Source organism: Duganella sp. CF517 (genome assembly GCF_900110275.1).
GTDB lineage: Bacteria > Pseudomonadota > Gammaproteobacteria > Burkholderiales > Burkholderiaceae_D > Rugamonas.
Genome location: NZ_FODC01000007.1, coordinates 1 through 56,819, shown reverse-complemented (window position 1 = coordinate 56,819; position 56,819 = coordinate 1). Strand labels below are relative to the sequence as shown.

Genomic DNA, 56,819 nt, shown 5'->3' with positions numbered 1-56,819 from the left:
CGCCGGTTCGGCATTGGAGGCGCCGATGGTCAGGCGGCTGGCCACGTCGACCAGGCGCGCGACGATCGCGTCGCCCGCCGCGCCGGCCGGCAGGATCAGGCGGCGCGCGCAGGTGCAGCGCTGGCCGGCGGAGATGAAGGCCGACGAAATCGCCATGAAGACGGCGGCGTCGATGTCCTTCACGTCCCAGATCACCAGCGGATTGTTACCGCCCATTTCGAGCGCCAGCATTTTGCCCGGCTGGCCGCCGAACTGCTTGTGCAGCGCGGAGCCGGTCTGGCAGCTGCCGGTGAACAGCACGCCGTCGAGCAGCGGGTTCTGGCCCAGCGCCACGCCGGTATCACGGCCGCCGTTGACCAGGTTGATCACGCCTTTCGGCACGCCTGCCTGCTCCCACAGCTGCACGGTCTTGATGGCGGTGCGCGGCGCGTATTCGCTCGGCTTGAACACCACCGTGTTCCCGGCGATCAGCGCCGGCACGATATGGCCGTTCGGCAGGTGGCCGGGGAAGTTATACGGACCGAACACGCCGAACACGCCGTGCGGACGATGGCGCAGCACCGCCTCGCCGTCGGCGACCTTGTTGTGCGACTCGCCGGTGCGCGCGCCGTACGACTGCACCGAGATATCGATCTTGTTGGCCATCGTCGCCACTTCGGTGCGCGCTTCCCACAACGGCTTGCCGACTTCCTCGGAGATCAGCAGCGCCAGCGCCTCCGCGTCCTGCTTGAGCAGATCGCGGAAGCGGGTGCAGACGGCGATGCGCTCCTCGAGCGGCGTCAGGGCCCAGGTTTCGAAGGCTTCGCGCGCGGCGGCGCAGGCTTGCGCCACGTCTTGCGGCATCGATTCATTGCTGGCCCAGGTCTGCTGGCCGTTCGATGGATCGAAGGTCGACAGTTCGGCGCCGCTGCCCGGCAGCCATTCGCCGTTGATGAAGTTACTGAGTGCGGTGTTCGATGCGTTGGGCGATGCGTTAAACATGGGGATTCTTCCTCAAATTGAGAGTCAGGGTGCGGACAGTGTCGCCGGCCTTGCAGCACAGCGCTTCCTGCTCCGCGACGGGCAGCTCCAGGGCGCCGTTGACGGGCACCGACTGCGACAGGATCATGCGGAAATCGCTCAGCGTGGTGTTCGACACCAACATCGGCTCGTCGGCCGGCGAAGTTGACGACAACTCGGGCGCGCACGCCGACGCCAGGTCGGAGACGGCGCCGATTTCGGCCAGGGTGCTGTCGCGCATGGCGCGCAGCTCGGACACGCGCGCCTGCAGCACCGGGCCGGCGTCGAAGATGTCGACGTAGCCTTCGAAGTACAGTCCTTCCTGCTCCAGCAGGCGGCGCGCCGGCACGGTCGACGTGTGCACCTTGCCGATCACCTGTTGCGCGTCCTCCGGCAGATAGGCCACGTACAGCGGCTGGCGCGGCATCAATTCGGCGATGAAGGACTTCTTGCCCACGGCGGTCAAATCGTCGACATGGTCGAAGTCCATCTTGAAGAAGTGGCGTCCCAGCCCTTCGTAGAACGGCGAACGTCCGCCCGCCTCCTGGTAGCCGCGCATTTCGGCGATCAGCTTTTCGGTGAACAGGTGCGGGAACTGGGCGATGAACAGGAAGCGGCTCTTCGACAGCAGTTTGCCGTTGTTGCCGGTGCGGTAGTCAGGGTGCAGGAACAGCGAACACAGTTCGGTGCTGCCGGTCAGGTCGTTCGACAGGTACAGCGTTTCCATGCGGGTGAACACATCGAGTTCGCGGCTCGAATGGACCAGGGTGCCGATGCGGTAGTTGTAAAACGGTTCGTTCAGGCCGACCGCGCCCTTGATCGCGCACACGCCGGCCAGGCGGCCCGTGTCGGTATCCTCCATGACGAACATGTAGTCGCGCTTTTCGGGCGGGATGGTCTCGGCGAACGAGGCGACGGCGATCGCCAGGCGGTCGCCCATCATCTTCATGTCCGGCTTGAGGGTGGTCATGCCGCTGCCGACCTGCGTGGCCATCACGTACAGGGCGTCGAGGTCGTCGGCTTTGATTGCGCGTACTACTAGCATAGGTTGTCCACTCTTAGATTCTGACGCAGATGACGGTGTCGCCGTCGGCGACTTGCAGCGCTTCCAGCACATCGGCCGGCAGCGCGGCGGTGACTTGCGATTCCAGCGCGGCGCAATGGGTGATCACGGCGCGGAAGTTATGCTCGGCGCCGGACGACACCGCGTAGCGCAGCTGCGGTTCGCGGCCGCGGTCGCGCGATTCCGGCGCGGTGCTGACGCGGCGCTGCAGCGCGCCGCTGAAGGTGCGCAGCGAATTCTTGTGCGCCTGCAGGATCGGGCCGCCGTCGAAGATGTCGATGTAGTCGTCGGCTTCGAAGCCTTCGGCCGTCAGCAGGTTGAACGCCAGCTCGCCCGACGGATGGATCTGGCCCATGGCCGCCTGCGCGTCGCCGGGCAGCAGCGGCACGTAGACCGGATAGTGCGGCATCAGCTCGACGATCAGGGTGCGGTTGCGGGCGCCGCCGATCACGCGTTCGGCGTCGAGGAAATCCATCTGGAAAAATTTGCGTCCCAGCGCATCCCAGAACGGCGAGCCGCCGTCGTCGTCGGTCACGCCGGCCAGCGGCACGAAGAAGCGGTCGGAGAAGCGGTGCGGCGCCAGCACGGCGAACATCAGCCGCGCGCGCGACAGCAGCGCCGCTTCCGGCGTACCGTATTCGCGCTCGCCGACATAAAAACTGGACAGCTGCGAGTAGCCGGTCAATTCGGAACACAGCGTCAGCGCGTGCACGCTGTGGCTGATGTTCAGATCGCGCGACACCTGCTGGATCACGTCGTTGCGGAACGAGAAATAGGTGCCGTTGGAACCGGCGGCGGCGAAGATCGCGGCGGTGCCGACGATGGTTTTATCGGCCAACGACTCGTCGCCCAACGACTCCAGCACCAGCAGATACGCCTCTTCGCTGGGGATATCCACGTGGGCGGCGAACGACGCGATCGAACGCTCGATCATGGCGAGGATCTTCTCGCGCGTCTTCGGCAGGGTATGCACTCCCGGCATGGGCACCGCCGCCAGTGCTTCGAGGGCAGCGATATCCGCAAGTTCGACCGGACGGACTACATACATGGGAACTCCTTCGGTAATTCAACGCAAGCGACCCGGCGCATCGGAATGCGCCGGGTCCCAAATGAAAAGCGGCGGAACCAGGTCCGCCGCAGGTGCTTCTTAGGCTGCGGCGATCATGCCGTCCAGCGACAGGCGCAGGATGCGATCGACTTCGGCGATCTGCGCGTCCGAGACGATCAGCGCCGGCGCCAGGCGCACCACGTCCATGCCCGCGATCAGCACCATCAGGCCATTGCCTTCGGCGGCCTTCTGGATATCCTTCGAGCGGCCTTTCCAGGCGTCGGTGACGACCATGCCCAGCAACAGGCCGGCGCCGCGCACTTGCGCGAACACTTGCGGGTAGTCGGCGATCAGCTTTTCCATCGTGCCGCGCAGCTTGGCGCCGGCTTCCTTCACCCGCGCCAGGAAGGCCGGCTGGTTGATCGTCTCGAGCACCGTCAGCGCCACGGTCGCCGCCAGCGGGTTGCCGCCGTAGGTGGTGCCGTGCGAGCCGACGCCCAGCGTCTTGGCCAGTTCGTGGGTGGTCAGCATGGCGCCGATCGGATAGCCGTTGCCCAGCGCCTTGGCCGACGTCAGCACGTCCGGCGTGATCCCGTAGGTCATGTAGTGGAACAGGTCACCGGTACGGCCCATGCCGCATTGGACTTCGTCGAAGATCAGCAGCGCGCCGGTCTTGGTGCACAGGTCGCGCAGCTCCTGCAGGTAGGCCTTGTCGGCCGGGACCACGCCGCCCTCGCCTTGCAGCGGTTCGACGATCACGGCGCAGACGTCGTCACCGATGGCGGCGCGCGCCGCTTCGATATCGTTATAGACGATGTGGTCGATCGACGGCGGCAGCGGCTCGAAGCCTTCGGTGTACTTCGACTGCCCGCCGACCGACACGGTGAACAAGGTGCGGCCGTGGAACGACTGGTAGCACGAGATGATGCGCGATTTGTGCGCGCCGAATTTGCTGTGCGCGTATTTGCGCGCCAGCTTCAGCGCCGCCTCGTTGGCTTCGGCGCCGGAGTTGCAGAAGAACGCGCGGTCGGCGAAGGTCGCTTCGGTCAGCGCGGTACCCAGGCGCAGCACCGGCTCGTTGGTGTAGCCGTTACCGAGGTGCCACAGGGTGTTGGCCTGGCGGGTCAGCGCCTCGACCACGACCGGGTTGCAGTGGCCCAGCGAGGCCACGGCGATGCCGGACGTGAAGTCCAGATAGTGTTTGCCATTCTGGTCCCACAGATCCAGGCCAGCGCCTCGGACCGGAACCATCGCTGCGGGTGCGTAGGTAGGCACCAGGACTTCATCAAAAGTCTGACGAGTCACAGGACGGGTCGTTACGGTCGTATCTAGCTTGGCGTTCATGGCATTCCCTATCAATGTTTAGTGGGGCGACCAGCAGAAATCCGCTGACGTTGCACCATTATAGGCAGGACCGCAAAACCCTTCTTTCGGATACGCGACAGGCATTTTCAAATTCGTCACGCCGCCGAGGCCGCGCCATAGGGCAGGCGGCCGTATTTTGTTGACATCGCGACACCACACGTGTTATTTTTCTTTTAACACTATGGGAGCGCTTCCATTCCGGCGGGCGGCCCCGGGCGTGCAGACGCCAACCACCATGGAAGACCTCATCATGTTGCAACAGAAGAAATTCGCGCTAGGCGCGCTCGCCATGGCGGCGGCGCTGATGGCGGCGCCGGCGCACGCCAGCGAGGCCACGCTCAAGGACGGCAAGCTGGCGATCGACACGCTGCCGTTCGCGCTCGAATCGCAGCTCGACCTCGGCGCGGCCAGCGTCAAGGACAAGGCGCTGGTGTTGCAAGCCAAAAAAGGCACCGACTTGTACGCCAACACCGACGGCACCGAGATCGCCGACAACACGCCGCGCGTGCTGTTCCAGCCGGTCGGCGACTTCATCTTCTCGGCCAAGGTCACGGCCGGCGTCAACCACGCGTTCAACGGCGGCGCGCTGATCGTCTACAACGACAAGGCCAACTGGGCCAAGCTGCTGTTCGAATTCGCCAAGACCGGCGCGGCCGGCATCTCGTCCACGGTGGCCAAGGGCGTCGGCGACGACGCCCACCACGGCGTGCGGCCGGGCGGCGCGGTCTACCTGAAGGTATTGCGGCGCAAGGACATGTTCGTGTTCTACACCTCGCCGGACGGGCGCGACTGGAGCATGGTGCGCAGCTTCAGCCTGCCGGGCGCGGCCACCGCGAAAGTCGGCTTCTCGTCGCAATCGCCGGCCGGCGACGGCTTCAGCGCGCAGTTCTCCGACGTCAAGTTCCGGAACGCCACGTTCAAGGATTTCTGGCAGGGGGAATAAACGCGGAATATGCGCGGAAGGCCGAACCCGGCGCGGCTCAGGCCGGCCGGTTGGCCAGTTTGCGCTGGCGCTCCTCGCGCGGGGTGTTGCCGAACAGCGCGCCGAAGGCCGTAGAAAAATGCGAGCCGGACGAGAAGCCGCACATCAGCCCGACCTGGACGATCGAGTGGTTGGTGTCGAGCAGCAGTTGCCGCGCCCGCTGCAGCCTCAGTTCCAGGTAATAGCGCGACGGCAGGCTGTTCAGGTATTGCTTGAACAGGCGCTCGAGCTGGCGGCGCGACAGCCCCACCAGGTTGGCGATGTCGTCGGTCGACAGCGGTTCCTCGATATTGGTTTCCATCAGGGTCACCGCCTCGGACAGGCGCGGCTGCAACGCGCCGAAACGGGCCTGCAGCGCCACCCGCTGGCGCTCCTCGTGGCCGCGCACGCGTTCGATGCACAGCGCCTCCTTGATGGCGGCCTGCACCGTCGCACCGAACAGGGCTTCGATCAGGGTCAGCGAGAAGTCGATGCTGGCGGCGCCGCCGCAGCAGCTCAGGTGGCGCCCGTCGAGCTCGAACAGGTGCGGCGTCAGGATCGCGCGCTCGTTGATGTGCTCGGTATCGGCGTACAGCGCCCACGGCAGCGCCACGCGCACGCCCGCCATCACGCCGGCCTCGGCCAGCCACAGCACGCCGGCGCCGACGCCGCCCCAGTAGTCGGCCGCGCGGCAGCGCTCGATCACGGCGCGGCTCAGTTCGGACGCCATCGGCGCCTGGTTCTCGTCGGCCACCAGCAGCGCCAGGTGGCGTTGCCCGGGCGGGGCCAGCATCAGTTGCGCCGGGGTTAGGGTTTCCAGCTGCAAGGCATCCTTGCCGAGGATGGTCGCGGCCAGCCGCAGCGGCTGCACCAGCCCGGCCCAGGTGATGGCGTCGGCCTCGCCCGCGTTCACCAGCAGCATGCGCAGCGGCCGTTGCCGGGCGAGCGGGGTAAGGTTAGCGAAGGACATCGGGAATCGTCATGGTAGGGTGGCTATTCGGGCGCCAGCGCGGCGGCCGGACGTTCGGTGCTCCACTGGCTGACTATCATACCGGAGATCAACAGCGCCGCGCCCAGCAGGCCGTTCCAGGCCAAGGTCTCGCCCAGCCAGAAATAGGCGAAGATCGCCGCGCAGCCCGGCTCGAAGGCGTAGATCACGGCCGCCTCGTTGGCGCTGCTGTGGCGCTGGCCCCAGGTTTGCAGCGAGATGATGGCGGCCGTGGCGACCACGCCCAGGTAGATGATGTTGACGGCGTATGTCTCCAGGCCGGTGCGGATGTAGTTGACATAGTTGGGCAGGTCCTCGGCCCGTTCGGCCGCGCCCAGCGGCACTTCGCGCAGCAGCAGCCAGGCCGCCGAGCACAGCGCCACCGTGACGATCTGCGACGCCGTCAGCACCATCAGCTTGTCGACCTTGCGGGTGGTCGACGCCATCAACACCACATAAATGCCGAAAAACACCGCGCACAGCAGCGCCAGCGTGTCGCCGCGCCCCCAGACGAAACCGCCCTCCCAGCACAGCGCGAACAAGCCCGCCAGCGCCAGCAACAGCGCGACGACGATGCGGCGCTCCAACATCTTCCCCGTCAGCACGCCGATCAGCGGCGGCACCAGAACGTTCAGGCCGGTGACGAAGGCGTTGCGGTTGGAAGTGGTCAACGCCAGGCCCTCGATCTGGAACACGTAGCACAGGAACAACACGCCGCCGGCCAGCACGCCCCAGCGCACATCGCTCCAGCTGGCGCGCCACAGGAACGGCAGCAGCAACAGGCTGGCGATGGCGAAGCGGCTCAGCACGATCCAGCTGGCGGACAGCGTGCCGGTCATGTCCTTCATCGCCGGAAAGGTGGTGCCCCAGACCAGGGTTACGATGAGCAACGCGGCGACGCCGCGCAAGTGGTGTGGCATGGTTTTTATTATCAACTATGTTATGAATTATTGTGGCGCATAGTGTACCCGCCCGTGCCGCAAATTGCGAACCAGCTATAATCACGGTCTATGGGTGAACGATATCTGAAGAGTATCCGGTTGCTGGCCGAGTGCATGCAGGGCTTTGAACGGCTCTCGAGCGAACGGGCACGCCAGAGCGGCCTGACGCATCCGCAGTTCGACATCATCGCCACGCTGGGCAACACGCCCGGCATGTCGTACAAGGAACTGGGCGAGAAAACGCTGATCACCAAGGGCACGCTGACCGGCGTGATCGAACGGCTGGAACAGAAAGGGCTGGTGGAGCGTCAGCGCAACGACTGCGACAAGCGTTCTTTCTTTGTCCGCCTGACGGCCGACGGCGAGGCGACGTTCAACGCCGCCTTCCCCAAGATGATGGAGATGGGCAGGAATCTGTTCACGGACTACCGCGAGGAAGATCTCGCGGCCCTTGAAAAAAACCTGTCCAAGCTCAAAACTGTGATCATGGCCGGCCATCCCGGATGCCCGTCCACCCCCGACCCAACCAAGGAAAACATTTGAAAACGACTCTGCTCGAAGGCAAAAAGCCAGCCAAATTCGACAAACACATCATCGGCAACCTGCTGCTCAACGTCGACACCCCGGACGAGGTGCGCAAGGAAAAGCTGCTGATCGGCGTGCGCAACGAGGACGGCGAGATCTACCGCCTGATCGGCGCGACCAAGCACAATAGCTTCATGAACGCGGTCGAGGAGCTGTTCGACCTCGGCCTGACCGACGAACTGCAGGATTCCGACGACATCGTCGACGGCTGCGACGCCATCTTCAGCGAACCGCAGTAATCCCGCGCGCCTCGGCGCGGCGGCGACGGCGCAGGCCGGTGTGGCGCGGCATGAAAGTATTTTCCGAATAAATGCTCCAAGGCAATATTCGAGAGTATAATTTTTGTGATGGACAGACTCGACGCCTTCAAAGCTATCGCCGCTCAAGCGAGCCGCGGGGAACTGACGTTCCCGGCCAACGTCAACGCCTCGCTGCGGCTGCAGCAGGCGTTGAGCGACCCGGACTGCCACGTCGAAGCGGCGGCCAAACTGATCCAGGCAGACCCGTTGCTGGCCGCGCGCAGCGTCGCCATCGCCAACTCGGTCGCCTACAACCGTTCCGGTACTGAAATCTCCAGCGTGCGCGCGGCCGTCCAGCGGCTCGGCGTGCGCACCTTGCAATCGCTGGTGGCGGCGTTGATCGTGCGCCAGATCGGCAGCCAGGTCACCGACCCGGTGCTGCAGGCCAAAATCAATCAATTGTGGGAACACACCGCGCATGTGGCCGCGCTGTCGCAGGTGATCGCGCGGCGCGTCACGCATGTCGATCCGGATACGGCGCTGTTCGCCGGCATCGTGCACGAGGTGGCCGGCTTTTACATGCTGTCGTGCGCGGGCGACCATCCGGAAGTGATGGAAGGCGAGCCGGAAGATTGGGTCGAGCATGGCGAGGTCGAGATCGGCCGTGGCGTGCTGACCAAGCTCGCGGTGCCGGACGGCGTCTATAAATCGATCGAGTCGATGTGGCTGGGCTTGCGCGCCTTGCCGCCGGAAACGCTGGGCGACACGCTGCTGCTGGCCAATGATTTGTCGCCGGTGCACTCGCCGCTGTATCAGCGGCCGGGCGCCACCAGCTTGCCGTGCGCGCGCACCATCGACTTCGTCGTCGGCGAAGGCACCTTGCACGCGATCATGGTCGAGTCGGCGCACGAGGTGCGCTCCCTGTATGCGGTGCTGATGCTTTAACCCCCGTCTAGTGTTGGGCTCGTGTCGTAATGACAGACTTGACCCCGGAGTGCGCGGGCAAAAAAAAGCCCGCTTGGTAGCGGGCAAAGTCCAAAACTAGGGATCTCCTCCAGAGGAGACAGTTCAAGAATACCTGCCACCGCCTCCCTGCTCTGTGCGCCAATTCACATAGCAGCGACATTTCATGATCACCAGACCGGTTCGGTGTTTTTCCAGACGTCGAGCTGCCGCACGCGCGCGTACCACGCCATGAGATGGGGATATTGCTGGACCGGCAGCCTGGCTTGTTCGGTGTACATCAGCGGCGGCGCCAGCGCGAAATCAGCCAGGCTCAGCTTATCGCCGACCAGCCATTCGCGGCCCGCCAGATGGCCGTCCAGCACCGCCGCGAACCTGGCCAGCTCGCTCTCGGCGCGGGCGACGACGTCCGCGTCCGGGCCGCCCTGGCCGATCAGGCCCTTCCAGATCCGTTCGAACGTCAGGTAGCCGATCGCCGGCGACCAGTGCTGACACGCCCACAGCATCCAGCGGTTGATGTCGGCGCGCGCCACGATGTGGTCGGGATACAGCGTCTGGCCCAGGGTGCGGTCGGCCAGGTATTGCATGATGGCGCACGATTCCCACAAGGTGAAGTCGCCGTCCTGCAAGACCGGTAGCTTGCAATTGGGATTGAGCTCGCTCAGCCGGCGCCGGTCGTCCGGGTTCATCAAGCTTACTTCCGTCAGGTCCAGCGGCGTGCCCATGTATTCGGCGGCCAGCATCACGCGGCGGGAATTGGAGGAGATCGAGTGGTGGTAGAGTCGCATGGCTTGCTCCGATGAGGGTGGGTGAGGACGCCATCGTACGGCCGCCATGCGACAGTTTTTGTCAGGAGTCTTCGGGGATCGCGTGTTCCTTGCGCCACGTGCGCAGCAGGTCGTGGCGGCGCGCCGGGTAGCGCTCGCCGGTGGTGCGCACTTCGGCGATGCGGTCGATGCGGAAGTGGCGGAACCCCATGCGCAGCTCGCACCAAGCGGCCAGCATGCGGCTGCCCTCGAAGAACGCCAGCGCGAACGGCCACACCATGCGCTCGGACGCCGCGCCCTTTTCGTCGCGGTAGCCCAGCCGCAGCCGGTGCTGGTAGCGGATCGCTTCGCGCACCGGCCGCACGTGGACGTCGCTGGCCTCCGGCGCGGTTTTCCCCATCGGCACCCACAGGCTGGTTTCGGCCATGTCGTCACGCAGGTCCTTGGGCGTGGCGGTGGCGATCTTGGCCAGCGCGCTGGTGGCGGCCGCCGCCAGCCCTTCGTCGCCCTGGCGGCGCACCCAGCGCGCGCCCAGCACCAGCGCTTCCAGTTCGTCGGCGCCGAACATCAGCGGCGGCAGGAAGCTGCCCGCTTTCAGCATGTAACCGACGCCGGCCTCGCCCTGCAGCGGCGCGCCCAGGCTCGACAGGGTCTGGATGTCGCGGTAGATCGTGCGTTCGGACACGCCCAGCTGTTCGGCCAGGCGGGCGGCGGTGACGGGACGGCGGTAGCCGCGCATCGCGTCCATCAGCAGGAAAAGTCGGCCGGATCGGCTCATGGTCGTTAGTCGTGGTCGAGCAGGAAGTTGCGCTGTGGCGCGTCCAGTGCGTGGTTGTCGGTGGCCGTTTCATCCTTGAGCGCGACGCCCGACAATTGCCGTTTGCGCGCTTCGGATAACAGATAGTGAAGCTTGAACGCTGCGTCGGCGTAGGTCAAGCCCGCCGGACGCACATTCGAGATGCAATTGCGGCTGGCGTCCGTCAAGCCGGCCTTCGGCGCCCACGTCAGGTACAGGCCCATGCTGTCCGGGGAACTGAGGCCGGGCCGCTCGCCGATCAGCACCACCACGGCGCGCGCGCCGAGCAGCTCGCCCACCTCGTCGCCGACCGCCACCCGGCCCTGGCCGACGATGGCCGGCGGCGCCAGCGACCAGCCGTCGTCCGCCAGGCGCGCCATCAGGGTTGTGATGAACGGGACGGCGTTTTGTTCGATGGCCAGCGCCGACAGGCCGTCGGCGATGACGATCGCCAGGTCGTGGCCGCGCGGCTCGACCGTCCGCCGGCGCAGCAAGGCCTGGCGCGAGGCGTCGTCGAGCCGGCGGCCCAGGTCGGGCCGTTGCAGGTAGATGTCGCGGCTGGCCGCCGCGCTGTGCAGCGGCAGGCAGCGCAGCCCGCAGGCGGCCAGCAGCGCCTCGCCCAGCGCGGCCTGGTCCAGCGCCAGGTGCACGGCGTCGCGCGCGCGCGCGTGCGCCAGCTGGAACGCCAGCTGCGGCGCGGTCGGCTGGCTGACGCCGCTGCGGCCCAGCGCGATGCGCGCGGCCGTGAAGCGCCGCAGCGACTGCCAGGGGTTGGCGGTCACCACGCCGTCGGCGCCCGCTTCGGGCAGCGGCCGGCCGACCATGATATTGCTCTCGGCATCGTCCATAGAATTCCTGTGCTTTACGTCAAACTGGCCAGCGCGCGCTGGAACGCCACCGGCATGCCGCTGCCCAGGGTGGCGCGTTCATCGTCGGTGAAAATATGCATCGCCTTCAGCCAGGCTTCGAATTCCGGCGTCGTCCTCAGGCCCAGCACGCGGCGCGCGTACAGCGCGTCGTGGAACGACGTGGTCTGGTAGTTGAGCATGATATCGTCCGAACCCGGGATGCCCATGACGAAGGTGCAGCCGGCCGCGCCCAGCAGCGTCAGCAGCATGTCCATATCGTCCTGGTCGGCCTCGGCGTGGTTGGTGTAGCAGACGTCGCAACCCATCGGCAGGCCCAGCAGCTTGGCGCAGAAGTGGTCCTCCAGCCCGGCGCGGATGATCTGCTTGCCGTCGTACAGGTACTCGGGGCCGATGAAGCCGACCACCGAGTTCACCAGCAACGGCTGGAACTTGCGCGCGACCGCGTAGGCGCGCGTTTCGCAGGTTTGCTGGTCGACGCCGTGGTGGGCGTTGGCCGACAGCGCGCTGCCCTGCCCCGTTTCGAAATACATGACGTTGTCGCCGACGGTGCCGCGCCGCAGCGACAGCGCCGCCTGGCGCGCTTCGTCCAGCAGCGCGATGTTGATGCCGAAGCTGGCGTTGGCCGCCTCGGTGCCGGCGATCGACTGGAACACCAGGTCGACCGGCGCGCCGCGCTCGATGGCGGCGATGGTGTTGGTGACGTGCGTGAGCACGCACGATTGCGTCGGGATGCCGTAGCGGGCGATGATCTCGTCGAGCATGGTGACGATCCTGATCACCTGCGGCACGTTGTCGGTGGCCGGGTTGATGCCGATGACGGCGTCGCCGCTGCCGTACAGCAGGCCGTCGAGCACGCTGGCGGCGATGCCGGTGGCGTCGTCGGTCGGGTGGTTCGGTTGCAGGCGGGTGGCCATGCGGCCCTGCAGGCCGATGGTGTTGCGGAAGCGGGTGACGACGCGGCATTTTTTCGCCACCAGGATCAAGTCCTGGATGCGCATGATCTTGCAGACGGCGGCCGCCATCTCGGGGGTGATGCCGGCGCAGACGGCGGCCAGCGCCGCTTCGTCGGCGGCGTCGCCGAGCAGCCAGTTGCGGAAGTCGCCGACGGTCAGGTGGGCGATGCGGGCGAAGGCGGTTTTGTCGTGGTCGTCGATGATCAGGCGCGTGACTTCATCCTGCTCGTAGGGGATGACCAGTTCGTTGAGGAACAACGTCAGCGGCAGGTCGGCCAGCGCCATTTGCGCGGCGACGCGCTCTTCGGCGCTGGCGGCGGCCAGCCCGGCGAGGTGGTCGCCGGAGCGGGCCGGCGTGGCTTTCGCCATCAAGTCCTTGAGGTCGCGGAACTGATAGGTTTTGCTGCCCACCGTGTGCGAGAAGCTGCCCATGTTGTCTCCGATGCTAAGCCAATGCCGATACCAATACTAGAACGTGCGCGTCGCCGTCACCAGCAACCGCTTCTGCACCACGTTCTTGCCGCTGCCGTCGGCGTTGAAGAAGGTCCACAACGGCGTGCCGTTCTTGCTGGCGTCGCCGCTGTTGTACACCGCCGCCGCCGAGAACGCCCATTTGTCCATCGTCTTCGTCACGCCCGCCTTCACATCGTAAAAATTGAACTCGCTCATGTGGCGCACGTTCTGCTTGCCCGCGTGCAGGTTCAACACCAGGCCCGGCGCCAGTTCCGGATTCCAGTTCACTTCGCCGTACAGGGTGCCGCGCGTGTCGACCAGCTCGCCCGTGGTGGGCTGGATCGTGAAGCCGAACCAGCGCTTGTTCAGCGACACCCAGCCGTAGGCGTTGAAGGCGCCGATGTTCACGCCCAGCTTGGCCTCCTGCGTATGGTACTTGATGTCCTGGCCGCCCGTCGCGTAATGCGCGCCGGGGAACCAGTACGTGACCAGGCCGGCGTCGATGACCGTGTCGGCGTTCAGGCTGTGGCGGTAGCCGCCGTAGACGTCGATCTCGGCGCCGGAACCATTGTTGTACGCCGCGTGCGAGACGCCCGAGCCGAACAGGCCGACATACAAGCCGCTCGCATGCGTGAAGTCCAAGGTGGCCTGGATGGTCGGCTTGGCCTGCGTTTGCGAAATGCCGCGGAACAGGTAGTCGGAGACGACGGTGACGTTGCCGCTCTCGGTCCAATCAGGGGGCGGTGCGGGATCGGCAGCCATTGCGGAGCCGGAAAACAAGGCGGCGCAAGCCAGCGTGAGGATAGTTTTAGACATTGAGTATGCTCCAGTGGTTAGATCGGGTCCAACGCGGCGTGCTGCCGGCGGCTGTCCTTGGTGAACAGGAAGAACACATAGCCGGCGGCCAGGAAGCCGACGAACAGCGCGAAGATCAGCGGGTTGTAATAGATCATCGTCCCCATGCAGACCAGCGCGCCGGCCAGCGCGATGGCCGGGAACAGCGGGTAGAACGGCGCCCGGAACGGACGCGCCATGTGCGGCTCGGCGCGGCGCAGCTTGAACAGGCTCAGCATGCTGACGATGTACATCGTGATGGCGCCGAACACCGACATGGTGACGATGTTGGCGGTCAGGGTCAGGCCGCCGATCTTGATCAGCTCGTCGCTGTAGATGGCGGCGATGCCGACCACGCCGCCGGCCAGCACGGCGCGGTGCGGCGTCTTGAAGCGCGGGTGGATCTTGGCGAAGTAATGCGGCAGATAGGCTTCGCGCGCCAGCGCGTAGATCTGGCGCGAGTAGCCGAGGATGATGCCGTGGAACGAGGCGATCAGGCCGAACAGCCCGAGCCACACCAGCATGTGCAGCCAGCCGCTGTTTTCGCCGACGATCAGCTTCATCGCCTGCGGCAGCGGGTCGTTGATGTTGGCCAGCTTGGTCCAGTCGCCGGCGCCGCCGGCGAACACCATCACGCCGATCGCCAGCAGCACCAGGGTGATGATGCCGGTGATATAGGCGATCGGAATCGAGCGCTTGGGGTCCTTGGCCTCCTCGGCCGCCATCGCCACGCCTTCGATCGCCAGGAAGAACCAGATGGCGAACGGGATCGCCGCGAACATGCCCGGCACCGAGGCCAGGCTGAAGCTGTCGGAGCCCGACCAGCCGCCCTTGGTGAAATTGGCCATCGAGAAGCCCGGCGCGACCACGCCCATGAACACCAGCAGTTCGAAGATCGCCAGCAAGGCCATCAGCAGTTCGAAGGTGGCGGCCACCTGCACGCCGACGATGTTGAGCGTCATGAACACCAGGTAGGCGCCCACGGCCGCCAGCTTGGGGTCGATCTGCGGGAACTGCACGTTGAGGTAGGCGCCGATCGCCAGCGCGATGGCGGGCGGGGCGAACACGAACTCGATCAAGGTGGCGGCGCCGGCCAGGTAACCGCCGGTGGGGCCGAAGGCGCGCTTGCTGTAGGCGAACGGGCCGCCGGCGTGCGGGATCGAGGTGGTCAGCTCGGTGAAGCTGAAGATGAAGGTGGTGTACATGGCCGCGACGAACAGCGCGGTGATGGTGAAGCCGAGGGTGCCGGCCGAGGCCCAGCCATAGCTCCAGCCGAAGTATTCGCCGGAGATGACCAGCCCGACGGCGATGCCCCATAGCTGGAAGGTGCTCAGCGTCTGCTGCAGCGCGGGCTTGCCGGCCGCTTGTTTTGCGTTCATATTTTTTCCCCTAATTTAGCCGCGTCTGAGGCCCGGATGGACGCCTGGTCCGGGCGGGTATGGAAGTTGCTGCGAATTTCAGTATAGAAGCGGGGCCCGGCCCGCCGTTATCGAAAATCGGCAAACTTGAGGCAGTACGGTGCGGCGACGACGGCAAATACAACAACAGCGACACAGCAGGGGAATTGATATGCACCAGACTGCAACACAGTTGTTGCACCATGCGCGCGACGTACGCACGGTGCTGGCGCACGACGCCGATGCATTGGCCAGCGAGCTGACCAACTGGGAGCAGCGTTACGACCAGATCAGCTCCGGCCTGTTTCGCGGTGCCCTGACGGAACGTCAGTTACCCCAGCTACAAGTGTTCCGCGAACGCCTGAGCCAGTCGGTGCGGCAGTCGTGCCGCGTGTGGCCGGACGCGATCTGGTTCGGCCTGCCCGACCATGCGGCGGCCACGCGCATCAACGGCCGCCAGACCGGGGCCGATTCGATCATGGTGCAGCCGGGCAATGTTGAGTTCGAGTTGGTGACGCCGAGCGACTACAGTATCTACGGCATCGTCGCCAGCCGGCAGCTGCTGGCCGATACCGCACGCGCGCATGGCTGCCAGATCGATTGGCAGCGCGTGCAGTCGGCCGATCTGCTGCAGGTCGACGCGGCCGGGCGCGCGGCCTTCCTGCGCACCTTGGCGCGGCTGCTGCCCGATGCAACGCAAGCTGTGGACGGCGAGGCGGAGCCACAATGGCAACAGGGTGTTTTGTTGGCGTTGCTCGACATGCTGGACCACCGTTGCGTGGAACCGGAGCTGGCCGCCAGCCTGCAACGGCGGCGGCGCGTGGTGGCGCTGGCGCGCGAGTATATCCAGGCGCACCGCAGCGAAGCGATCACCGTGCCGGAGCTGTGCGAGCAGGTGCACGTGAGCCGCCGCACCTTGCAGTACTGCTTCGAGGATGTGCTGGGGATGAGCCCCATGCTGTACCTGCGCATGACGCGGCTGAACGGCGTGCGGCGCCAGCTGAACGACGGCGCGCCGGGCGGGGTGGCGATCGGCGATGTCGCCGACGCGTGGGGGCTGAGTAATTTCAGCCAGTTCTCCAGCGACTACCGCAAGCTGTTCGGGCACTGCCCGTCGGCGACGTTGAAGGCGCGCTCGCAGTAGCGATGGTCAGATGATTCGCAGCGCGCCGGCGGCGGCGCCAAGCGCGATCAGCACCACCGGATTGAGTTTGGTGCGCAGCAGGATCAGCGCCGACAGCAGGGTCACGACATCGGCGCGCCAGTCGGTGTTGGAGATGCCGGTGAACAGCCACGCGGTGGCGGCCATCAAGCCGATCGACATCGGGCCGAACGCCTGGCCCAGCGCGCGCGACAAGCGGCTGCCGGCGCGGCCCGCGTGCCAGCGGACGGCGGTCAAGGTCAACAAGGTGGACGGCACGATCACGGCGATGGTGGTCATGACGGCGCCGGACCAGCCGCCGATCAGCCATCCCACCAGGGAGATGAACAGCAGGTTGGGACCGGGCGCCGCCTGGGCAATGGCGTAGGCGGCGGAGAACTGCTCGTTGGTCAGCCAGTGCTGGCCTTCGACCACATACTGCCCCACCTGTGGCGCCAGCAGCACCACGCCGCCGCCGACCGCCATCAGCGACATCAGCGCGATATGCAGCGACAACTGGCCGATCGGCGATTGCTCATTCATGTTTGTCTCCCAGCAGGTACGCGGCGGCGGTGCCCAACGGCGCCAGCACGCAGAACACCAGCGCCAGCTGCCACTTCAACAGTCCCAGCGCGACAAAGGCCAGCACCATCATCGCCAGCTTCAGTTGATCGTGCTTGCGCCGCCAGTGGGCCTTGGCGAACATCGCCAGCGCCATCTTGGCCGCCGTCGCCAGGATCAGCCCCGCCGCGACGGCGGCCATGCCGCCGATCGCGCGCCGGATGATCTCCAGGTCGCCGAACTGCTGGTACACCACGCCCAGCCCGATGACGATGAAGAACGGCCCGAGGATCAAGCCGCCCACCGCCGCCAGCGCGCCGCGAATGCCGGCGTAGCGGTTGCCGACCATCAGGCCGACGTTGCAGACCGTCGGCCCGGGCAGCATCTGGCTCATCGCCATGCATTTTGCGAACTCCCCGGCCGTCAGCCACTTGTGCTGCTCGACCAGGGCGCGGTAGGCGACCGGCATCACGCCGCCAAAGCCCATCAGCGCCAGCCTGGAGAAGACGAAGAAAATCGTTGATGGCGATAGTTGCGGCGATAGTTGGTCTGTGCGCTCGGTAAGCGCGCCCGCCTGGGTGTGCATGGTGTGTACTCCTGGACTCGATGGCGGGATTTTCCTCCTCGGTCAAATATAAGTACAATGAATTTATTTAGACCATTCATTCATTTACCTAATGAAAATCGATATTCTCGGCGTGCAGGCGTTCGTCGCGATCGCGGACTTTGGCGGCTTTCAGAAGGCGGCCGATACGCTGCACGTCACGCAAACGGCGGTGACGCAACGGCTGCGCAATCTGGAGGACTTCCTCGGCGTGATGCTGGTCGAGCGCACCACGCGCACCATCGCGCTGACCGGCATCGGCAAGGACTTCCTGCCGCAGGCGCGCAGGCTGCTGCAGGAGCTGTCGTCGACGCTGACCGAAATCCGCGAGACCGGCAAGGCGCAGCGCGGCGACATCACGATCGCCAGCGTGCCGACCGCCGGCATTCAGTTCCTGCCCGAGATCGTCCGCGAATACTCGGCGCGCTTTCCGGACAACCGCGTCAAGATACTCGACCAAGCATCCGCGCGCGTGGCCGAGGCGGTGCTGAGCCGCGAGGCCGAATTCGGCATCAACCTGTCCGGCAGCACGCATCCGGATCTGGTCTCGGTGCCGGTGGTGCAGGATGAATTCGTGCTGCTGTGCCGCGACGACCACGCGCTGGCGAAACGGCGCTCGCTGACGTGGGTGCAGATCCAGCCCTACCCGCTGATCTTCTCCGGCGACGTCAACGGCAACCGCGCGCTGCTCGACAGCTACCTTGGCGACAAGAGCATGAATCTGAGCCTGCAGTTCCAGTACGAGGTGCAGCGCAGCTCCACCGCCATCGGGCTGGTGGCGGCCGGCGTGGCGGCGGCCATCGTGCCCAATCTGGCGATCCAGAAGGGCACGTATCCGCGTCTGCGCGTGATCAAGCTGAAGGAGCCGGCCATCTCGCGCCAACTGGCGCTGATCACCCGCAAGGCCGGCCACCTGTCGCCGGCCGCGCGGGCGTTGTACGACATGATCGAGGCGGCATGATCGACTTCAATACGCGATGTCTTCCATGCGGTACCGGAACTTGCGTCGTTCGGGTAAATCCCAGCCCGGATCGAAATCCGACTTCTGGACCTGCTCCCTTGGCGGGGGTGATGTGGCCCCAGGCGGCGCGGCCGGCGGCGCTTTGACTTCGTTCGGGGTGCGCATGGCTGCGTCGGACGAGGCGACCGGAACGACGCGCGCGGCGACACCCGCCCCGCGTTCTTGATCCGGCTTGCGCTCTAACGCGGCGATTTCTTCACGCAGCACGCACGCCATCTTGAACTGCCGGTCGCCAGGGCGCCGAACCGACAAATCAAACCACGCGTTGCGGGCGGTGCGCGCGAACGAACGCGCGAACTGGTTGGGCGAGACGGACTCGCCATCATGAATGGAGAGCTGCGCGGGCATTGTGGTAAACATTCGTTTTCCTCCTCTCTTTTCTTCTCTTTTCTCTTATTTAGATCGCGAATTCAAAAAAGAGTTCGAATGTGGAGAAAAGAGAGGAAAAGAGGGTTGCAAGTGAAGGTTTACCACAGCGTATCGGGAGGGCGCACGTCCCCCACACTGCCCTGATGCGCCATGAGCCGCCGACAGCGCTTGGCGGATGACGCTGCGCTAATCCGCCCTACGGTTCCCATTGTTCCCAGGGTTCCGATGATTCCGATGATTCCGATGATTCCGATGGCCGCCAATAAAAAATCCCTCCCGGCGCGAACGCGGGGAGGGATTCGGCGAAGCGGCGTCGATTACACGACCGCGCCATCCGTTTCGTCTTTTTCCTTGACCGGCTTGATCAGGTCTTCGCGCTTGACGCCCAGCCACATGGCGATGGCGGCGGCGACGAACACCGACGAGTAGATGCCGAAGCAGATACCGATGGTCAGCGCCATGGCGAAGTAGTGCAAGGTCGGACCGCCGAAGAACAGCATCGCCAGCACCATCATCTGCGTGCAGCCGTGGGTGATGATGGTGCGCGAGATGGTCGAGGTGATCGCGCTGTCGATCACTTCATGCACGCTGGCCTTGCGCTGCTTGCGGAAGTTCTCGCGGATCCGGTCGAAAATCACCACCGATTCGTTGACCGAGTAACCGAGCACCGCCAGCACGCCGGCCAGCACCGTCAGCGAGAATTCCCACTGGAAGAAGGCGAAGAAGCCGAGGATGATCACCACGTCGTGCAAGTTGGCGATGATCGCCGACACGGCGTACTTCCACTCGAAGCGGATGGCCAGGTAGATCATCACGCCGATGATCACCATCACCAGCGCCTTCAGGCCGTTCTGGGTCAGCTCGTCGCCGACCTGCGGGCCGACGAACTCCACTTTGCGCAGCTCTACCAGCTCGACGCCGGAGGGTCCGGCGCACGCCTGCTTGAACACGTGCTCGCCCTTGGCGTTGATGTTGTCGATCTGGGTCAGGCCGCCCTTTTCCGCCGCGCACAAGGCCTCGTAGACCTTTTGCGACGCATCCTTGGCGGTGATGTTCTTGACCACGGGCAGACGCAGCAGCACGTCGTGCGCGGTGCCGAAGCCGGCCGCTTCCGGGTGCTCGTAACCGATGCCGCGCAGCGTGGCGCGGATCGCCTCGAGGTTGGCCGGTTGCGCGTAGCGCAGCTCCATCACGGTGCCGCCGGTGAACTCCACCGACAGGTTCAGCGGGCGATAGAACAGGAAGAACACGGCCGCGACAAAGGTCAACGCCGAGATGGCGTTGAAAATGATTGCATGCCGCATGAACGGTATGTCTTTTTTAATGCGGAAAAATTCCATGTGATAGCCTCGAATTATTTGGTATCAGGACGCGTCGCGACCTTGCCGCCGGTCGCGCCAGCCGCGCCAGCCGCGTTATCCGGCCGCCAGACGGTACCGATGGCGATCGATTGCAGCTTCTTCTTGCGGCCGTACCAGAGGTTGACCACGCCACGCATGATGAACACGGCGGAGAACATCGAGGTCAGGATACCGAGCGTGTGCACCACGGCGAAGCCGCGGATCGGACCGGAACCGAACACCCACAGCGCGATGCCGACGATCAAGGTGGTGACGTTGGAGTCGATAATCGTCGCCCACGCGTGGTCGAAGCCGGCCGAGATGGCCGCCTGCGGCGAGGCGCCGGCGCGCAATTCCTCACGCACCCGCTCGTTGATCAGCACGTTCGAGTCGATCGCCATGCCCAGCGCCAGCGCGATCGCGGCCATGCCCGGCAGGGTCAGGGTCACGCCCATCAGCGACAGCAGGCCCACCAGCAGCAACAGGTTGCACGCCAGCGCGAACACGCTGAACAGGCCGAACATCATGTAGTAGGCGACCATGAACACGGCCACGGCGGCGAAGCCGTACATCGTCGAGTGGCGGCCCTTGGCCACGTTCTCGGCACCCAGCTGCGGGCCGATGGTGCGTTCCTCGATCACGTCCATCGGCGCGGCCAGCGCGCCCGAGCGCAACAGCAGCGCCAGCTCGGCCGAGTTCTCCAGCGTGCCCATGCCGGTGATCTGGAAGCTGCTGCCCAGTTCGGCCTGGATGGTGGCGACCGACAACACTTCCGGCTTGCCCTTTTCAAACAGCACGATCGACATCTTCTTGCCGATGCGGTCGCGCGTGGCGTCGCGCATGCGGCGCCCGCCATCGCCGTTGAGGTCGATGCTGACGGCCGGCTGGCCGTTCTGGTCCTGGCGCGCGGTGGCGCTGGAGATGTAGTCGCCGGTCAGGATCACGTCCTTGCTCAGCACGACCGGCACGCCCTTGCCGACGGTAAACAGCTCCGAGTTCAGCGGAATCGACGAGCTCAGTTCGGTGCCCGGCGTGACCGATTCGTCGACCAGGCGGATTTCCAGGGTGGCGGTGCGGCCGATGACGGCGCGCGCGCGCGCCACGTCCTGCACGCCCGGCAATTGGACGATGATGCGGTCCGGGCCTTGCTGCTGGATGATCGGTTCCGCCACGCCCAGCTCGTTGACGCGCTTGGACAAGGTGGCGATGTTTTGCTTGACGCCTTCGTCGGTGGTCTGCTTGAGCGCCGCCGGTTTGAGCGTCATCACGGTTTTCAGGTCGCTGTCGGCGCCCGCATCGGCGAACGTCACGTCGGCCAGCTGGCCGCTCAGCACGTCCTTGGCCTTCTGGCGGGTGGCGTCGTCGCGGAAGTTGATGACGATGGTGTCGCCCACGCGCTCGATGCCGGCGTGGCGCACGTTCTTGTCGCGCAGCAGGCTGCGCGCGGACGCCTGCATCCCTTGCACGCGCTTGGCCAGCACCGCCTTGGTGTCGACCTGCATCAGGAAGTGCACGCCGCCGCGCAAGTCGAGGCCGAGGTACATCGGCGTCGCGTGCAGCGCCTGCATCCATTTCGGCGTGTCCGGCTGCAGGTTGAGGGCGACCAGGTAGGCCGGATCGGCGGGATCGGCGTTCAGGCCCTTTTCCAGCGCGGCCTTGGCGCGGAACTGGGTGTCGGGGTCGGGGAAGCGCACGCGCACCGAGGCGTAGGTGCCGGTGCCGTCGAAGGTCAGTTCGCTGTGCGGGATCTTGTCCCGGGTCAGCACTTCATCGACCTTGGCGACCATGTCCGACGTCATCTTGAGCGTCGACTTGCCGCTCGTCACCTGCACCGCCGGCGCTTCACCGAAGTAGTTGGGCGAGGCGTACAGCGCACCGAGCAGGATGGCGACGGCGATGAGGATGTATTTCCAGACGGGATAGCGATTCATATTGTTCAACGTTCAGGGTTAGGCGTCGGATGCAATACGGCCCGCTTATCCTGGGACAAGCGGGCCGGGGCCTGGGCCGGTTACAGCGCCTTGAGCGTGCCTTTCGGCAGGACCATGGTCACGGAATTCTTCTGCACCACCAGTTCGGCGCCGCTGGAGATCTCCAGCGTGATGTACAGGTCGGAAATCTTCGAGATGCGACCGAGGACGCCGCCGGCGGTGACGACTTCGTCACCCTTGGCCAGCGCTTCCATCATGGCCTTTTGTTCCTTGGCGCGCTTTTGCTGAGGACGAATCATCAGGAAGTACATCGCCACGAACATCAGAATCAGAAAACCATACTGGCCCAGGAAGCCGCCGGTCGCGCCGAGGGCGTCGAGTGGATTTTGGGCATACGCGTTGGATATAAACACAGGTGACTCCGATAATAGTTTGAAAAAACAGCGCTGTATTCTAGCACTGGCCGGAAGCCGAAAGGACTTCCGGTCATATGGGTGGTTGAGTTCTTTTTACAAGACTTGCAACAGTTGTTGAAGCGATTAGATGCCGCGCGCCCGTTCCGCGTGGAATTGCAGGGTCCAGGCGTGGAAGCGGTCCTCGTCCAGCGCCTCGCGCATCTGGCGCATGATGTCGAGGTAGTAGTGCAGGTTGTGGATGGTGTTCAGGCGCGCGCCCAGGATCTCCTGGGTGCGGTTCAGATGGTGCAGGTAGGCCCGCGAGAAGTTGCGGCAGGCGTAGCACGAGCAGGTGCTGTCCAGCGGTTCCTTGTCATCCTTGTAACGCGCGTTCTTGATCTTGATGTCGCCGAAGCGGGTGAACAGCCAGCCGTTGCGGGCATTACGGGTAGGCATCACGCAATCGAACATGTCGACGCCGTTCGACACGCCCGCCACCAGGTCTTCCGGCGTGCCCACGCCCATCAGGTAGTGCGGCTTGTTGGCCGGCAGGCGCGGGCCGACGTGCGCCAGGATGCGCATCATGTCCTCCTTCGGCTCGCCGACCGACAGGCCGCCGATGGCCAGGCCGGGGAAATCGATCTCCTCGAGGCCGGCCAGCGACTCGTCGCGCAGGTTCTCGAACATGCCGCCCTGGACGATGCCGAACAGCGCGTTCGGGTTCCCGCCGCGATGGAACTCGTCGTTGGATCGTTGTGCCCAGCGCAAGGACATGCGCATCGACTTTGCCGCCTCGTCAAGGGTGGCCGGGCGCTTGTCGATCTCGTACGGCGTGCACTCGTCGAACTGCATGACGATGTCGGAGTTGAGCACGCGCTGGACTTGCATCGACACTTCCGGCGACAGGAACAGCTTGTCGCCGTTGATCGGCGAATTGAAATGGACGCCCTCTTCCGTGATCTTGCGCATCGCGCCCAGCGAAAACACCTGGAAGCCGCCGGAATCGGTCAGGATCGGCTTGTCCCACGCCATGAAGTCGTGCAGGCCGCCGAACTTGGAGATGACGTCGTTGCCCGGGCGCAGCCACAGGTGGAAGGTGTTGCCCAGGATGATCTGGGCGTCGATTTCCTTCAATTCCAGCGGCGACATCGCCTTGACCGAACCGTAGGTGCCGACGGGCATGAAGATCGGGGTCTGCACCACGCCGTGGTTCAGTTTCACCTCGCCGCGGCGGGCCTTGGTCAGGCCGCTGCTATCGGTCTTGTGTAGCGTAAATTCCAACATTGAAGATTCCTTATTATGCTCGGGCTTGCGTCGTCAGCAGCATGGCGTCGCCATAGCTGAAGAAGCGGTATTCGTTGGCGATCGCGTGGGCGTAGGCCGCGCGGATCTCGTCGTAACCGGCGAAGGCCGACACCAGCATCAGCAGGGTCGACTTGGGCAGGTGGAAATTGGTGATCAGCCGCGTGACCGTCTTGAACCGGTAGCCGGGTGTGATGAACAGCGCGGTGTCGGCGCTGCCGGCCTCCAGCCGGCCCGTTTGCGAGGCCGACTCCAGCGCGCGCAGGCTGGTGGTGCCGACGGCCACCACGTCGCGGCCGGCGGCGCGGGCCGCGCGCACCGCGTCCACGGTTTCCTGCGGCATGGTGTACCACTCGGTGTGCATCTTGTGCTCGGACAGCACTTCGGCGCGCACCGGCTGGAAGGTGCCGGCGCCCACGTGCAGGGTCACATAGGCGAACTCGACGCCCTTGGCCTTCAGTTCGGCCAGCAGCTTTTCGTCGAAGTGCAGGCCGGCGGTGGGCGCGGCGACGGCGCCGGGCACCTTGTTGAACACGGTCTGGTAGCGGTTCTCGTCGAAGGTATCGGCGTCGTGTTCGATGTACGGCGGCAGCGGCAGGCGGCCGTGCGCCTCGATCAACTCGAACACGTCGGCGTCGAAATGCAGGGTGAAGAACTCGCCGGCGCGCTCGCCGACGGTGACGTCGAAGGCGTCGGCCAGGCGGATCTTGACGCCGGGGCCGGGCGACTTGGAGGCGCGCACCTGGGCCAGCACGGTGCGGTTGTCGAGCACGCGCTCGACCAGCGCCTCGATCTTGCCGCCGCTTTCCTTGACGCCGAAGAAACGCGCCTTGAGCACGCGGGTATCGTTCATCACCAGCAGGTCGCCGGCCTGCAGCAGGCCGACGATGTCGGCGAACCGGCGGTCGACGATGGCCTCGCCGTCCAGGTGCAGCAGGCGGGAGGCGCTGCGGTCCGGCAGCGGGAATTGCGCAATACGCTCTTGCGGCAGGTTAAAATCGAAATCGGAAAGCGAGTACATTTTGCGGACTTCTGGAAACTGTTGAAGAAAATCGGCCACGCCCGGCACACGAATGAGCGTGGGTAGCCTTACAATACCGGCGTTATTGCCATTGATTTGTCACGGGCAACCCTCTATTTTACGCTAGTGCCCGAAAAACGCTCGAATATGCCTGTGATTCCGTCAAAACCCGCTGCAAAACCTGCCAGGAAGACCGTCAGTCCGGAAGCCAAGCTCGCCAAGCTGGGACTGCACACGGACATGGACCTGGTGCTGCACCTGCCGATGCGCTACGAGGACGAAACCCAGGTCATCACCATCGAAGAGGCGCGCCTGCACGGCGGCGACACCTCGCAGGTCGAGGGCGTGGTGGTCAAGAACGAAATCACCTACAAGCCGCGGCGCCAGCTGCTGGTGCACATCGCCGACGAAACGGGCGACCTGCAACTGCGCTTCATGAACTTCTACGGCAGCCAGGTCAAGCAGCTGGCCGAAGGCACGCGGGTGCGCGCGCGCGGCGAACTGAAACACGGCTTCTTCGGCGCCGAGATGGTGCACCCGGCCTATAAGGTCATCAACGAAGGCGCCCCGCTGCCGACCTCCCTGACGCCGGTGTACCCGTCCGGCGAAGGCCTGTCGCAGCCGATCCTGCGGCGCGCCATCGGCGACGCCATGAAGCGGGTCGACTGGACCGACACCTTGCCGGCCGACTTGCGCGCCGAGATGCGGCTGTCGGACTTCGAACCGGCGGTGCGGCTGCTGCACCACCCGCCGCAGCAGGTGGACGAACACGCGCTGGCGGACCGCTCGCATCCGGCGTGGACGCGGGTCAAGTTCGACGAACTGCTGGCGCAGCAGCTGTCGTTGAAACGCGCACAGCGCGCGCGCCGCTCCAAGGGCGCCGCCGCGCTGAAGGTGGTCGGCGCGCTGTCGGAGCGCTTCCAGCGCGCGCTGCCGTTCAAGCTGACCGGCGCGCAGCAGCGCGTGCTCGATGAAATCCGCGCCGATTTGCGCCACCCGTATCCGATGCAGCGGCTGTTGCAGGGCGACGTCGGCAGCGGCAAGACGGTGGTGTCGGCGCTGGCCGCCACGCAGGCGATCGACAGCGGCTTCCAGGCCGCGCTGATGGCGCCGACCGAAATCCTCGCCGACCAGCACTTCCGCAAGATCGCCGCGTGGATGGAACCGTTGGGCGTCAAGGTCGCGTGGCTGACCGGCAGCCTGAAAAAAAAGGACAAACTGGCCGCCTATGAGCTGATCGAGTCAGGCCAAGCGCAGCTGGTGATTGGCACCCACGCGCTGATCCAGGAAGCGGTGATCTTCGCCAACCTGGGGCTGGTGATCGTCGACGAGCAGCACCGCTTCGGCGTCGGCCAGCGGCTGACGTTGCGCAACAAGGGCAACGAAGGCGCGATCCCGCACCAGCTGATGATGTCGGCCACGCCGATCCCGCGCACCCTGGCGATGACCTACTACGCCGATCTGGAAGTGTCGGTCATCGACGAACTGCCGCCGGGACGCAGCCCGATCGTCACGCGCGCGATCGACCAGAACCGGCGCGACGAAGTGATCGAACGGGTGCACGCGGCGGCGCTGGAGGGCCGGCAGGTGTACTGGGTCTGCCCGCTGATCGAGGAATCGGAAGCGCTGCAACTGCAAACGGCGACCGACACCCACGCGCTGCTGGCCGAAGCGCTGCCGGATCTGAGCGTGGGCCTGGTGCACGGACGCCTGAAGCCGGCGGAAAAGCAGGCGGTGATGGACGCCTTCATCGCCAACGAGATGCAGGTGCTGGTGGCGACGACGGTGATCGAAGTGGGCGTCGACGTGCCGAATGCGTCGCTGATGGTGATCGAGCACGCGGAGCGTTTCGGCCTGTCGCAGCTGCACCAGTTGCGCGGGCGCGTGGGGCGCGGTTCGGCGGCCAGCGTCTGTTTGCTGCTGTATCAAAGCCCGCTGGGCGGCGTCGCCAAGCAGCGGCTGATGACGATGCGCGAAACCACGGACGGCTTCGAGATCGCCCGGCGCGACCTGGAGATCCGCGGCCCGGGCGAATTCCTCGGCGCGCGGCAATCGGGGCAAGCGATGCTGCGCTTCGCCGATCTGGAGACGGACGGCTGGCTGGTGGACCAGGCGCGCGACGTCGCGCACGACCTGCTGCACGCCGACAGCGCCGAAAAAGCCGCCACGGTGGAAGCGCACCTGGCCCGCTGGCTCGGCGGCCGCGAGGAGTTCCTGAAAGTCTAACCCGGGGTCAGGTCTGTCATTACGACACGGGCTCTGCCGGCACAGGTCAGAAGCACATATAGAACCGGTTCGCCAGGTCGACCACGAACTCCGGCTGCAGGTAGGCCATGAACACCAGCGCCACCACCGCCACACCCGCCGCCCGCAGCGCCCACGTTTTCATCGCTAAGCCGCCTTCAGCACGCTGCGCACCACCGGGCGCTCGTTGATCGGCAAATTGATCAGCCCCGCCATCACGCCCAGCGCGATCGAGATGCCCCAGACGATGTCGTAGCTCCCCTGCTTGGCGAACAGGAATCCCCCCATCCACACGCCCAGGAAGCTGCCCACCTGGTGCGAGAAGAACACCACGCCGGCCAGCATCGACATATGCTTGACGCCGAAGATCCCGGCGATGATCCCGTTCGTCAGCGGCACCGTCGACAGCCAGATCAAGCCCATCGCCGCCGCGAACACGTACACCGAAAACGGCGTCAATGGCGCCAGCAGGAACAGCGAAATCACCACCGACCGCGTGAAGTAGATCGACGACAGCAAATACCGTTTCGGCAGCCGTCCGCCCAATTTACCGGCATAGTAGGAGCCGATAATATTGAACAAGCCAATCAGCGCCAGCGCCATCACCGCCACGCTCGGATCGCCGATGCCCTTGTCCTTCAAATAGGCCGGCAAGTGCACGCCGATGAACACCACCTGGAAGCCGCACACGAAATAGCCCGCCACCAGGAACAGGAACGAGCGGTTGCGAATCGCCTCGCTCATCGCCTCGCGGATGCTTTGCTGCGGACCGTCGCCATGGTCGAGCGCCGGCTCGCGCAGATAGAAGGTCATCGGGATCATCAACAGCAGCACCAGCGCGGCCAGCACATAGAAGGCGTTCTGCCAGCCGATCGCGGAGATCAACTGCTGCTCGACCGGCATCATCAAAAACTGGCCGAACGAACTGGCGGCGCCGGAGATACCGAATGCCCACGAGCGCTTCTCGGCCGGCGCCACGCGCCCGATGATGCCGCTGACGGCGCCGAACGCGGTGCAGGACAGCCCAAGGCCGATCAGCACCCCGGTGCCGATGACGAACATCGTCGGATCGGTCACCACCGCCATCCATACCAAGCCGGCCGCGTAACTGAGCGCGCCCACCAGCACCACGCGCATGGTGCCGAAGCGGTCGGCCGCCATGCCGGCGAACGGGCCGAAGGCGCCCCACATCAGGTTCTGCAAGGCCTGCGCCAGCGAGTAGGTCTCGCGCGTCCAGCCGTTGGCCTGGGAAATCGGCTGCATCCAGAAGCCGAAGCCGTGGCGCACGCCCATCGCCAGCGTCAGGACGACGCCGGTGGCGATCAACACGGTTTTGAGCGACGGTGCGCGGCTGGCGACGAACATGATTTTTTCCTGGTTATCGAAACGGCATCTGCCGATTTTAACCAGTTCGCGCCGACCGTGCTTGAACTTATTTTAGTCGTCGGCGCTGTAGCGCAGGCCGATCTGCTGGCGGATCGAGTCCAGCGTGCCCATGATGTTGAGCGTCTCCGCGTGCGGCATGACCGGGCTTTCGATCAGGCCTTCGCGAATGCAGCGGCCCACTTCCTGTGCTTCATGGGTGTAGCCGTTGCCGCTGCGGGCGATGGTCATCGTGCGCTCGCTGCGCGCGGCGCCGTCGACCAGGGTGACCGTGATGGTCTCGGTGTTGTGGAATCGGTCGCTCAGGCGCACGAAGCCCTTGGTGCCGGAGATCGTCAGCTCGGTCGGCGTGCGCGAACGCAGGCTGCACGCGCAGGCCGACACGCCGCCGCCTTCGTGCGTGAGCGTGAACGCGGTCTGCATATCGACGCCGGTCGGCGCCATCTCGGCCTGCGCCTTCACGCCGGTGACCGTGCCGAGGAAGAACGACGACATCGACAGCGGATAGATGCCCAGGTCCAGCAGCGCGCCGCCGCCCAGTTCGGGATTGAACAGGCGGTGCTCCGGCCCGGCGTCGGAGGTGAAGCCGAAATCGGCGGTGACCTGCGCCGGCTTGCCGATCTCGCCGCTGTCGACGATGCGCTTGGCCTCGACCACGGCCGGCATGAAGCGGGTCCACATCGCCTCCATGACGAACAGCTTTTTCTCGCGCGCGAGCGCGATGATGTCCTCGGCCTGGCGGCGGTTCATCGTGAACGACTTCTCCACCAGCACCGCCTTGCCGCCGTTGAGGCACATCAGCGCGTTCTCATGGTGCATCGGGTGCGGCGTGCCGATGTAGATGACATCGACCTCGGGATCGTCGGCCAGCGCCTGGTAGCTGCCGTGGAAACGCTCGGCGCCGAAGTCCGCGCCGAACTTGGTAGCGCTATCTACGGAGCGTGAACCAACGGCCGCCAGTTTTGCGCCGGGCGTGTCCTGCAAAGCGGTGGCGAAGGCCTTGGCGATTTTGCCCGTTCCGAGTATGCCCCAGCGAATTACCTGCGTCATGGCGTGATCTTTCTGCCGCGTCGGCGGCGAATGTTGGTTGTGGTGCGGTGATAGCGAGATGCTATTTTACTGCGACTGGCCGTTTGGGGCGGAACACCGTTGCGTCGGCGTAGAACGCGTCGTCCTGGTCCGGCCACCATCCGGGTACGCCCAGCGCCTGCATCGGCGTGAAATCGGCGGTGCTGAGGCCATTGTCGGCCAGGTCCTCCGCCACTTTCCGGTCCAGCCACGCGCGCCGGGCATGGTGCCCCATCGCGAAGAAATCGTCGCCGGCGACCACCACGCGGGTGTGCGCGGTGATCGCCTTGCGAGGTGCAACCAACTTCTCCATCAGCGCGTGGCCGAACAGCCAGACCTGCGCGTCCGGACCGAAGCTGGCGCGCCGATCGACGAAGGCGTCGTGCCAGCGATGGTCGCGCAACGCCTCGGTCAGACGATGGCCGCTGTCGCAATCGCGCACCACCAGCAGCGCCGCGTTCTCGTCGAAGATGGTGGCGGCGTCGCGCGCCGGGCCGCGCGATTTGCCCACGCCGTCCTGCGCGATCTGCGCCGCCTGCAGGGCGTTCAGCCGCACTTTGATCAGCGGGAAGCTAAGCCATACCAGGGCGTTGAAGAAGTCATGGAGATTGTCGCGGGTGGGCACGCCGCCGGTGGCGCCGATGAACGCTTCGTACGCGGTGCCGTCGGGCAGCGCCTCCTGCGGCACGAAGGACAGCGGCAAGCCGAGATGATTGCGCAGGCCCAGTGCGGCGGCCTGCGCGCTGAAGGCGTCCCTGAAATGGACGTCCGCTGTCAGCTTGCCGGCCGCGTCCCGTACCGATTCATACCAGGGGCGCGACCAGTCGATCGATTGCGGCACTGCTTATACCATTTTCCAGTTGATGGTCTCGCCGGCGTTGAGCGGCACCACCTGCTGGTCGGCCATCGGCAGCGTCTCGGGAAGCGTCCACTGTTCGCGCTTGAGCGTGATGGTATCGGTATTGCGCGGCAGGTTGTAGAAGGCCGGGCCGTTGAAGCTGGCGAAGGCTTCCAGCTTGTCGAGCGCGCCAGCGCGTTCGAACGCCTCGGCGTACAGCTCCATCGCGTGCAGCGCGGTGTAGCAACCGGCGCAGCCGCAAGCGGCTTCCTTGGCGCCCTGCGCGTGCGGCGCCGAGTCGGTGCCGAGGAAGAAGCGCTCGTCGCCGCTGGTGGCGGCGGTGACCAGCGCCAGGCGGTGTTCCTCGCGCTTGAGCACCGGCAGGCAGTAGTAGTGCGGACGGATGCCGCCCTTGAAGATGTCGTTGCGGTTGTACAGCAGGTGATGCGCGGTGATGGTCGCGGCGATCGGGCCTTCGGCTTCGGCCACATACTGGGCGGCGTGTTTGGTGGTGATATGTTCGAAGACGATGTTCAGCGCCGGGAAATCGCGGCGCAGCGGGCGCATGACGCGCTCGATGAAGACGGCCTCGCGGTCGAACAGGTCGATATCCTGGTCGGTGACTTCGCCATGGACCAGGAACGGCATGCCGACTTCCTGCATCATCTCCAGCGTCTTGTAGCAGTTCGACAGGTCGGTCACGCCGGCGTCGGAATTGGTGGTGGCGCCGGCCGGATACAGTTTGACGGCGTGCACGATACCGCTTTCCTGCGCGCGCAGGATTTCGTCGGGCGGCGTGTTGTTGGTCAGGTAAAGCGTCATCAGCGGCTCGAACTTCATGCCAGTCGGCAGCGCGGCCATGATGCGGCTGCGATAGGCCTCGGCGGCGGCGGTGGTCGTCACCGGCGGCTTCAGGTTGGGCATCACGATGGCGCGGGCGAACTGGCGGGCGCTGTGCGGCAGCACGCTGGCCAAGGTGGCGCCATCGCGCAGGTGCAAATGCCAGTCGTCCGGGCGGGCGATGGTGATGCTGTCGGGGGTGTTTTCGAAGTCGGACATGGCTGCGGGCTTTCAGGCTATCAAAATGCGGATACCGCCATTTTACCTAAGAAAAGCCGGGGTCAAGTCTGGCATTCGGACACGACCCCATCCGCAGCCGGCGGCAGCCCGAGTCGGAAATAACATTTTGATATCACATTATTGATCAGCCTGTGTCCGAATGTCAGACTTGACCCCGAAGTTCTCGTCAGAAGCGGATCACCGTCTTGCCCGCGCCGTGGCCTTGCTTGTTGCGCTCGATGGCATCGCCTGCCTGCTTGGCCGTCACCACTTCATCGATCACCACGGTCAGGTCGCCAGCGGCCACTTTGCCCGCGATCGCTGCCAGTTGGGCGCCGTCCGAGCGCATCCTGAACCAGCCACCGCGCCGTCCCGCCGACAATTGCGCCGCGATCTCCGGCGCCGCCGTGGTGAAGATGCGGCCCTTCGGCGACAGCACCTGCCAGGAACGGGCCAAGGTCTCCCCTCCCACCAAATCGAGCACCAGGTCGATGTCGTTGACGGCTTCCTCGAATCGGACGAGCTGATAGTCGATCACGTCGTCGGCACCAAGGCGGCGCAGCAGATCGGCGTTGCGGCCGCGCGCGGTGACCACCACCCGGGCGCCGGCCTGCTTCGCGAACTGCACGGCGAAGCTGCCGATGGCACCCGCGCCGCCGTGGATCAGCACCGTCTCGCCGCGCTGGAGTTGTCCCGCTTCGAACAGCAACTGCCAGGCCGTCAGCGATGCGACCGGGATGGCGGCGGCGGTGGCATCGTCGGTGGCCGACGGAATCCGCGCCAGCCTGGCGGCGCCGATCACCACGTGGCCGGCATACGCGCCCAACGCGCCGAGCGCGCCGTGCACCCGGTCGCCGATCGCGTAGCCTTCGACACCCGCGCCGATAGCGGCGACCTCGCCGGCCAGCTCAATGCCAAGCGTGGCCGGCAGCGGCAATGGGAATGCGTCCCGCACCAAGCCGTCGCGAATCTTCCAATCGAGGCCGTTGACACCGGCGGCCGTCACGCGCACCAGCACCTCGCCGTCCCCTGGCTGCGGCACCGGCACTTCGTCCCACCCTAAAACCTCCGGGCCGCCATACGCGTGCACGCGCAGCGCGCGATTGCCACCTTCTTCATCAAGCGCCGGATAGTCGATATACCCCTGCGGCCCCGGAACGTAGAACAATGCTGGTTTGGGCGCGTTGAGCGGGGCGTTCAGTTCAAAGCGGCGTGGCAGATCGGGATTGGCCAGGAAGGTGCTGCCATAGACCACGGCATCGGCCTCGCCGGCGGCGATGCGCTGCTCGCCGGATTCGCGGGTTTGGCCCCCACCCAGCAGGTAGACGCCACCGAACAACGGCTTCAGCGCGCCGTGATAGTCGTAGCTCGCCTTGAACAGCGCCACGTGCAGATAGGCCAGCTTCAAAGGAGCCAACTGGCCCACCAGATAGGTGTAGGTCTCGACCGGGTTCGCGTCGACGATGTCGTTGAAGCCCATCTCCGGCGAGATTTTTATGCCGACGCGGTCCGCACCCGCCTCCGCGATCATCGCTTGCAGCACCTCCAGGATAAAGCGCGCGCGGTTAGGAACCGAGCCGCCGTATTGGTCGGTGCGCACATTGGTGCCGGAGGACAGGAACTGCTCCGGCAGATAGCCCGACGCCGCGTGCAGCTCGACGCCATCGAAGCCCGCCTCCAACGCACGGCGCGTGGCCATGCGGTATTCGTCCACCACGCCCGCCACTTCCGCCGTCTCCAGCGCGCGCGGGGTGACAAAATCGGCCATGCCGGACATCGTGTAAGCCTGGCCGGCCGCCTTGATGGCCGACGGCGCCACCGGCAGCGCGCCTTGCGGCAGCATCGACGGATGCGAGATGCGGCCGGTGTGCATCAACTGCAGGAAGATGCGTCCACCCTCGGCGTGGACCGCGTCGGTGACGCGCTTCCAGGCCTGGACCTGGGCGTCGCTGTAAACGCCGGGGGTGGCGACATAGCCCTTGCCCATCGCGCTAGGGAAGGTGCCTTCGGTGATGATCAGGCCCGCGCTGGCGCGCTGGCGGTAGTAGGTGACGGCGAGCTCGGACTGGACGCCGTCGGCGTCGTTGGCCCGCGAGCGAGTCATCGGTGCCATGAAAATACGGTTGCGGAGGTCGTAAGGGCCGATCTTGACTGCGGTGGAGAGCTGGTTCATTTCAAGTTCCTCGGGGAGTGGATGACAGTGAGGTCATCATCCATTGTTCCTGCCAGTGGATAAATAGCTTAAAATGAAATCACTGATCCACCGATGGAGCAATGGCAATGACACTGCTGGCGAGTATGGAGTTGTTTGTGGCGGTGGCGAACGCCAAGGGCTTCCGCCGCGCGGCCGAGCAGCTGGACATGCCCAATTCCACGCTCTCGCGCCGCATCTCCGACCTGGAAAAGGAAATCGGCGTGCGCCTTTTCCACCGCTCCACCCGCAAGGTGGAATTGACGGAAGCGGGCCAGGCGTACTTCCGCCGCTGCCAGGGCATCGTCGCCGAGGCGCGCATCGCGCACGAATCGCTGATGGAATTGGCAGAGCGTCCCAGCGGGCTGCTACGCGTGTCGATGCCGGTCGACCTGGCGATCAGCTACCTGGCGCCGGCAATCCAGCGTTTCGGCGAGCTGTATCCGCAAATCGATTTCGAAATGGATCTGACGCCGCGCCGCATCGACTTGGTGGCGGACGGTTTCGACTGCGCGATCCGCATCGGCGCGCCGCCGCCGACGCCGTCCACGTTGATCGCCCGCCAGATAGGACTGCTGCCGCGCTACCTGTTCGCGGCGCCCCAGTACCTTCGCGACGCGCCGCCGCTCGAACACCCGCAAGACCTCGCGCACCACCAATGCGTGATCCAGGCGGCGTCGGGAAAACAATCACGGTGGACGCTCACGTCGGGAAAACAAACCACCACGGTCGACGTCTCCGGGCGCTATTGCGCCAACAACGTCAGCATGTGCCGCACCCTGGCGACGCTGGGCGTGGGCATCGCCATCTCGGCGGGTCCGGAGATGCGCGACGACGCCCTACGCGGCACGCTGCGGCGCGTGCTCCCGGACTGGGACGTCTCGCCGGCGCCGGTCCACGCGATCATCGAATCGCGCCTGATTCCGTCGCGCGTGCGGCTGTTCATCGACTTCATGCAGACAACCCTGAAGGATTACGCCGCGCACCGGTAAACAGCGCGGGGAACGGGGTCAAGTCTGACATTCGGACACGGCCCCATCCGCATCCCTCACCCGCCCGCGCCGTAATGACAGGTAGCCAGACACGCTAAAGACCAGCCCGTGTCCGAATGACAGACTTGACCCCGAAGTTATTGCGACGAGACCCATTCCTTGGTATCGGCCAGCATCTTGTCGAGCTGGGCGCGGTCGTAGACTTTGCCCCGGCTGACGACGACGCGGATCTGCCGGGTGGCGGCGATGTCGAGCAGCGGGTTCGCATCCAGCACCAGCAGGTCGGCGGTCTTGCCGGCGTCGATGGCGCCGTAGCGATCCAGCTTGCCGAGAAAGCGCGGGCCGTTGACCACCGCCGTGCGCAACGCCTGCGCGGGCGTCAGGCCGTACCGCACATACAGGCCGATTTCATCGTGCAGCGCCTGGCCGGGATAGTCGTACGAGTTCAAGAAGCCGGCGTCGGTGCCGGCGATGATGCTGACGCCCTCGCGCTCCAGCAGCGGCAGTAGCGCGGCGGATTTCTCAAACGTCGCCTTGCGCAGCGCGATCGCGCCGGCGTCGTCCTGCGCGGCGCGCTGCACACGCCATTCGTACGTCGCGCGCAGCCCTTTGCCGATGTACTGCAAAGCCGGATCGTGCGAGTGGTCGTCCCGGTCCAGGTACGCGATCACGCGCGACACCGACAACGTCGGCACCACCGCCGTGCCCATCGACGCCATGTGGCGGAAGGCGCCGCGCGCGGTGCGCTCGTCGTAGCTTTGCAGGCTCAGTTTCATCGCCTCCTTGCCGGTCAGCGTGCCCGCCGCCACCTGGTCGGTCAGCTCGCGCTCGCGCGGCGTGGCGGCGCGCAGCAGATACGATTGGTGCTCCACCGTTCCCAGGCCGGCGTCGAACATCTGCGATAGCGTCATCTGCACCGGCACGTGGCCGGACGTGCGCATGCCGCGCGCTTTGGCCTGGCGCAGCGCTTCCAGATATATCTCAGGCTTGAGCGTGTTCTCGGTGATTTTGACGAAGTCGACTTTTTGCGCCTGCAAACCATCCAGCGCCTTGCTCACTTCCGCCGGCGTGCCGACTTCGATGGTGCCCTTCCACAGCGGCTTGTAGCCTTCCAGCTTGGCGCCCGATGTGAAGATGGTCGGCCCTTCCAGCTGGCCGGCGTTGATCTGCGCGCGCCAACCCAGCACGGTGTCCGGCAGGTCGCCGGAACAATCGCGCACGGTGGTGATGCCGTTGGCCAGATACAGCGGCAGCAGATGCTTGTTCTCGTCGACGAGCGCCGGGCCGCCGCCGAAATGCACATGGGTGTCCCACAACCCGGGCATCAGATATTTGCCGGGCAAGCGCATGGTCTTGTTGGCGGTGTAACCGGACAGTTGCCGGTCGTCGACCACCGCCAGGATACTGCCGTCCTTGACCACCACCGATTTGCCTTTGATGGTGGCGCCGTTGGCGACGTCGATCAGCGTGGCCTGCGTGAGCACCAGATCGGCGGCGATTTTATCGGCGGCGTGCGCGCTGGCGAGCAGTCCGAGCGCCAGCAAGGCGCCGGCGATTGTCTTCATGGATGGCATGCGATGGCATTTGGTTGGTTCGAATCGGGCCATACTAACAGAGGCTAGCGCACGATCGCCACCCTCTTGTGCAGCTGCCGCGCAAGCCATGACAGCAGGCAGCACAACACGAAGTAGACCAGCGCCACAAAGGTGTACATCTCCACCAGCCGGCCGTCGCGCTGCGCCACCTTGCTGGCCGCGCCGACGAAATCCGGCACCGACAGCACGTATACCAGCGACACATCCTGGAACAGCACGATGGTCTGCGTCAGCAGCACCGGCAGCATGTTGCGGAAGGCCTGCGGCAGCACGATGCGGCCCATCGTCTGCCAGTAGCTCAATCCTAAAGCCTGCGCCGCCAGCACCTGTCCGCGCGGGATCGCCTGTATGCCGCCGCGCATGATCTCGCAGTAGTACGCGGCCTGGAACAAGGTGAACGTGATCAGCGCCGACCAGAACGTGCCGACCTTGACCGGCTCCTGCGCGCCGATCACCCACGCGGCCATGTACGGCACCAGGAAGTAGAACCAGAAGATCACCAGCACCAGCGGCACCGCGCGTATCAGGTTGACGTAGGCGGCGGCCACCAGCGCCAGCGGCTTGAAGCTGGACATGCGCGCCAGCGCCAGCAAGGTGCCCAGCGCCACGCCGCCGATCATCGACAGCACCGTCAGCTCCACCGTGAACGCCATGCCGACCTGGAACAGGTAGACCCACGAGTTGGCGATGACGCCGAAGTCGAATTGGGCGAACATCAGCGGCCTCCCAGGGTGCCGGGCAGCGCCAGGCGGTGCTCCAGCCAGCGCATGGCGGCGATCACCACCAGGTTGACCACCACATAGATCAGCGTGGCGGCGGTGAAGGCTTCAAACACCTGGAAGGAAAACTCCTGGATCGCGCGCGCGCTGGCGGTCAACTCCATCAAGCCGATGGTCAGCGCCACGGAGCTGTTCTTGATGATGTTGAGGAATTCGCTGGTCAGCGGCGGCAGGATCATGCGCACCGCCAGCGGCAGCAGCACGAAGCGGTAGGTCTGCGGCAGGTCGAGGCCCAGCGCCAGCGCGGCCAGCCGCTGTCCGCCGGCCAGCGCCTCGATGCCGGCCGTGACCTGCACCGCCACCCGCGCCGACGTGAAGAAGCCAAGGCACAGCACCGCCGTCACGAATGGCGCGTTGGGCAGGGACTTGAGCCAGTCGCCGCCGGCCTTGGGCAGCAGCTCGGGCATCACGAAGAACCACAGGAACATCTGCACCAGCAAAGGCACGTTGCGGAATAGCTCGACGTAGCAGGTACCCGCCCTCCGCAGCCAGCGGTTGGGCAAGGTGCGCATGGCGCCGACGGCGAACCCCAGCGCCAGCGCGATCACCCAGCCTGCCAGCGACGTCGCCATCGTCCAGGCCAGGCCGGCGAGCAGCGTTTCCCAATACGTTTGCACGCCATCCGGCGACATCTCCCGGAAGATGTTCCAGTTCCATTGGTAGTTCATCGCGACGGCCGCCGCTTATTTCTTGGCGTCGGTCTTCGGTGCGGGCGCCGGCGCCGGCGCCGCGTAAGCCGCTGGATCGGCCGAATCGGTGGGCTTGGCGACGACCGCCTTGAGCGTGGCCGGCATCGGGAAATTGAGGTTGATGCCGCGCGGCGGGATGGCGCTCATGAACCACTTGTCGTAGGTCTTGGAGAATTCGGGCGACTTGTAGAACTGCGTCAGCGCCGCGTCGACCACCGCCTTGAAGGCCGTGTCGCCGCGCCGCATCATGATCGCGTACGGTTCCACCGACAGCGCCTCCGGCAGGATCGCGTATTCGCCCGGATTGCGCGCGGTGGCGACCTGACTGGCCAGCAGGATGTCGTCGTTGGCCTCGGCGGCGGCGCGGCCGGTTTCCAGCATCAGGAACGATTCCGGGTGGTCCTTGCCGACGGCGATGGTCATGCCCAGTTTGCGCTCGTTGTTCAGCATCGTCATCTGCTTGAGCGTCGTGGTGCCGGCGGTGGCCACCAGCGTCTTGCCCTTCATGTCGGCCAGGCTGCGGATGTTCGACGCCTTCTTGACCAGCAGCCGGTTGGAGATGACGAACATGGTCGGCGCGAACGCCACCTGCTTCTGCCGTTCGGCGTTGTTGGTGGTCGAGCCGCATTCAAGATCGATGGTGCCGTTGGCCATCAGCGGGATGCGGTTGGCGGCGGTGACGGGATTCATCACCACCTTCACGCCGGACATGCCCAGGTGCTTCTCGATCGCCGCCACCGCCTTCAGGCACAGGTCGACCGAGTAGCCCTGGTACTGCTGCTTGTCGTCGAGGTAGGAGAAGGGGATGGAGCCGTCGCGCACACCGAGCGTGATGGTGCCGGTGCGCTTGATCTTGGCCAGCGTGCCGCCGGCTTCCTGGGCGGCGGCGTGGCCGGTGACGAGGACTGCAACGGCGGCAGTGGCGGCGGCAAAACGACAGAGCACTCGCGGTAACGACATGATTCCTCCTAAGAAAAATTCAATGAACGTCAAAAACGACCTGCCGGCGGCCGCCGGCGCATGCTATCTGTAATGCGGGTGGATCTGAAGCTAGTGAATGATCCGCGCCAGGAAATCGCGGGCGCGCTCGGAGCGCGGCGCGCCGAAGAATTCATCCTTGCCACAGTCCTCCAGTATCCGCCCCTTGTCCATGAAGACCACCCGGTTGGCCACCTTCCTGGCGAATCCCATCTCGTGCGTGACCACCATCATCGTCATGCCCTCTTGCGCCAGGCCGACCATCACGTCGAGCACCTCGTTGATCATCTCCGGGTCCAGCGCGGAGGTGGGCTCGTCGAACAGCATCGCGATCGGGTCCATCGACAGCGCGCGGGCGATGGCCACGCGCTGCTGCTGGCCGCCGGACAGCTGGTTCGGATATTTGTCCTGTTGCGACAGCAGGCCGACGCGGTCGAGGTACTGCAGGCCGCGCGCGTTGGCCTCGTCCTCGCTGCGGCCGAGCACCTTGACCTGGCCCAGGGTCAGGTTCTGGCGCACCGACAGATGCGGGAACAGCTCGAAATTCTGGAACACCATACCGATGCGCGCGCGCAGCTTGGGCAGGTCGGTGCCCCTGGCGCCGACCGAGATGCCGTCGACGACGATCTGGCCCTGCTGAAACGGCTCGAGGCCGTTGACGGTCTTGATCAGGGTCGACTTGCCCGAACCGGACGGTCCGCAAATGACCATGACGTCCCCTTTGGAGACGCTGGTCGTGCATTCGGCCAATACCTGGAACTGGCCGTACCACTTGCTCAGATTATTTATCGCTATCATATTTTTGGCGAAGTGAGAGTGCCCGCGACAGGCGTGTGGGCCTGCGTCCACGCGAACTTGACAGTACCCTTGACCACAAGGATACTGCGGAACTTGCTCAATGTTTCATCAGCTTACAAAGCTGCATTGGCTGGATCATACCTCCACATTGCGAGGAAATGACATTATTTTGTACGAGACTGCGCTTTGGCGGACCAATCCCGCCCCGGCCGGCGTCCATAGAGACACTACCATGGAAAACAGAGAACATGCATAAACAGAGTCGTTTGACCACTTACATCCTGATCGCGCTGGCGCTAGGTATCCTTACGGGCTACATCGTTCATGCCAAGATGGAAAACCCCGTCGGTTTCGCCGATTCGATGTCGCTGCTCACGACCTTGTTCCTGCGCCTGATTAAGATGATCATCGCCCCGCTGGTGTTCTCGACCTTGGTCGTCGGCATCGCGCGCATGGGCGACGCCAGCGAAGTGGGCCGCATCGGCATCAAGACCATGGGCTGGTTCTTCATCGCCTCGGTCATGTCGCTGAGCCTGGGCCTGGTGCTGGTCAACCTGTTCCGTCCGGGCGACGCGCTGCTGGGCCACATGGCCGCCACCGCGTCGGCCAAGGTCGAGCTGGCCACGTCCAGCCTGACGTTGAAGGACTTCGTCACCCACCTGGTGCCGGCCTCGATCGTCGACGGCATGGCCAAGAACGAGATCTTGCAAATCGTTATCTTCTCGCTGTTCTTCGGTTCGGCCGCGGCCGCCGTCGGCAAGAAGGCCGAGATCATGGTCGACGCGCTCGACGGCGTGGCCCACGTGATGCTCAAGGTCACCGGCTACGTGATGAAGTTCGCGCCGATCGCCGTGTTCGCCGCCGTCGCCGGCGTCATCGCCAAGAGCGGCCTGGGCGTGCTGTCGACCTACGGCGTGTTCATGGCCGAGTTCTACCTGGGCATCGTGCTGCTGTGGTGCCTGCTGATCTTCGCCGGCTTCCTGTTCCTCAAGGGCCGCGTGTTCGGCCTGATGAAGGAGCTGCGCGGCCCGGCCCTGCTGGCGTTCTCGACCGCGTCGAGCGAAGCGGCCTATCCGAAAACCCTGGAAGGCCTGGAGCGCTTCGGCGTCAAGAACCGGATCGCCGCGTTCGTGCTGCCGATCGGCTACTCGTTCAACCTGGACGGCTCGATGATGTACTGCACCTTCGCCACCGTCTTCATCGCCCAGGCGTACGGCATCGAAATGTCGCTGGGCCAGCAGATGACGATGATGATGGTGCTGATGCTCACCTCCAAGGGCATGGCCGGCGTGCCGCGCGCCTCGCTGGTGGTGATCGCCGCCACGCTGAGCCAGTTCAACATCCCTGAAGCGGGCATGCTGCTGCTGCTGGGCATCGACCACTTCCTCGACATGGCGCGTTCCGCGACCAACGTCATCGGCAACGGCGTGGCCACGGCGGTGGTTGCCAAATGGGAAGGCGAGCTGCTCGAACCGGGTCAGGAAGACGAGATGGTAAAAGACGCCGCTTAAAACGCCAGCGCGCGAACGCAAAGGCCACCGTGAGGTGGCCTTTTTTCATCCGGGGCAGGTCCGCCATTGCTACACGGGCTGAACCCTGGAGCGACCACGGTCCAAGGTCCGGCCCGTGTAGCGATGTGTTAGACCCGACCCCGGAGCTGTTACTGGTTGGCGTAGATTTTTACCAGCTCGTGCAGGAAGGTGCGCCCTTCCATCAACGATTGCACGCCGATGTATTCGTTCAGGCCGTGGATGTTACCCAGGTCCGGCGTGAGGAAGATGCCGCTGATGCCGTAGGTCGGAATGCCGGCGGCGTTGAGGAACTGGCCGTCCGTGGCGCCGGACTGCAGGATCGGCATCACCGGTACGCCCGGCCACATCTTGGCCGTCACGCGCTCGACCGGCTCCAGGATCGCCTTCGTCAACGCCGGCGGGGCGGAGTTCTCGCCACGGATCTCCAGCGTTTCCACCTTTACCGCCGGGTCGTCGATCGCCTTGACCAGGGTTTGACGCACGTCTTCCTGCGTCACGCCAGGGAAGATGCGGCAGTTGATGTTGGCGCGGGCGCGCTGCGGCAGCGCGTTGGTGGCGTGGCCGGCGTCGAGCAGGGTCGCCACGCAGGTGGTGTGCAGCATCGCGCCCCAGCTGGAGTCGGTGGACGACACCAGCGCGACCGCCTTGGCGTCGCCCGGGTTCTTGACCACGGCCAGCATGGCGTCGGCGACGTCCTTGCGGCCGGCCGCCGCCTGGATCTTCGACATGCCGTTCAGGTAGCCACGGCTGCCGTCGGCCAGCTGGATCGGGAACTCGTAGCCTTCGACCTTTTTCAACGCGGCCGCCAGGCGATAGATGGCGTTGTCTTTTTGCGGACGCGAACTGTGGCCGCCGCGATTGGTCACTTCCAGCCGATAGTTCTGCGCGACCTTCTCGCCCGCCTGCACCGTCATCGAGACGCGCTTGCCGGCGGCATTGAGCTCGCCGCCCGCGCCTTCGTTGAGCGCGTAGCCGGCGTCGATCAGAGCGCGCTTGTTCTTGGTCAGCCACTCCGCGCCGTTGAAGGCGCCGGCGGTCTCCTCGCCGCAGGTCAGCGCCATCTTCAAGGTGTGGCGCGGCTTGAAGCCTTCCTGCTTGAAGCGGATCAGCGAGTCGGCCCAGATGGCCGCCTGCGCCTTGTCGTCCAGCGCGCCGCGGGCGTAGAACTTGCCGTCCTCCTCGACCAGCGTGAACGGGTCGCGCACCCAGTCCTCGCGCTTGGCCTCGACCACGTCGATGTGCGCCAGCAGCAGGATGGCCTTCGCCTTCGGGTCGCTGCCGGGCAGGATGGCGACCAGGCCGCCCTCCTTCGGAAACTGCGGATCGGCGAACGGATGCAGGTCCGAGTCCGGGAAGCCGGCCGCTTTCAGCCGCGTGGCGATGCGTTCGGCCGCCAGCGTGCAACTGCCCGCCGACAACGTGGTGTTGGTTTCGACCAGCTCCTTGTAGAGGGCGCGGAACTGCTGTTCCGTGGGGTCGGCGTAGGCATTGTGCATGCACGCCACCAGCGCGGTGACAGCACCCAGGACAAAGCGAGACTTCATGGTCGATTCCTTATCAACAATTAAAAAACATTGGGGTTTGAATCACCGGCGGGGTCAAGTCTGTCATTCGGACACGGCCTCATCGGCAAGATGGTACAGCTCGTGTCCGAATGACAGACTTGACCCCGGGGTTGTGTACTATGGCGAGGCGCTCAGTTCCTCGTCGGCTTTGGCTTGTTGGCGCTGCCACATCTGCGCGTACAGGCCGTCGGCCGCGAGCAGCGATTGGTGCGTGCCGCGTTCGACGATGCGGCCGTGGTCGAGCACCAGGATCTGCTGCGCGTCGGCCACCGTCGATAGCCGGTGCGCGATGACCATCGTGGTGCGGCTCTTGGCGATTTCCTTGAGCTGCGCCTGGATCGCTTGCTCGGCCTTCGAGTCCAGCGCGGACGTGGCTTCGTCGAAGATCAGGATGGCGGGATTTTTCAACAGCGTGCGCGCGATCGCCACGCGCTGCTTCTCGCCGCCCGACAGCTTTAAACCGCGTTCGCCGACCATCGTGCCGTAGCCGTCCGGCAGGCTTTCGATGAAGTCGTGGATCGACGCCGCGCGCGCCGCCGCGACGATCTGCTCCTTCGTGGCGCCCGGCTGGCCGTAGGCGATGTTGTATTCGATGGTGTCGTTGAACAGCACCGTATCCTGCGGCACGATGCCGATCGCGTGGCGCACCGAGTCCTGCGTCAGCGAACGCAGGTCCTGGCCGTCGATGGTGATGCCGCCCGCGTTGACTTCGTAGAAGCGGAACAGCAATCGCGACAAGGTCGACTTGCCCGAGCCGCTGTGCCCCACCACCGCCGTCGTGGTGCCCGGGGCGATCGTGAAGTCGACGTCGAACAGGATCTGGCGCTTCGATTCGTAACTGAAGTCGACGTGGTTGAAGCGTACCTGCGCGCCGTGCGTGACCAGCGGCTGCGCGTCCTTGGCGTCGGCGATTTCGCGGTTCTGGTCCAGCAGCGAGAACAGCTTTTCCATGTCGGCCAGGCTTTGCTTGATCTCCCGGTAGATCACGCCGAGGAAGTTGAGCGGAATATAAAGTTGGATCATGAACGAGTTGACCAGCACCAGATCGCCCAGGGTCATCGTGCCATCGATGACGCCGACCGTGGCGCGCCACAGGATCAATGTGACGGCGATGGCGATGATCATCGACTGCCCGGTGTTCAGCAGCGACAGCGATGTCTGCGATTTGACGGCCGCCGATTCGTAGCGCTGCAGGCCTTCGTCGTAGCGTTTGGCCTCGTAGTCCTCGTTGCCGAAGTATTTGACGGTCTCGTAGTTGATCAGCGAGTCGATGGCCTTGGTGTTGGCCTTCGAATCCAGGTCGTTCATCGTGCGGCGGAAGTGCGTGCGCCAGTTGGTGACGACGACGGTGAACGTGATGTACAACACCAGCGCGACGAAGGTGATGACCGAGAACCAGATGTCGTAGTGAAGCACCAGGTAACCCAGCACCAGCGTGATCTCCACCAACGTAGGCAGGATGTTGAACAGCGTGTACGAGATCAGCGAGCCGACCGCGCGCGTGCCGCGTTCGATATCGCGCGTCATGCCGCCGGTCTGGCGGTTCAGGTGGAAGCGCAGCGACAGCGCGTGCAGGTGGCGGAACACTTGCAGCGCGATGGTGCGCACGGCGCGCTGCGTGACGCGGGCGAACAGGAATTCGCGCAGCTCGGTGAACAAGGTGGTCGAGACGCGCAGCACTCCGTAGGCCACCAGCGCGGCGACCGGCAGCACCAGCAGCGCCTGCGGATGCGATGGCGTGATGGTCAGCGCGTCGATCAGCTTTTTCATCACCACCGGCACGCCGACGTTGGCCAGCTTGGCCCCGACCAGGCAGCACAGCGCCAGCAGCACGCGCCATTTGTAGACCCACAAATACGGAATCAGTGTCTTCAGGGTGGCGGCGTCGCTGCGGGTGGGAGCCGATGGGCTGGCGGGGTCTGGCGGGGAGTTCGGGTAACGGCGCATGGCGGATGTCGGCTTTTTATGGTTCAATCCCGGTAATTGTAGCCCCTGAAGAGAATTCACGATGACCACGCCCGAAAATCCAACACCCATCGCCGTCACCACGGTCAACCGCGGCCTGCCAGCCGGCAAAATGCCGGAGCTGCGCATGATGCCGTCGCCGTCCGACGCCAATGTCTACGGCGATGTCTTCGGCGGCTGGATCATGTCCCAGGTCGATATCGCCGGTTCGCTGCCGGCCACCCGCCGCGCCAACGGCCGCGTGGCGACCATCGCCGTGAACTCGTTCCTGTTCAAGAATCCCGTGTTCGTCGGCGACCTGCTGTCGTTCTATGCTGATATTGTCAAGGTTGGCAATACGTCCATTACCGTCAACGTCGAGGTCTACGCGGAGCGCAACCGCCTGCAGGCCGATACCGTCAAGGTGACCGAGGCGGTGCTGACCTATGTGGCGACCGATTCGGACCGCAAGCCGCGCAAGGTGCCGCCGATCGAAACGCTGATGCATCCGTAAGCGGCGCCCAACCGGGTGGACGCGCAACGCCGCATCTTCCTCGCCGCGCTGGCGGCATCGGCCTGCGCCGACGCCCTCCCCGCCTTGCCGGCCGGCGCCGGCAGCACCGGCTATCCCTTCAGCCTCGGCGTCGCCTCCGGTTCCCCCCTGCCCAACGCGGTCGTCATCTGGACCCGCATCCTGCACGATCCGCTCAACGCGGCCGCGATGCCGCCGCTGGCCTTCGCCGTGCGCTGGGAGGTGGCCGAGGACGAGCGCTTCAGCCGCATCGTCGCCAGCGGCACGGCCAGCGCCGCGCCGCAGCTGGCGCACAGCGTCCACGTCGACGTCGGCGGCCTGTCGCCGGCGCGCTGGTACTGGTATCGCTTCATGCTGGGCGACGCCGTCAGCCCGATCGGCCGCACCCGCACCGCGCCCGCCGCCGACGCGATGCCCGATCAACTCAAGCTGGCCGTGGCTTCGTGCCAGCACTGGGAGTTCGGCACCTACGCCGCGCACCGCCACATCGCCGCCGCCGCGCCCGATCTGGTGGCCTTCCTGGGCGATTACATCTACGAGTGGGGTCCATTCCAGCTGCGCCATCCGAAAAGCGCCGTGCGGTCCCATGAGAGCTTCACGCTGGCCGATTACCGCAACCGCTACGCCCAGTACAAGAGCGACCGCGATCTGCAGGCCGCGCACCACGCCGCGCCGTGGATCGTCACCTGGGACGACCACGAAGTGGCCAACGATTACGCCAACGACCGCGACGAACGGTTGAATCCCAAATTCCTGGACCGGCGGGCGGCGGCGTACCAGGCCTTCTACGAACATATGCCGGTGCGGCTGGTGCTGCCCAGGGCGGGCGACTTCGCCAATATGCGCATCTACCAGCGCTACGACTGGGGAAGGCTGGCGCGCTTCCATGTGCTGGACGACCGTCAGTACCGCGCCTGGCAAGCCTGCCCGCCGGCGGGACGCGGCGGCTCGTCGTCGGTGGTGCGGCGCCAGTGCGCGCCTCTGGACGACCCGCGGCGCGCGATGCTGGGCGAGGTGCAGCAGCGCTGGCTGGACGACGGCCTCAAATCGTCGCGGGCGCGCTGGAACATCCTGGCGCAGCAGACGCTGATGGCGCACAACAGCCAGGTGCCGTTCAAGAGCGAAGGCGACGCGCGCGTCTGGACCGACGGCTGGGATGGTTATCCGATGGCGCGCCGGCGCCTGCTCGACGGGCTGGCCATCAGCAAGGCAAGCAATCCATTGATCCTGTCCGGCGACGTGCACAGCTTTTTCGCCGCCGAAATCAGCCGCGATCCGGCGCGGCCGCGCTCCAACGCGAACGCGGTGCTGGCGACTGAGTTCTGCGGCACGTCGATCACGTCGCCGTCGCGGCCGCAGTCGCGCACCGACCAGTATGTGGCGATGAACCCGAGCATCAAGTACGGCCGCAGCGACAAGCGCGGCTTCATGCTGCTCAACCTCACGCCGGCGGCGACCACCGCGCATTTCGTCGGCTTGAACGATGTGCACGATACGGCCGGCGGCATCGCGACCGCCGCCAGCTTCGTGGTGCAAAACGGCCGGCCACAATTGAACAGGTAAAAAAAATCGCCCGCGAAAGGGCGATTTCGTGACAATTACGCGGCCGTCTTCGGCTTCTCGTCGCGCAGCTGGCGCCGCAGGATCTTGCCGACGTTGGTCTTCGGCAGCTCGTCGCGGAACTCGATGAACTTCGGCTTCTTGTACGCCGTCAGCTCGTGCTTGCAGTAATCCAGCAGCTGCTCGGCCGTCAGGTTCGCGTCCTTGCGCACCACGAACAGCTTGACCGCCTCGCCCGAGTTCTGATCCGGCACGCCGATGCACGCCACTTCCAGCACGCCCGGGTGCGCCGCCACCACGCCCTCGACCTCGTTCGGATAAACGTTGAAACCGGATACGATGATCATGTCCTTCTTGCGGTCGACGATGCGCGTATAGCCGCGCTCGTCCATGATGCCGATGTCGCCGGTCTTGAAGAAGCCGTCGGCCGTCATCGTCTTGGCGGTCTCGTCCGCGCGGTTCCAGTAGCCGGCCATCACCTGCGGACCGCGAATGGCGATCTCGCCGGTCTGGCCCAGCGGCACCGGATTGCCGTCGTCGTCCAGGATCTGCACTTCGGTCGACGGAATCGGCAGGCCGATGGTGCCGGTGAATTCCTTGATGTCGACGCGGTTGGCGGTGGCCACCGGCGACGTCTCCGACAAACCGTAACCTTCGATGATCGGCGTGCCGGTCACTTTCAGCCACTTGTCGGCGACGGCCTTCTGCACGGCCATGCCGCCGCCGTTGCACACCGAGTAGCTGGAGAAGTCGAGCTTGGAGAACTCCGGATTGTTCAGCAGCGCGTTGTACAGGGTGTTCACGGCGGGGAACACCGCCACGCGGTACTTGGACAGTTCCTTGATGAAGCCGGGGATGTCGCGCGGATTCGGCACCAGCAAGGTCAGCCCGCCCATGCGCATGCCCATCAGGGCGCTGATGGTCAGCGAGTAGATGTGGTACAGCGGCAGCGCGGCGACGAACACGATCTGCTCGTTGTGCTGCTTGAACTGCAGCCAGGCCTCGTTCTGCAGCACGTTGGCGATGATATTGCGGTGCAGCAGCATCGCGCCCTTGGAGACGCCGGTGGTGCCGCCCGTGTATTGCAGGAAGGCGATATCGTCATGTCCCTGCTTGGACGGCTGCAACGTCATGTTGGCCGCCTCGGACAGCATCTTCTTGTACGAAACCGAACCGGGCAGCGAGAACGCCGGCACCAGCTTCTTGACCTTGCGCACCACCAGGTTGACGATCGCGCCCTTGAGGGTGCCGAGCATGTCGCCCATGGTGGCGACGATCACATGCTTGACCTTGGTGTGCGAGATCACCTGCTCCAGCGTGGTGGCGAAGTTCTCCAGCACGATGATCGCTTCCGAGCCCGAATCGATCAGCTGGTGCTGCAACTCGCGCGGCGTGTACAGCGGGTTGACGTTGACCACCACGTAACCGGCGCGCAGGACGGCCGCCATCGCCACCGGATATTGCAGCACGTTCGGCATCATGATCGCCACGCGCGCGCCCGGCTGCAGGCCCTTGCTTTGCAGCCAGGCGCCCATGCGCAGCGACAGCTTGTCCAGCTCGCCGTAGGTGAGGAATTTATCCATGCACACATAGGCGTTGCGGTCGGCGTACTTGCGGAACGATTCCTCCAGCAGATGCGTGACCGAACGGTATTGCGTCGGATCGATTTCCGCCGGCATGTTCGCGGGGTAGGACTTGAGCCAGATTTTTTCCATCTTATGCAGCCTTTTTCTTTTCGTTGGTGTGTTCGTCCCGCAGCACGCGCCGCAGGATTTTACCGACATTGGTTTTTGGCAGTTCCTCGCGGAACTCTATGTATTTCGGTTTTTTGTAGCCGGTCAATTGCTCTTTGCAGTAGGCCATCAGCTGGTCGGCCGTCAGGCTCGCGTCCCTGCGCACCACGAACACCTTGACCGCCTCGCCCGAGTGCTCGTCCGGCACGCCGATGCAGGCGCACTCCAGCACGCCCGGATGGGCGGCGATCACGCCCTCCAGCTCGTTCGGGTAGACGTTGAAGCCGGAGACCAGGATCATATCCTTCTTGCGGTCGACGATCTTGGTGTAGCCGTTCGCGTCCATCACGCCGATGTCGCCGGATTTGAAGAAGCCGTCGGCGGTCATCACCTTGGCGGTCTCGTCCGGACGGTGCCAGTAGCCGGCCATCACCTGCGGGCCGCGGATGGCGATCTCGCCGGGCTGTCCCGGCGGCAGCGCGTTGCCGTCGTCGTCGAGGATGGCGATGTCGGTGGACGGCATCGGCAAGCCGATGGTGCCGGTGAAGTCGGCGATGTCGGTGCGGTTGCAGGTGGCCACCGGCGAGGTCTCGGACAGGCCGTAGCCCTCGACGATGGGAACGCCGGTCACCTTGCGCCAGCGGTCGTTGACCGATTGCTGCACCGCCATGCCGCCGCCGTTGCACACCTTCAGCGCGGAGAAATCCAGGTGCACGAAATCGGGATGGTTCAGCAGCGCGTTGTACAGCGTGTTGACCGCCGGCAGCATGTGGAAGCGGTACTTGGCAAGCTCCTTGATGAAGCCGCCGATGTCGCGCGGATTCGGGATCAGGATGTTGAGCGCGCCCACGCGCATGCCCCACATCGCGCACGCCGTCAGGGCGAAGATGTGATACAGCGGCAGCGCCGCCACGATGACGTTCTGTTCGGCCAGGCCGCCCATCGCCGGATGGCCCCACGCTTCCGTTTGCAGCAGGTTGGCGATCACGTTCTTGTGCGTCAGCACGGCGCCCTTGGCCACGCCGGTGGTGCCTCCGGTGTATTGCAGGAAAGCCGGGTCGTCCTGGTTCACTTCGACCGGCGTCAGCTTCATGCCGCCGCCCTGCGACAGCGCGTCCTTGAAGCGCACCGCGTTGGGCAGCGAGAACGGCGGCACCAGCCGCTTGACGTTGCGCACGACGAAGTTGACCAGCATGCCCTTCGGTGCGCCCAGCATCTCGCCGATGCTGCCGACCAGGATGTGCCGCACCTGGGTCCGGCCCAGCACCTGCTCGAGCGTGTTGGCGAAGTTCTCCAGGATGATGATGGCTTCGCAGCCGGCGTCGTTGAGCTGGTGTTCGAGTTCGCGCGGCGTGTACAGCGGATTGATGTTGACCACGGTGTAGCCGGCGCGCAGGATGGCGGCGATGGCGATCGGATATTGCAGCACGTTGGGCATCATGATGCCGACCCGCGCGCCCTTCTTCATGGCACGGCTTTGCAGCCAGGCGCCGATGCGCTTGGAGTGGGCGTCGACCTCGGCGTAGGTGAGGAACTTGTCCATGCAGACGTAGGCGTTGCGGTCCGCGAACTTGTGGAAAGACTCCTCCAGCAATTGCACCAGCGATCGGTACTGCGTCGTGTCGATCTCCGTCGGCATGCCGGGCGGATAGGACTTCAACCAGATTTTCTCCATCCTGTGCCTCTCGTCTCGTTATCATTATGATCGCGGCGCACAGTGCCGCTCCGAGCAGGTGGAGATCGTCTACGCGATCGGTATGAGCCTGCCTAAGATGCGATGCTATCGGGCACTCAGCCCGGACGCAAGCGCATTTAAGCATAATTAGAACATCGCTTCTAACGGCTTTTTATGCTGCACAGCAGCATCAGCGCGTCCCTTCGGCGATGGCGGCTTGTTGCGGCAGGCTGGTAACCCGCTCGGCGTCCAGCGTTGCGAGGCGGGTGAGATGGTCGAGCTGCTGCTGACGTTGAGCGAAATCAAGCAAAGCCAATTTTTGCGCCGCACCATAAAATCGCACGAACGTTCTTTCTTGTTTCATCAGCTCGCGGAAGGCGGGCAGGTAATCGTGGTAAGTTCCCACCGCGCTCAGGTGCGCGTTGGTCAGCGGCTCGGCGAACCAGCGGTCGTAGCCGGCGTAGCCGCCCCAGCTTTCCTTGAGCTTCTGGTAGTCCGATTTCAGGTGGGCGAAGATGCGGGCCTTCTCGGCGCGGCGGTGGCGGGTGCTGGTTTTGCTGGCGTAATTATCGGCCAGCATCTGGCGGTGCCTGACCAGCAGCGCCAGGAAGTCCTGGCGGCGCGCGTTGTTGCGCACGTAGCTCTCGCGCATCTCGGGCGTGCCGTACAGTTCCAGCCAGCGCTGCACGCCGGCCTCTTCCACGGCGGTGGCGAAGCTCTCGTTGAACTGGGTATCGCCCTGCACATACACGACCTGGTGCGACAGCTCATGGAACACCATGCGCGCCAGCTCGGCGTCGGAATAATTGATGAAGGTCGACAGCAGCGGATCGCTGAACCAGCCCAGGGTGGAGTAAGCGGGCACGCCGCCGACCTGGACGTCGTTGCCCTCTTCGCGCAGCTCGTCGGCGTAGGCGGAGGCGTCGGCCTTGCTGTAATACCCGCGGTAGCTGACGCAGCCGGCGATCGGGAAGCACCACTGGATCGGCCGCAGCGACAACTCCGGCGTGGCCACCACGTTCCACAGCACGAACGGACGCGACAGCGCGGCGTAGTTCTTGTAGCTGGCGTTATTGGGAAGGCCCAGTTCCTGCACCGCGAAGCGGCGGATCAGCAGGGCTTTTTCAAGGCGGGCCTTGAGACGGGGATCGGTGTTGGGATCACCCAGCCAATCGTCGATCGGACGGGCGTCCGACCACAGCGCGTACTGGCCCTGCGCGGCCTGTACGTAGTACCGCAACTGGGCGCAACCGGCCAGCAGAAGTACGGAGCATGCCGTCGCGAGCCAGTACTTGGCGCGCATGGCACGGCGGAGGAAATTGCGCATATGCTACCTTCAAGCAACGACTCTTTCAATTTCTACGAGTGTATCGTAAAAAGTCGGCGCGCGGCCCATGTCGGTGAGGCGCTGGCTGGTGACCTCGTTGGCGTTCTTGCCATCCTTCGCTAGCTTCTTCCACCACACTGACAAACCGACAACCATGCCCGGACGGGCCTTGTCGGTGACGCGCGCCTTGGCGATAAAACTGCCTCTGTCATTGTGGATGCGCACCATATCGGCGTCCGAAATACCGCGTTTCGCGGCGTCCTCGGGATGGATGTCGAGGTGCGGTTCGCCCTCCGCCGAGCGCAAACTCTTGACGTTTACAAATGTCGAATTTAAAAAGTTTCGCGCCGGCGGGGAGATCATCGCCAGCGGATATTTTTTCGCAAGTTGAGGGTTGCTAGCAACAGATTCGTATGGAGCTAGATAAGTCGGCAACGGATCGAGTCCGTCGGCCTCCATCGCGGCCGAATAGAACTCGCATTTGCCCGATGGCGTCGTGAAGCCGCCCTGCGCGAACGGGGCCTCCGGCATGTTGAGCTTTTGCCAGCCTTTCAGTTTCAACGACTCCCAATCGAAATGCACGGCGCGCACGTCCTTGGTGTTGAAGGCGATCGATGCCAGTTCGTCGTCGGTGTCGCGGAAGCAGGGATCGTCGAAGCCCATCGCCGCCGCCAGCAGGCGGAAGATCTCGGTGTTGGGCTTGGACTCGCCCAGCGGCGCGATGGCGGCGTTGTTGGCCATCATGTACAGGTGGCCGAACGACGTGTGGGCGTCGACGTGTTCCAGTTGCGTGGTGGCCGGCAGCACGATGTCGGCGTAGTCGACGGTGTCGGTCTGGAAGTGTTCCAGCACGACGGTGAACAAATCCTCGCGCGCGAAGCCGGCCGCCACCTTCGACGAATCCGGCGCGATCGCCACCGGGTTGGAGTTGTAGACGATCACCGCCTCCACCGCCGGGCCGAACGCGGGCGAGGCCGGGCGCAGCAGGTCGTCGCCGATGGTGGTCATGTTGATGGTGCGCGGCATGGCCTTGAGCAGGTCGGGCCGCTGCAGCGCCACCTTGTTGGACGGGAAGGAGCCGCTCGACGACAGCTGGATGCCGCCGGCCGCGTGGCGCCAGGCGCCCACCAGCGCCGGCAGGCAGGCGATGTTGCGCACGGCGGTGCCGCCGCCGCGCACGCGCTGCACGCCGTAGTTGACGCGGATCGCCACCGGCTCGCCGGCCTTGGCCGTGGCGCCGTACAGGCGCGCCAGCTCGACCACCTCGGCCACGGTGATGCCGCAGGTGTCGGCGACGCGCTCCGGCGTCCATTCGGCGACGCGCGCTTTTAACTGCTCGAAGCCGAGCGTATGCCGCGCGATGTAGTCATGATCGAGCAAGTCCTCGGCGATCAGCACGTGCATCAACCCCAGCGCCAGCGCGGCGTCGGTGCCCGGCAGCGGTGCGACGTGCTGGTGGCACTTCTCGGCCGTCAGCGAGCGGTACGGGTCGATGGCGATCAGCTTGGCGCCGTTGCGCTTGGCTTCCTGCGCGCGCGTCCAGAAGTGCAGGTTGGAGGCGATCGGATTGCCGCCCCAGATGATGATCAGCTTGGCGTTCTGGAACTGTTCCATGTCGGTGCCGACCGATCCGCCGATGGTGTACTTGTAGCCGGTCGCGCCGGCGGTGGCGCAGACGGTGCGGTCCAGCAGCGAGGCGCCGATCTTGTTGAAGAAGCGCGAGGACATCGATTCGCCCTGCAGCAGGCCCATGGTGCCGCAGTAGCTGTACGGCAGGATCGCCTGCGGCGCGCGCGCGGCGATCGGCTTGAGCCTGGCGGCGATGGTGGACAGCGCCTCGTCCCAGCTGATGCGCTCGAACTTGCCCTCGCCCTTCTTGCCGATCCGGCGCAGCGGGTGCAGCAGGCGTTCGGCGTGGTAGGTGCGCTCGGTGTAGCGCGCCACCTTGGTGCACAGCACGCCGGCGGTGGTCGGGTGGTCGGGATCGCCCTTGACGGCGGTGGCGACGCCGTCCTCCACGGTCACCAGCAGGGCGCAGGTATCGGGACAGTCGTGCGGGCAGACCGCGCGAACTTGTGTGGTTGTCATGTCTGAAGTCCAAAAAGCGTAGGCTGAAAGCAGTATCGTAAACCATTACGGGGCGGTGGATACCAAGCTTGGGGCCGGTCTGGATAAACTCGTACGACAAGGGCTACAATGGCTGTTCTCACCGCCCACAAGGCAGGCGACCCATTTTGGAGAAGCACATGAAACTAGTCGATCCCATCATTGCCTTTCAGTCCGAATTGCAGCACATCCGGCGCGACCTGCATGCCCATCCGGAACTCTGCTACGAAGAGCGGCGCACGTCCGACGTGGTGGCGGCCAAGCTGACGGAATGGGGCATCCCCGTGATTCGCGGCCTCGGCCTCACCGGCGTGGTCGGGATCATCAAGAACGGCAGCTCCAACCGCGCGATCGGCCTGCGCGCCGACATGGACGCGCTGCCGATGCAGGAGGTGAACACGTTCCCGCACGCGTCGCGGCATGCCGGCAAGATGCACGCCTGCGGCCACGACGGCCACACCGCCATGCTGCTGGGCGCGGCCAAGCACCTGGCGGAGCACCGCAACTTCGATGGCACCGTCTACGTGGTGTTCCAGCCGGCCGAGGAAGGCGGCGCCGGCGCCAGGCGCATGATCGAGGACGGCCTGTTCGAGCAATGCCCGATGGATGCCATTTACGGCATGCACAACTGGCCCGGCATCCCCTCCGGCCACATGAGCGTGGTCGAGGGGCCGATGATGGCTTCCAGTAACGAGTTCTACCTGACCATCAAGGGCAAGGGCGCGCACGCGGCCCAGCCGCACAAGGGCATCGATCCGGTGATGGTGGCGGTGCAGATTGCGCAGAGCTGGCAGACCATCATCTCGCGGCAGAAAAGTCCGCTCGACACGGCGGTGCTGTCGATCACGCAGATCCACGCGGGCAGCGCCACCAATGTGATTCCGGACGAGGCGAAGATGGTGGGCACCGTGCGCACCTTCACCACGCCGGTGCTGGACATGATCGAAACGCGCATGGGCGAGATCGCGCAGCATACGGCGGCGGCGTTCGGCGCGGAGGTGGAATACAAATTCCGACGAAATTATCCGCCGCTGGTGAATCATGCCGCCGAGACGCGCTTCGCGGTCGAGGTGATGAAGGAGGTGGTTGGCGCCGACAAGGTCGACGACAATGTCGAGCCGACCATGGGCGCGGAGGATTTCGCGTTCTTCCTGCAGGCGAAACCGGGGTGCTATATCTTCATCGGCAATGGCGAGGGGGATCACCGCGATGGCGGCCATGGACTGGGGCCGTGCGTGCTGCACAATGGCAGTTATGATTTCAACGACAATTTGCTGCCGGTCGGCGCCAGCTTCTGGGTGCGGCTGGCGGAGAAGAGTCTGCCGCTTAACTAACGCGGCCGCCAGTCAGCGTTAGACACGGTCCGGGGCCTTACCCACCCGCCGCCCCGGATTGAGCCGCTCCAACCCCACCAGCGCGGCGGAATGATCGGCCTGCGGCAACGTCTCCGCCAGCACCCGGTAGCGCTCCGTCACCAGCTCCGTGACCGGCAACGTCACCCCCGCCGCTTGGGCCGCCGCCAGGATATTGCGCTGATCCTTCAGCTGCGTCGCCACCTTGCCGCCGGCGACGAAGTTCCGCTCCAGCATGCGCTGTCCATGCACATCCAATATCTTGCTCTCGGCGAAGCCGCCACGGATCGCCGCGCGCATCGCCGCCGGGTCGGCGCCGGCGGCTTGCGCCAGCAACATCGCCTCGGCGACGACATTGATGGTCGCGCCGACGATCAACTGATTGCACAGCTTGGCTACCTGGCCGCTACCGGCCGGCCCAACCAACGTCGGCCGGCCCAGCGCCGCCAACACCGGCTCCACCTCGGCGAAGTCGGCGGGATCGCCTCCGGCCATGATCGCCAGCGTGCCCGCCGCCGCGCCGCCCACGCCACCCGACACCGGCGCATCGATAAAGCGCCGGCCCTGGGCCCGCAACTGCGCAGCAAACGCCTGCGCCTCCGCCTGCTGCGTCGAGCTCATGTCCACCCACAAGGCGTCGGGCGCCAGCGCCGGCAAGGCGTCACCCATCACTTGCGCGACGATCGGGCCCGCCTCCAGCATCGAGATGACGAGGCCGGCGCCGCGCACCGCCTCGTCAAGCCGCGCGACCGGCAGCGCGCCGGCCGACGCCAGCGCATCCGCCTTGGCGAAGGTACGATTCCAGACCGTAACGGAATGGCCGGCGGCAAGCAGGCGGCGTACCATCGGGTCTCCCATCAAGCCAATACCGAGAAATGTGATTCGCATAGACAATTCTGCTCCTGAACCAATCAAAACAACGGTGCGCCGGAAGAATTTTCGGAACACCGGTACAATCTTGGCAGCCGTATACGCAAATGAATACAGCACACAATACAAGGATACTATGTTCGCGAAAACAATGATGGCAGCAGCGGTTGCGCTGTTGATGAGCCAGGCCGCGGTGGCCCAACAAATGATCGACTCGGTGTCGGTGGACTACGGCACGGCGTCGAAGCAGCGTATGGTTCGACTGGGCGCGGCGAAGGATTGGGATGTGAAGTGGTTCCAGTCGAACGGCACGCACCTGAGCGGCTACTGGGAAGGCAGCGTCGGTTACTGGCGCCAGAACCAATACCGCGATGTGCCGGGCTCGGAAAAAAGCCTGTGGGACGTGGGTTTCACCCCGGTGTTCCGCTTCCAGAATGACAACAAGAAGGGCATTTACTATGAAGCCGGCGTCGGCGTTCACCTGTTGTCCAGCCTGTATCGGAACGATGGCAAGGAATTGTCGACCGCCTTCCAGTTCGGCGACCACATTGGCGTCGGCTACGTGATGCAGAATAACTGGGAAGTCGCCCTCAAGTTGCAGCACTTCTCCAATGGCAGCATCAAGAGCCCGAATGGCGGTGCCAACTTCCTTGAACTGAAAGCGGCGTACCACTTCTAAGCTAGCAGCCGGCCAGAAAGGCGCTTCTTCGGAAGCGCTTTTTTTACGTTCAGTCCGGACTTAAACGCAAAAAAGCCCACCAGGATCACCTGGTGGGCTTCTTCTTATAACTAGCCTGACGATAACCTACTTTCACACTGGTTGCAGCACTATCATCGGCGCAGAGTTGTTTCACGGTCCTGTTCGGGATGGGAAGGGGTGGGACCAACTTGCTATGGTCATCAGGCATTGACTGGTACTGGCGTCGCGTCTTTTTCCGCGCCGCCTGGAATCTTGAGGCCGAATTATAACCTTTTATGCCGTTTATTCGGTAAATTATTTGCTGATACGGACGAAAAAAAGCCCCGACCAAATCATTGGAAGGGGCTTTTTAATATAACTAGCCTGACGATAACCTACTTTCACACTGGTTGCAGCACTATCA

The 56,819-nt window shown here is 64.8% G+C and carries 50 protein-coding genes and 1 rRNA gene (1 of these 51 running past the window's edge); 13 read left to right on the top strand and 38 right to left on the bottom strand.

Annotated elements, in window-relative coordinates:
- The 4 genes from astD to astC all read right to left on the bottom strand — a co-directional run.
- A protein-coding gene (astD, locus tag BMX85_RS24230) for a succinylglutamate-semialdehyde dehydrogenase (protein ID WP_090324928.1) crosses the window boundary here: on the bottom strand, positions 1-981 show its 5' portion. Its footprint begins 516 nt before the window's first position; only the first 981 of its 1,497 coding nucleotides appear in the window; its start codon is at positions 979-981; its stop codon lies off the left edge, out of view.
- Positions 974-2,044, bottom strand: coding sequence for an arginine N-succinyltransferase (astA, locus tag BMX85_RS24225; protein WP_090324926.1), 1,071 nt, complete (start codon positions 2,042-2,044; stop codon positions 974-976). Before astA ends, astD begins: the two co-directional genes overlap by 8 nt.
- 13 nt (positions 2,045-2,057) lie before the next feature.
- Complete coding sequence (locus tag BMX85_RS24220) at positions 2,058-3,110, bottom strand: arginine N-succinyltransferase (protein ID WP_090324924.1); 1,053 nt, start codon at positions 3,108-3,110, stop codon at positions 2,058-2,060.
- A 99-nt stretch (positions 3,111-3,209) separates the two neighbouring features.
- Positions 3,210-4,454 (bottom strand): acetylornithine/succinylornithine family transaminase, encoded by a 1,245-nt coding sequence (gene astC / locus BMX85_RS24215; protein ID WP_090324921.1) that lies wholly within the window; start codon positions 4,452-4,454, stop codon positions 3,210-3,212.
- A gap of 256 nt (positions 4,455-4,710) precedes the next feature.
- On the opposite strand from astC, the gene BMX85_RS24210 reads away from it, so the two are divergent.
- Positions 4,711-5,418: a DUF1349 domain-containing protein gene (locus tag BMX85_RS24210; protein ID WP_177196874.1), complete on the top strand. Its 708-nt coding sequence runs from the start codon at positions 4,711-4,713 to the stop codon at positions 5,416-5,418.
- A 37-nt stretch (positions 5,419-5,455) separates the two neighbouring features.
- On the opposite strand, the gene BMX85_RS24205 is transcribed toward BMX85_RS24210, so the two are convergent.
- Entirely contained in the window at positions 5,456-6,406 is a 951-nt protein-coding gene (locus BMX85_RS24205; RefSeq protein ID WP_090324915.1) for a GlxA family transcriptional regulator, read from the bottom strand.
- A 23-nt stretch (positions 6,407-6,429) separates the two neighbouring features.
- Positions 6,430-7,344 (bottom strand): DMT family transporter, encoded by a 915-nt coding sequence (locus tag BMX85_RS24200; RefSeq protein WP_090324913.1) that lies wholly within the window; start codon positions 7,342-7,344, stop codon positions 6,430-6,432.
- Between the two features lie 90 nt (positions 7,345-7,434).
- Between BMX85_RS24200 and BMX85_RS24195 the strand changes: the two genes are divergently transcribed.
- The 3 genes from BMX85_RS24195 to BMX85_RS24185 all read left to right on the top strand — a co-directional run bounded on the left by BMX85_RS24195 (position 7,435) and on the right by BMX85_RS24185 (position 9,134).
- A complete protein-coding gene (locus BMX85_RS24195; protein WP_090324910.1) occupies positions 7,435-7,908 on the top strand; it encodes a MarR family winged helix-turn-helix transcriptional regulator in 474 nt (157 codons plus the stop codon).
- Entirely contained in the window at positions 7,905-8,189 is a 285-nt protein-coding gene (locus BMX85_RS24190) for a hypothetical protein (RefSeq protein ID WP_090324907.1), read from the top strand. Before BMX85_RS24195 ends, BMX85_RS24190 begins: the two co-directional genes overlap by 4 nt.
- 108 nt (positions 8,190-8,297) lie before the next feature.
- Positions 8,298-9,134 carry an HDOD domain-containing protein gene (locus tag BMX85_RS24185; protein WP_090324904.1) on the top strand — a complete coding sequence of 279 codons (837 nt, stop codon included), beginning with the start codon at positions 8,298-8,300 and terminating at the stop codon, positions 9,132-9,134.
- A gap of 188 nt (positions 9,135-9,322) precedes the next feature.
- Here the strand turns inward: BMX85_RS24185 and BMX85_RS24180 are convergent, their stop codons facing one another.
- From BMX85_RS24180 to eat, 6 genes are all read right to left on the bottom strand, one after another.
- The gene (locus BMX85_RS24180) at positions 9,323-9,940 is read right to left on the bottom strand and encodes a glutathione S-transferase family protein (protein WP_090324902.1); all 618 of its coding nucleotides are present in this window, start codon (positions 9,938-9,940) and stop codon (positions 9,323-9,325) included.
- Between the two features lie 61 nt (positions 9,941-10,001).
- Positions 10,002-10,697, bottom strand: coding sequence for a helix-turn-helix transcriptional regulator (locus BMX85_RS24175; protein WP_177196873.1), 696 nt, complete (start codon positions 10,695-10,697; stop codon positions 10,002-10,004).
- A 5-nt stretch (positions 10,698-10,702) separates the two neighbouring features.
- Positions 10,703-11,539, bottom strand: a complete 837-nt coding sequence (gene eutC, locus BMX85_RS24170; protein ID WP_177196883.1) for an ethanolamine ammonia-lyase subunit EutC — start codon at positions 11,537-11,539, stop codon at positions 10,703-10,705.
- A gap of 38 nt (positions 11,540-11,577) precedes the next feature.
- Positions 11,578-12,969 carry an ethanolamine ammonia-lyase subunit EutB gene (locus BMX85_RS24165; RefSeq protein ID WP_090324895.1) on the bottom strand — a complete coding sequence of 464 codons (1,392 nt, stop codon included), beginning with the start codon at positions 12,967-12,969 and terminating at the stop codon, positions 11,578-11,580.
- Positions 12,970-13,005: 36 nt separating this feature from the next.
- Positions 13,006-13,806, bottom strand: a complete 801-nt coding sequence (locus BMX85_RS24160; RefSeq protein WP_090324893.1) for a TorF family putative porin — start codon at positions 13,804-13,806, stop codon at positions 13,006-13,008.
- 17 nt (positions 13,807-13,823) lie between these two features.
- Positions 13,824-15,203, bottom strand: a complete 1,380-nt coding sequence (eat, locus tag BMX85_RS24155) for an ethanolamine permease (RefSeq protein ID WP_090324891.1) — start codon at positions 15,201-15,203, stop codon at positions 13,824-13,826.
- 190 nt (positions 15,204-15,393) lie between these two features.
- Between eat and BMX85_RS24150 the strand changes: the two genes are divergently transcribed.
- Positions 15,394-16,365: a helix-turn-helix domain-containing protein gene (locus BMX85_RS24150; protein WP_090324889.1), complete on the top strand. Its 972-nt coding sequence runs from the start codon at positions 15,394-15,396 to the stop codon at positions 16,363-16,365.
- Positions 16,366-16,371: 6 nt separating this feature from the next.
- Here BMX85_RS24150 and BMX85_RS24145 read toward each other — a convergent pair whose 3' ends face one another.
- Both BMX85_RS24145 and BMX85_RS24140 read right to left on the bottom strand, forming a co-directional pair.
- On the bottom strand, positions 16,372-16,905 hold the full coding sequence (locus BMX85_RS24145; protein WP_090324886.1) for a chromate transporter: 534 nt from the start codon (positions 16,903-16,905) through the stop codon (positions 16,372-16,374).
- Positions 16,898-17,509, bottom strand: a complete 612-nt coding sequence (locus BMX85_RS24140; RefSeq protein WP_090324883.1) for a chromate transporter — start codon at positions 17,507-17,509, stop codon at positions 16,898-16,900. The genes BMX85_RS24145 and BMX85_RS24140 overlap by 8 nt, the downstream gene beginning before the upstream one ends.
- 91 nt (positions 17,510-17,600) lie before the next feature.
- Here BMX85_RS24140 and BMX85_RS24135 point away from each other — a divergent pair, with 91 nt between their 5' ends.
- The gene (locus tag BMX85_RS24135; protein ID WP_090324880.1) at positions 17,601-18,488 is read left to right on the top strand and encodes a LysR family transcriptional regulator; all 888 of its coding nucleotides are present in this window, start codon (positions 17,601-17,603) and stop codon (positions 18,486-18,488) included.
- Between the two features lie 6 nt (positions 18,489-18,494).
- Here BMX85_RS24135 and BMX85_RS24130 read toward each other — a convergent pair whose 3' ends face one another.
- From BMX85_RS24130 to queA, 6 genes are all read right to left on the bottom strand, one after another.
- Positions 18,495-18,908, bottom strand: coding sequence for a hypothetical protein (locus BMX85_RS24130; RefSeq protein WP_143068058.1), 414 nt, complete (start codon positions 18,906-18,908; stop codon positions 18,495-18,497).
- Between the two features lie 326 nt (positions 18,909-19,234).
- Positions 19,235-20,257, bottom strand: a complete 1,023-nt coding sequence (gene secF, locus BMX85_RS24125) for a protein translocase subunit SecF (protein WP_090324875.1) — start codon at positions 20,255-20,257, stop codon at positions 19,235-19,237.
- A gap of 14 nt (positions 20,258-20,271) precedes the next feature.
- Entirely contained in the window at positions 20,272-22,188 is a 1,917-nt protein-coding gene (gene secD, locus BMX85_RS24120) for a protein translocase subunit SecD (RefSeq protein WP_090324873.1), read from the bottom strand.
- A gap of 80 nt (positions 22,189-22,268) precedes the next feature.
- Positions 22,269-22,601, bottom strand: a complete 333-nt coding sequence (gene yajC / locus BMX85_RS24115) for a preprotein translocase subunit YajC (RefSeq protein WP_090324870.1) — start codon at positions 22,599-22,601, stop codon at positions 22,269-22,271.
- A gap of 126 nt (positions 22,602-22,727) precedes the next feature.
- Complete coding sequence (gene tgt, locus BMX85_RS24110; RefSeq protein ID WP_090324867.1) at positions 22,728-23,867, bottom strand: tRNA guanosine(34) transglycosylase Tgt; 1,140 nt, start codon at positions 23,865-23,867, stop codon at positions 22,728-22,730.
- A gap of 13 nt (positions 23,868-23,880) precedes the next feature.
- A complete protein-coding gene (gene queA, locus BMX85_RS24105) occupies positions 23,881-24,906 on the bottom strand; it encodes a tRNA preQ1(34) S-adenosylmethionine ribosyltransferase-isomerase QueA (RefSeq protein ID WP_090324864.1) in 1,026 nt (341 codons plus the stop codon).
- Between the two features lie 147 nt (positions 24,907-25,053).
- Between queA and recG the strand changes: the two genes are divergently transcribed.
- The gene (gene recG, locus BMX85_RS24100) at positions 25,054-27,132 is read left to right on the top strand and encodes an ATP-dependent DNA helicase RecG (RefSeq protein ID WP_090324859.1); all 2,079 of its coding nucleotides are present in this window, start codon (positions 25,054-25,056) and stop codon (positions 27,130-27,132) included.
- Positions 27,133-27,297: 165 nt separating this feature from the next.
- Here recG and BMX85_RS24095 read toward each other — a convergent pair whose 3' ends face one another.
- From BMX85_RS24095 to BMX85_RS31525, 5 genes are all read right to left on the bottom strand, one after another.
- Positions 27,298-28,515, bottom strand: coding sequence for an MFS transporter (locus BMX85_RS24095; RefSeq protein ID WP_090324856.1), 1,218 nt, complete (start codon positions 28,513-28,515; stop codon positions 27,298-27,300).
- Positions 28,516-28,587: 72 nt separating this feature from the next.
- On the bottom strand, positions 28,588-29,583 hold the full coding sequence (locus BMX85_RS24090) for a Gfo/Idh/MocA family protein (protein ID WP_090324854.1): 996 nt from the start codon (positions 29,581-29,583) through the stop codon (positions 28,588-28,590).
- Between the two features lie 61 nt (positions 29,584-29,644).
- Complete coding sequence (locus tag BMX85_RS24085) at positions 29,645-30,442, bottom strand: DUF3025 domain-containing protein (protein ID WP_090324851.1); 798 nt, start codon at positions 30,440-30,442, stop codon at positions 29,645-29,647.
- A gap of 3 nt (positions 30,443-30,445) precedes the next feature.
- On the bottom strand, positions 30,446-31,498 hold the full coding sequence (pyrC, locus tag BMX85_RS24080; RefSeq protein WP_090324849.1) for a dihydroorotase: 1,053 nt from the start codon (positions 31,496-31,498) through the stop codon (positions 30,446-30,448).
- Positions 31,499-31,685: 187 nt separating this feature from the next.
- Positions 31,686-33,671: an oxidoreductase gene (locus tag BMX85_RS31525; RefSeq protein WP_090324846.1), complete on the bottom strand. Its 1,986-nt coding sequence runs from the start codon at positions 33,669-33,671 to the stop codon at positions 31,686-31,688.
- A 107-nt stretch (positions 33,672-33,778) separates the two neighbouring features.
- Between BMX85_RS31525 and BMX85_RS24070 the strand changes: the two genes are divergently transcribed.
- Positions 33,779-34,681: a LysR family transcriptional regulator gene (locus BMX85_RS24070; protein WP_090324843.1), complete on the top strand. Its 903-nt coding sequence runs from the start codon at positions 33,779-33,781 to the stop codon at positions 34,679-34,681.
- A 137-nt stretch (positions 34,682-34,818) separates the two neighbouring features.
- Here the strand turns inward: BMX85_RS24070 and BMX85_RS24065 are convergent, their stop codons facing one another.
- From BMX85_RS24065 to BMX85_RS24045, 5 genes are all read right to left on the bottom strand, one after another.
- A complete protein-coding gene (locus tag BMX85_RS24065; RefSeq protein WP_229210653.1) occupies positions 34,819-36,246 on the bottom strand; it encodes an amidohydrolase family protein in 1,428 nt (475 codons plus the stop codon).
- A 53-nt stretch (positions 36,247-36,299) separates the two neighbouring features.
- The gene (locus BMX85_RS24060; RefSeq protein ID WP_090324838.1) at positions 36,300-36,992 is read right to left on the bottom strand and encodes an amino acid ABC transporter permease; all 693 of its coding nucleotides are present in this window, start codon (positions 36,990-36,992) and stop codon (positions 36,300-36,302) included.
- Positions 36,992-37,723: an amino acid ABC transporter permease gene (locus BMX85_RS24055; protein WP_090324836.1), complete on the bottom strand. Its 732-nt coding sequence runs from the start codon at positions 37,721-37,723 to the stop codon at positions 36,992-36,994. Before BMX85_RS24055 ends, BMX85_RS24060 begins: the two co-directional genes overlap by 1 nt.
- Before the next feature lie 15 nt (positions 37,724-37,738).
- Positions 37,739-38,704 carry an amino acid ABC transporter substrate-binding protein gene (locus BMX85_RS24050; protein ID WP_090324833.1) on the bottom strand — a complete coding sequence of 322 codons (966 nt, stop codon included), beginning with the start codon at positions 38,702-38,704 and terminating at the stop codon, positions 37,739-37,741.
- Positions 38,705-38,794: 90 nt separating this feature from the next.
- Positions 38,795-39,520: an amino acid ABC transporter ATP-binding protein gene (locus BMX85_RS24045; protein ID WP_090324831.1), complete on the bottom strand. Its 726-nt coding sequence runs from the start codon at positions 39,518-39,520 to the stop codon at positions 38,795-38,797.
- A 248-nt stretch (positions 39,521-39,768) separates the two neighbouring features.
- On the opposite strand from BMX85_RS24045, the gene BMX85_RS24040 reads away from it, so the two are divergent.
- Entirely contained in the window at positions 39,769-41,031 is a 1,263-nt protein-coding gene (locus BMX85_RS24040) for a dicarboxylate/amino acid:cation symporter (RefSeq protein ID WP_090324829.1), read from the top strand.
- A 149-nt stretch (positions 41,032-41,180) separates the two neighbouring features.
- On the opposite strand, the gene BMX85_RS24035 is transcribed toward BMX85_RS24040, so the two are convergent.
- A complete protein-coding gene (locus BMX85_RS24035) occupies positions 41,181-42,596 on the bottom strand; it encodes a M20/M25/M40 family metallo-hydrolase (protein WP_090324826.1) in 1,416 nt (471 codons plus the stop codon).
- Between the two features lie 138 nt (positions 42,597-42,734).
- Complete coding sequence (locus tag BMX85_RS24030) at positions 42,735-44,564, bottom strand: ABCB family ABC transporter ATP-binding protein/permease (protein WP_090324823.1); 1,830 nt, start codon at positions 44,562-44,564, stop codon at positions 42,735-42,737.
- A 61-nt stretch (positions 44,565-44,625) separates the two neighbouring features.
- Between BMX85_RS24030 and BMX85_RS24025 the strand changes: the two genes are divergently transcribed.
- Complete coding sequence (locus BMX85_RS24025) at positions 44,626-45,075, top strand: acyl-CoA thioesterase (protein WP_090324820.1); 450 nt, start codon at positions 44,626-44,628, stop codon at positions 45,073-45,075.
- Positions 45,076-45,090: 15 nt separating this feature from the next.
- Positions 45,091-46,656 carry an alkaline phosphatase D family protein gene (locus tag BMX85_RS24020; RefSeq protein WP_090324816.1) on the top strand — a complete coding sequence of 522 codons (1,566 nt, stop codon included), beginning with the start codon at positions 45,091-45,093 and terminating at the stop codon, positions 46,654-46,656.
- Between the two features lie 35 nt (positions 46,657-46,691).
- Here the strand turns inward: BMX85_RS24020 and BMX85_RS24015 are convergent, their stop codons facing one another.
- The 4 genes from BMX85_RS24015 to BMX85_RS24000 form a co-directional block, all read right to left on the bottom strand.
- Positions 46,692-48,368: a long-chain-fatty-acid--CoA ligase gene (locus BMX85_RS24015; protein WP_090324812.1), complete on the bottom strand. Its 1,677-nt coding sequence runs from the start codon at positions 48,366-48,368 to the stop codon at positions 46,692-46,694.
- Between the two features lies 1 nt (position 48,369).
- On the bottom strand, positions 48,370-50,061 hold the full coding sequence (locus tag BMX85_RS24010; protein WP_090324810.1) for a long-chain-fatty-acid--CoA ligase: 1,692 nt from the start codon (positions 50,059-50,061) through the stop codon (positions 48,370-48,372).
- A 190-nt stretch (positions 50,062-50,251) separates the two neighbouring features.
- Positions 50,252-51,388: an aminopeptidase gene (locus BMX85_RS24005; RefSeq protein ID WP_090324806.1), complete on the bottom strand. Its 1,137-nt coding sequence runs from the start codon at positions 51,386-51,388 to the stop codon at positions 50,252-50,254.
- A gap of 9 nt (positions 51,389-51,397) precedes the next feature.
- The gene (locus BMX85_RS24000; protein WP_090324804.1) at positions 51,398-53,476 is read right to left on the bottom strand and encodes a molybdopterin-containing oxidoreductase family protein; all 2,079 of its coding nucleotides are present in this window, start codon (positions 53,474-53,476) and stop codon (positions 51,398-51,400) included.
- Positions 53,477-53,634: 158 nt separating this feature from the next.
- Here BMX85_RS24000 and BMX85_RS23995 point away from each other — a divergent pair, with 158 nt between their 5' ends.
- A complete protein-coding gene (locus BMX85_RS23995; protein ID WP_090324801.1) occupies positions 53,635-54,828 on the top strand; it encodes a M20 aminoacylase family protein in 1,194 nt (397 codons plus the stop codon).
- 18 nt (positions 54,829-54,846) lie between these two features.
- On the opposite strand, the gene BMX85_RS23990 is transcribed toward BMX85_RS23995, so the two are convergent.
- Complete coding sequence (locus BMX85_RS23990) at positions 54,847-55,734, bottom strand: NAD(P)-dependent oxidoreductase (protein WP_090324798.1); 888 nt, start codon at positions 55,732-55,734, stop codon at positions 54,847-54,849.
- A gap of 136 nt (positions 55,735-55,870) precedes the next feature.
- Here BMX85_RS23990 and BMX85_RS23985 point away from each other — a divergent pair, with 136 nt between their 5' ends.
- Positions 55,871-56,395, top strand: coding sequence for an acyloxyacyl hydrolase (locus BMX85_RS23985; protein WP_229210652.1), 525 nt, complete (start codon positions 55,871-55,873; stop codon positions 56,393-56,395).
- A gap of 113 nt (positions 56,396-56,508) precedes the next feature.
- Here the strand turns inward: BMX85_RS23985 and rrf are convergent.
- A 5S ribosomal RNA gene (gene rrf, locus BMX85_RS23980) occupies positions 56,509-56,621 on the bottom strand.
- Between the last annotated feature and the right edge of the window lie 198 nt (positions 56,622-56,819).

Excerpts from the sequence above, each read along its gene's own strand:
- BMX85_RS24010 (WP_090324810.1), bottom strand. The coding sequence starts at position 50,061 with ATGGAGAAAATCTGGTTGAAGTCCTATCCGCCCGGCATGCCGACGGAG.
- BMX85_RS24040 (WP_090324829.1), top strand. The coding sequence starts at position 39,769 with ATGCATAAACAGAGTCGTTTGACCACTTACATCCTGATCGCGCTGGCG.
- BMX85_RS24145 (WP_090324886.1), bottom strand. The coding sequence starts at position 16,905 with ATGAATGAGCAATCGCCGATCGGCCAGTTGTCGCTGCATATCGCGCTG.
- BMX85_RS24130 (WP_143068058.1), bottom strand. The coding sequence starts at position 18,908 with ATGTTTACCACAATGCCCGCGCAGCTCTCCATTCATGATGGCGAGTCC.
- BMX85_RS24195 (WP_090324910.1), top strand. The coding sequence starts at position 7,435 with ATGGGTGAACGATATCTGAAGAGTATCCGGTTGCTGGCCGAGTGCATG.
- BMX85_RS24030 (WP_090324823.1), bottom strand. The coding sequence starts at position 44,564 with ATGCGCCGTTACCCGAACTCCCCGCCAGACCCCGCCAGCCCATCGGCT.
- BMX85_RS23995 (WP_090324801.1), top strand. The coding sequence starts at position 53,635 with ATGAAACTAGTCGATCCCATCATTGCCTTTCAGTCCGAATTGCAGCAC.
- BMX85_RS24185 (WP_090324904.1), top strand. The coding sequence starts at position 8,298 with ATGGACAGACTCGACGCCTTCAAAGCTATCGCCGCTCAAGCGAGCCGC.
- BMX85_RS24070 (WP_090324843.1), top strand. The coding sequence starts at position 33,779 with ATGACACTGCTGGCGAGTATGGAGTTGTTTGTGGCGGTGGCGAACGCC.
- BMX85_RS24060 (WP_090324838.1), bottom strand. The coding sequence starts at position 36,992 with ATGTTCGCCCAATTCGACTTCGGCGTCATCGCCAACTCGTGGGTCTAC.
- queA (WP_090324864.1), bottom strand. The coding sequence starts at position 24,906 with ATGTACTCGCTTTCCGATTTCGATTTTAACCTGCCGCAAGAGCGTATT.
- BMX85_RS24055 (WP_090324836.1), bottom strand. The coding sequence starts at position 37,723 with ATGAACTACCAATGGAACTGGAACATCTTCCGGGAGATGTCGCCGGAT.
- eutC (WP_177196883.1), bottom strand. The coding sequence starts at position 11,539 with ATGGTCGGCCGGCCGCTGCCCGAAGCGGGCGCCGACGGCGTGGTGACC.
- astA (WP_090324926.1), bottom strand. The coding sequence starts at position 2,044 with ATGCTAGTAGTACGCGCAATCAAAGCCGACGACCTCGACGCCCTGTAC.
- secD (WP_090324873.1), bottom strand. The coding sequence starts at position 22,188 with ATGAATCGCTATCCCGTCTGGAAATACATCCTCATCGCCGTCGCCATC.
- tgt (WP_090324867.1), bottom strand. The coding sequence starts at position 23,867 with ATGTTGGAATTTACGCTACACAAGACCGATAGCAGCGGCCTGACCAAG.
- BMX85_RS24160 (WP_090324893.1), bottom strand. The coding sequence starts at position 13,806 with ATGTCTAAAACTATCCTCACGCTGGCTTGCGCCGCCTTGTTTTCCGGC.
- BMX85_RS24140 (WP_090324883.1), bottom strand. The coding sequence starts at position 17,509 with ATGCACACCCAGGCGGGCGCGCTTACCGAGCGCACAGACCAACTATCG.
- BMX85_RS24165 (WP_090324895.1), bottom strand. The coding sequence starts at position 12,969 with ATGGGCAGCTTCTCGCACACGGTGGGCAGCAAAACCTATCAGTTCCGC.
- BMX85_RS24200 (WP_090324913.1), bottom strand. The coding sequence starts at position 7,344 with ATGCCACACCACTTGCGCGGCGTCGCCGCGTTGCTCATCGTAACCCTG.
- BMX85_RS24150 (WP_090324889.1), top strand. The coding sequence starts at position 15,394 with ATGCACCAGACTGCAACACAGTTGTTGCACCATGCGCGCGACGTACGC.
- BMX85_RS31525 (WP_090324846.1), bottom strand. The coding sequence starts at position 33,671 with ATGAACCAGCTCTCCACCGCAGTCAAGATCGGCCCTTACGACCTCCGC.
- BMX85_RS24000 (WP_090324804.1), bottom strand. The coding sequence starts at position 53,476 with ATGACAACCACACAAGTTCGCGCGGTCTGCCCGCACGACTGTCCCGAT.
- BMX85_RS24050 (WP_090324833.1), bottom strand. The coding sequence starts at position 38,704 with ATGTCGTTACCGCGAGTGCTCTGTCGTTTTGCCGCCGCCACTGCCGCC.
- BMX85_RS24045 (WP_090324831.1), bottom strand. The coding sequence starts at position 39,520 with ATGATAGCGATAAATAATCTGAGCAAGTGGTACGGCCAGTTCCAGGTA.
- BMX85_RS24135 (WP_090324880.1), top strand. The coding sequence starts at position 17,601 with ATGAAAATCGATATTCTCGGCGTGCAGGCGTTCGTCGCGATCGCGGAC.
- BMX85_RS24210 (WP_177196874.1), top strand. The coding sequence starts at position 4,711 with ATGGAAGACCTCATCATGTTGCAACAGAAGAAATTCGCGCTAGGCGCG.
- eat (WP_090324891.1), bottom strand. The coding sequence starts at position 15,203 with ATGAACGCAAAACAAGCGGCCGGCAAGCCCGCGCTGCAGCAGACGCTG.
- BMX85_RS24015 (WP_090324812.1), bottom strand. The coding sequence starts at position 48,368 with ATGGAAAAAATCTGGCTCAAGTCCTACCCCGCGAACATGCCGGCGGAA.
- BMX85_RS24065 (WP_229210653.1), bottom strand. The coding sequence starts at position 36,246 with ATGAAGACAATCGCCGGCGCCTTGCTGGCGCTCGGACTGCTCGCCAGC.
- secF (WP_090324875.1), bottom strand. The coding sequence starts at position 20,257 with ATGGAATTTTTCCGCATTAAAAAAGACATACCGTTCATGCGGCATGCA.
- BMX85_RS24095 (WP_090324856.1), bottom strand. The coding sequence starts at position 28,515 with ATGTTCGTCGCCAGCCGCGCACCGTCGCTCAAAACCGTGTTGATCGCC.
- BMX85_RS24205 (WP_090324915.1), bottom strand. The coding sequence starts at position 6,406 with ATGTCCTTCGCTAACCTTACCCCGCTCGCCCGGCAACGGCCGCTGCGC.
- BMX85_RS24035 (WP_090324826.1), bottom strand. The coding sequence starts at position 42,596 with ATGAAGTCTCGCTTTGTCCTGGGTGCTGTCACCGCGCTGGTGGCGTGC.
- BMX85_RS24090 (WP_090324854.1), bottom strand. The coding sequence starts at position 29,583 with ATGACGCAGGTAATTCGCTGGGGCATACTCGGAACGGGCAAAATCGCC.
- BMX85_RS24220 (WP_090324924.1), bottom strand. The coding sequence starts at position 3,110 with ATGTATGTAGTCCGTCCGGTCGAACTTGCGGATATCGCTGCCCTCGAA.
- BMX85_RS23985 (WP_229210652.1), top strand. The coding sequence starts at position 55,871 with ATGGCAGCAGCGGTTGCGCTGTTGATGAGCCAGGCCGCGGTGGCCCAA.
- BMX85_RS24175 (WP_177196873.1), bottom strand. The coding sequence starts at position 10,697 with ATGAGCCGATCCGGCCGACTTTTCCTGCTGATGGACGCGATGCGCGGC.
- BMX85_RS24005 (WP_090324806.1), bottom strand. The coding sequence starts at position 51,388 with ATGCGCAATTTCCTCCGCCGTGCCATGCGCGCCAAGTACTGGCTCGCG.
- astC (WP_090324921.1), bottom strand. The coding sequence starts at position 4,454 with ATGAACGCCAAGCTAGATACGACCGTAACGACCCGTCCTGTGACTCGT.
- BMX85_RS24025 (WP_090324820.1), top strand. The coding sequence starts at position 44,626 with ATGACCACGCCCGAAAATCCAACACCCATCGCCGTCACCACGGTCAAC.
- recG (WP_090324859.1), top strand. The coding sequence starts at position 25,054 with ATGCCTGTGATTCCGTCAAAACCCGCTGCAAAACCTGCCAGGAAGACC.
- BMX85_RS23990 (WP_090324798.1), bottom strand. The coding sequence starts at position 55,734 with ATGCGAATCACATTTCTCGGTATTGGCTTGATGGGAGACCCGATGGTA.
- pyrC (WP_090324849.1), bottom strand. The coding sequence starts at position 31,498 with ATGTCCGACTTCGAAAACACCCCCGACAGCATCACCATCGCCCGCCCG.
- BMX85_RS24180 (WP_090324902.1), bottom strand. The coding sequence starts at position 9,940 with ATGCGACTCTACCACCACTCGATCTCCTCCAATTCCCGCCGCGTGATG.